The organism is Streptomyces sp. NPDC046977 (assembly GCF_040644455.1).
Taxonomy (GTDB): Bacteria; Actinomycetota; Actinomycetes; order Streptomycetales; family Streptomycetaceae; genus Actinacidiphila.
Genome location: NZ_JBEYWO010000003.1, coordinates 337,309 through 394,626, shown reverse-complemented (window position 1 = coordinate 394,626; position 57,318 = coordinate 337,309). Strand labels below are relative to the sequence as shown.

The window sequence follows — 57,318 nt, the reverse complement described above, 5'->3', positions numbered from 1 at the left end:
GGCGCTGTAGACGTGGACATGGTGCGCTCGACGGCCCACGCGTTCAGCATGCTCGACGGGAGGTTCGGCGGTGGTCATGCCCGCCGAGCGCTAATTCAGTATTTGCATACGGATGTCCGGCCGATGCTCGGTGGGAAGTACTCCGATGCTGGGGGAAAGGCACTGCACTCGGCCGTAGCGGAAGCGCTCCTACTCGCGGGTTGGATGTCGTACGACAGCGGTCTTCATGGGATTGCTCAGCGGTACCTGATCCAAGCCTTGCGCATGACTCAGTCGGCCGGGGACAGGCTTCTCGGCGGAAGCATTCTGTCGGCAATGAGCCATCAAGCCACGTTCCTCGGGCGTTACCAGGACGCGGCAACGCTCGCCCGTGCCGCTTACACAGGTCCAGGCGGTGCCCTGGGGCCGACCATGGCCGCGCAGTTCCGCGCGATGGAGGCGCGGGCCCTGGCGCGTCTCGGAGATGAGCGAGGTTGTGACCTCGCCCTTGCGGAGGCTGAACTCAAGCTGACCCAGCGGACGGCCGACAGTGATCCGCCGTATATCGCCTACTTTGATGAAGTGGAACTCGCAGCCGAGATTGGCCACTGTTTCCGCGACCTGGGACGCTCAGCCGAAGCCGCGGAGCGGGGAGCAGGCTCCATATTTGGCGACGGCATGAACAACCGGAGCGACTTCTTCGCAACGATGGTTCGTGCTGAGTCGTATATCAACCAGGGGGAGATCGGTTGCGGGTTTCAAATCGCGTTGAGCGCCCTGCAACTCGGTGAGGGATTGAAGTCGGCACGCTGCGTTCAGTACGTCCGAGAATTTCAGGGACGCATCACGGACGGAATGAGGCGCGCTGTGGAGTTTCGCGAATTTGAAGAGCAGGCTCGCGACTTTCGTCTATGGCAAAAGACGGGGCGCTTCTAGAAGGGTGCCCAGTTTCGCCGAGAGCCACCCGAGCGTATGCTTTCCACCCGCTTCTCCACTTCCTCGGCAGCGCGTGGATTGGCGCCGGCGTTCTGCGAGAGCCAAGTAACCATGAGCAGTTCGCGGATGCTTCGGAGAACGGTGTACCCGGACCACTCCCGGACGTCGAACCCGTATCCGGCGACGAAATCGGCGTACTCAGCTTCTGTGTGCCAACCGAAGCTGTCGTAGTACATGGCGGTTTGCATAAGGTCCCACTCTCGGGGGCCCGTGACGAATCCGTCCAGGTCGATTACCTTCGGCTGGCCGCCCGCGTCATGTAGGACGTTGCCGACGTTGAAGTCCCCATGTAGATGACCTGGTGGAAGCACGAACTGGAGACGGTCGTACTCGGTCGCCAAATCGTCGGCCATGGATTGGAGGAACACGCGAGTTGGGTCCGGCATGGTGGCATGTCGCAAACGCTGCGTGACCTTGTCGAAAGGTTGAAGGGACGGGAGCAAAAAAGGTGGCGGCTCCAACTCGTGAAGCTGCAACAGTAGTACGCCCATTTCGCCGGTACTTGCGTATGCGTCTCCGTTGGCTAGACCTTCCCAGAACGTCACCGGGTGGCCCTGTACGACGATCGGCTGTTCGGCGGTCGTGACGAGTCGCGCAGCCGGATAGTCCTCGGTCACCAGCCATTCCGCTACGGCCACTTCCCTACGCACGGACATGAGCCGATCAGGACTTCGGCCGATCCGAGAGACGATCCGGCCGCCGTCGATGCGGAACACGGCATGGTCACCGAGTCGCAGCATTTCGATTCCGTCTGGATCCACGTGCGCGACCTCGCAGGCTTTACGTAGAAGGGCCTCGGCAGCGTTGGCGTCGAACTGGGTTTCTTCCGTCGTTCTCATCCTGTCTGACCCCCTTGCGCGGCTGGCAACGCGAGGACCTCGCGCCCTCGCGTCGCAGTTCCCCTGCCGATGAGTCCTTGCCCCTCCATCTGCGCGATGGCGGAGCGTACGGCAGTCCGCGATGCTCCGAACCGTTCGCACAGCTCCTTCTCAGTAGGGAAGCGATCCCCAACCGATAGCCCATCGACCCGGAGCAGCTCGGTCACCCTCTCAACGAGCGGCCGACGGTCGCCGCTCCCTGCCACGTACCATCCGGCTCCCTGCACCGACTCGATGATTTCCTCAGCCTTGAGAACCGCAAGAGCCCGTTCGATGGTGCTACGGCTCACGTTGTACGCGCTCATAAGCGCTGCTTGAGAGGGCAGCGCTTCTGTGATTACGCCTGTGTGGATCTCGTGGCGCAGTGACTCAGAGACCTGCAAGTACGTACCTCGCGGACTGGCCTGCGGCACAGCACTCCCTCTCTAGCGGGTCACGCGCGGCTACGCGCCTCGCTCTAGCTTCCCATGGTGTGGCACTGCGCAGTGGCGATGCCCAGTACGCCCCCGCTGGCTGGACACCGCCACGCCACCTCTGTCACAACTAAACTGCTCCCTCGCGCAGTTCACCTCAACCCGACACCAGAGGTCGACATGGCAACGCAGCCTCAAGCCAACGGGCAGCCAGATCCGCCCACGGGAACGTCTGACGGCCAACCAGGCCCCCCACCCTCAGTTGGCCCGCAGCCGGGCGATCCCCTGACATGGATCGCACCGTCTGACCCGGACCGAATGGCCCGCGAAGCAAATCAACTGGCACGCGAGGCAAATACGACTAGTCGAAAAGGACTTCTAATTGCCTTATGGACGCTCGTAGGTACGATAGTAGCAGCAATAATCGCTGCATTGGCCCTGATCCCGCCCTTCTTGGAGGCCAGAGACAACCACGAAGATAGGAAGGAAGAGAAGGCCATTGAGGACGGACCGGCGGTAAAAGTAACGCGCGGCGAATCGCCGATGCTCGCCTATGACTTCGCTTTCGAAAAGCCAACTTACTCCGTTTCCTCGATTGCCGATGAATCAGGATGGGGCGACGGCTTTACGTCCTGGTTGGGGAGAAACAGGGCGCGGCCGGTCGGTATTTACGCCGTTCGGATTACAGTCAAGGCGCTCAGGGATGACACGACGATCATTCAAGATTTCCGTCTCAGTGATCGGCATTGCGACAACGAGGTTGCCAACACTGTTGAGGATATTGAGCGAAACATGCATGGGACACTCGTATACCCTCCCGCTCTAGGTGGCCCTGGCGAAGATGTCAAGCGCGACGTCCTCGGCTTTCAGGTGAGCCAGTACGATGAGACGCGCGCGCGTGTCATGGCGAAGGGCTTCCCGAGGCTGGGCTCGGTTTCGAAAGGAACCGAGACTCAAATGTTCCTCCGTCATCGCTTTTCGGCGAGGGCGGTAGTGCTAGAACAAAACGACGCCCGAACGTTCGATATCTACTTTGGATCAGCCCTCGACTGCACATTTGGGCTCGAAATGAACATCACATCAGGCGACGAGGATGACTGGGTGAAAATTCCCATCAATGTAACCTGGTGGAAAGGGGAAGGCGCCGCCATTGCGGGCCCCGACGAGCCTTACGACACACTTGTTCGCCCAAAGGTGGACGGGTCTGGAATGGAGCTGGGGAATGCGATGCGAGAGGGTGGTGTTCCTGGCGTCAGTTTTATGGTTGACGACGTAAGTCCGTGACGCCACGGCCGCCACCGTTCACCCCCAGTCGGTGCTCCTCCGAGCCCGCCGTGTCCCCTCCCCGCGGATCAATGTACGGTCATGGGCACAGTTGGGAAGGCGTGCGGTAACCGGGCTTGCGGCCGGCCGACGGGCGCAAGGACATCATGTCCACGCTGCTGCACTGCCTCGTTGGTGAACGCCAACCGGGGCGTGCTAAACCATTCGTCATGGATCAAGGCATGGCCGCACTAATTGCTGGTGTTGCAGGCATGGTAGGCGCCCTGGGCGGAGCTGTGGCTGGTGGAATCGCGGCGGTCCGAGGGGCGCGGATTGGAGCGGAAAGGACTGCCGAAGCCACGCGGCAACAGGTGCAGGATCAGGCGGCGGCTGAGCATGGTCACTGGCTCCGTGAGCAGCGAAGGGACGCTTACGCGTCTTTCATTGCGGCCACCCAAGCTGTCACCGATGCGGCAAAAGCGGTGACCGCCATGGAGTATGAGCAACTGATGGGCTTTAACCGCTCGGTCCAGGAGCTCGTCAAGGTAAGCAGCCTCATAACGCTGATGGGCCCCGAGAGCATGGTTAGCGCTGCCGGGCGCACTATCTATGCTGCAGAAGCTTTCAGGCAAGCAATGTGGGATGAGTCGCGGGTGCGAGATCCCACCATTCAGGAATCACACGAGGCGTCGGAGCGTACCGATGAGGCATCGGACGCCTTCAACGAAATGGCATTCCGATTTGTAACGGCAGCCCAAGATGTCGTGAGCAATCTGCGTCAGTAGTTTTTTAATCCCGAGTAAGTCTATAGCTCACCGTGATTGAGTTACCCCTAGTGTCGAGCGTTGGGCTACCCGCTCAGTGAGCGGGTAGCCCAACCGCCTGATGGTGCATCTGCTGCCGCAGCCTGCGTAACCCATCACGGGGGAGTGATGCGGAGCTCTCTGACGTCGCCGACTCCCTTGCAGCCAGTCTTGCCCTCCTTGTAGAGGTCTTTAACGGCGGCTCGGATGTGTTTCTCTCTTGCCTCACCCAACACGCCCGCCAGAACCTCAGCCTGCCGATCGCCGATGGAGAACACGCCTAGTTGCTTCTGTAGATCTTCGATGTTCTGCCGGATCCGGTTAACCCACCGCTTGGCCCGCTCTGCTTCTTCTTCATCGAACGTATCGGCAGCGTCGAAGAGCATGTCCTCGTTGCGCGGGGGCAGGCAGGCGCGACGCCATTCGACTTGGGCGAGGCTGGCCGCTTCACCGAAGAGCCAGAGGCCGTCCCGGTGCCGGCTGAAGTGGACGAGGTGGTAGGCGATCTGGTGGTGCGCGCGGTTGCGCACTTCGATGGTCCAGTAGCCCGCTCCCACGGCTTTTCCGACGCGGCTTGCGAAGCCGTCGGCTATGCGCTCAACTGCCTCGGCTGGATCTCGTGAAGTCCTGTACTCGTCCCTCCACCATGGGCCGCCACAGGCAACGTCCATCGCTTGCAGGGTGGCGGGCTTGGAGGGAGTGTCCTTAGGACTGGTGAGTAGTCCGCCGATACGTCGCACGGCGTTCGCGTTGAAGTTGAGTAGAACCTCGGTGGCGAGGCGCCCTGTAGCCCAGCCTCGCGAACCAAAGAGGTGCTTGGTGAGAGCGTCGAAGCTCAGCCCCAGACCGAAGGGGTCGAGAAAGGCGAACAGTGGTGCCCCCTGCGCCCTGTCGAGCACTTCGTCTAGGTGCTTCTCGACGCGTCCCCGGAGCGCGTAGGCGCTGAGGCCTTGCCCCCGAGCCTCCTCGACCAGGGTTGACAGAGACCGATAGCTCTTGCGTCCTCGTTCGATGAAGAAGCAGTCGAGCTGTCGAAAGTCGGCAATGCGCGCTGCCGAGTTCAGGATGAGTGAGGGGGAGCCAGGGGTGCCATCTTCGTAGCGGCCGGGTCCGGCGTAGCCGTCCACGTACACCACACGGCCCCCGGGTGAGTACCTTCCGACCTTGCTAGCGAAGGGCACCACGTACTGCTTGAGGATCGCATGTTTCAGAACAGCGGCGGCCTTCTTGCTGACGAAAAAGGGGCTGCTGCTGTCTAGTTCCTTCTCTCCTGCACTCTCACCGCTTAGATCTAGTACTGGATCGTCGAAGATTTCATCCGATTCGTCCAATTTCCCGCCCCCAGGATGTGTCCGATGATGCAGCCAGACGGTCACCCTTGCCGGAGGGTTCCGCCAGGGGCTACGGCTTGGCTGAGTCGCCTTGGAGAACCGACGCGGCGTTGCTTGCGGCAGCCTCTGCGGCGACCCCATGACCATGCCCATGCGCTCAGCGGATGAATCCTGAGGGGGTAGAGAACGCGGTGCGCTACACCGCTGTTGGGAGGGGCATCTGGTCCCAGGTGCGGCCCCCAAGTTCCCTTCCGCCAGCCTTCGGTGTGCGGCCGCCCCACTGCTTGAAGAAGAACGGCACGCTGGCTGCCTGGCAGATGTCGCGGATGTCGGTCGCCCATGATTCGTCTAGCGCCCGGTGGCGAGGCCCGGACTCGCCGCCAGCGATGACCCAGTGGATGCCGTCGAGGTTCAGGCCAGGCAGCGGGCCGAGAAGCGGCTCGCAGGACAGGAATCGCACTGCGGCTGGAACCTGCCGGAGATCATCCACACGTGACAGCTCAGCTTCTGACTCCACCGAAACGCCCATCCATACGTTCGCCGGCCAGTCCAGCTTCGGTGCGAGGAGCCTCAACCTTCGGGCCCGCTTGGTCAACACCTGGTAAGTGTGCTGTGGCGTGCTGGACATGACCTGGAAGACCTGTTGAACAAACGCCAGGGGAACCCGAGCGTGGAAGAGGTCAGACATTGAGTTCACGAACACCACCCGAGGACTTTTCCAGCCGTAGGGGATGTTTAGGGCATCTGGGTGCAGAGTGACATCGAAGCCAGGACCAGAGGTCCGGGAATCCCCGTCATTTTGGTACTTTGCCGCGCCCATGGCTTTCAGCCGCTTCGCCAGGGTGAGGGCGTAGCAGTTGTCGCATCCGGGGGAGATCCGATCGCAGCCCGTCGTGGGATTCCACGTTGCCTCAGTCCACTCGATCGTGCTGCGGTCACTCACGGGGCACCCCTCCGTATCCGGCAACCCGCTCGCATGGGCGGGTGCGACCTGCTGCATGCCCAACGAGCTGTCACGCCGCCGGACACAACATCCAACCACCGCTCCGTCTGCAGGTGTTGGCAAAACACTTAATAGAACCTACGTTCCCATCCTGGGTTGGCGGCACTCCAGTTGCGCGCAAGTGAACCTGACGATCCGTGTTCCTCTCCGCGGCTGCCATCGGAGTGCCGGGTGCGTTGCTGATGCGTGCGGCCGGGCCGGGGTTGAATGCCGGGGTAGGAGAGACCTCGTTATCCTGCGCTTTGCCCAGCGCCGGGGCGCCACCGCCGACAGGTACCGGGCTGGTGGCGACCCGTTTCCCCCAGGTGTCCCCCGGCAGGGGGTTCAGTGCGGGAATCCGCAGGCCATGAGGGATAGGAAAGGCCCACTGTAAATCCGTCGGCTTAGCCTACCCAGGTTCGAATCCTGGCGCCGCCACAGTGGAAACACAGCCCCTGAGCTGCGGAGACGCAGAACGGGGGCTGTTTTGTTTGCTCCGGCGGGTGCGGGCCAGTGTCTCGCTCCGTCCCGTTCCCGCACGCTCTCCACCAGCAGCTGTGGACGGGGCGTGGACGGGAATTCGGCGCCCACCTGCGGCTGTGGTGCCCTTCGGCGAGCGGAGGACGTGTCGGACCTGCGTGCGACACTGCGGCCCATGTCTCCTGCTGATCTCACTCTGGATGAGTGGCGGTCCTTCGACGTATCGACCGCAACGCTCGTCGCGCGAGAGGCCGCGGACTTGGCGAACGGCCGTGTGGTCGACGTCGAGACCGTTGGGCACCTTGGCGCCCCGCTGCACCGCGTCCGGATCGAGCGGAGCGGACAGGAGTTCGCTCTGATACCCGGCGGCCCGGTGTCCCTCGGATTCGACCTCGACACTTGGCGGCCGACGCCCGAGCAGACCGCTGACTACGCCGAGAGCCTGGAACAAGGCTTCGGTTGTGGCCCTGATCTGCGGGCCCACCTCGCGCAGGTACTCAGCCCTCGCCGGAGCGCCGTCCTGGCGACGGTGCTCATGGCGGTGGAGGACGAGCATCTGACCGAACTGCCCGCCGACATGCCGGCTGCTCTCGCTGCTCGTGGCCTGCGGATGCCGAGTTCCGACGAGTGGGAGCACGCCTGCGGAGCGGGAGCGGACACCCTTTTCTGGTGGGGGAACGACTGCCCCCTCGACCGCATCCCCTACGGGGACCGCACCGGCCCACAGAACCAGGTGAACTCTTTCGGCCTGCGTATCGCCTATGACACCTATCGCGCGGAGCTGACAAGCGACGCCGTGGCGATTCACGGTGGGGACGGTGGCGAGTCGGTGTGCGGCGGGTACGGCCACATGCTTGCGTGGCTGCCCTTGGCCACCGCCAACCGCAACCCTTCCATGGTCGAGTTCGTCTACAGCCCGGACGGAGAGGACCTCTGTGAGGACTTTTCCGTCCGGCCTGTGCTCATGCTGTGAATCGTGGGCCCACTGCCACGCACCAAGCGCTTCAACTGGTCCGGGCGCAAGCAAGTCGTAGGGGCGAGCGGCCGGCGCCGACATCTGCTGTTCCGCCGTGAGTGCCGCCTTGCGGGCCCGTGCCCAGACCTCCCCGTACCCGCTCTCCTGCACCAAGCCGCCCCGGGCGGTCCGGAACAGGCGGCCGTCGGGGTCGTGCCGTACGTCTCCACGTGTTCGCGCAACATCTCGACCAGGCCCGGAGGGATCGGGACCGACCGGACTTCCTTCCTCGGCCCCGCTTCAGACCGCGCTCATCATGAGCCTTGCCGGAGTCCGTCCAGGAACTCCCCACTCGGGGCCTCGCCATGGCGTCCGCCGGAGTGGTACGTGTCGGTGGTCACCGGGGGACTGGGCGCTCGGCGTCCAGTCCCCGGCGTGGCAGGGACCGTCCGTAGCAGGTGCGCTTCGCGCGAGTGCTCAGCGGGACACTGCGACGGTCTCCCACGCGCCCGACTCGGTGCCGTCCGCGTAGAGGACCGTGATGCGGTAGTACACCGTGGTGGCGTCCGGCTGTGTCCGGTCTTGCCAGTACCAGCTGGTGCTGTCGCCCCGCGGCTCCGTGTGGATCAGGTCAAACGTCCCGCTTTGCTGGTTCCAGCGGTGGATGGCGAAGCCCGAGACCGGACTGCCGTTCTCATTTTCGGCGCTGGTGAGGTGCCAGGTGATTGTCTTGTTGGCGTCGGTACCACCGAACAGCGGTCCGCCGGTCGCGGGAGGGACGGTGGGGCGAAGGTCCAGTTCGGTGACGTCGGTGATGGCCGCACCCGTCTCGGGGGTGAGCTGGTTGCCGTACTGGTCGACGGCGACGACGGCATAGCGGACCTGCTGACCATCGGCCGCCACCTGGTCGTGGAACGTCGTCGCCTTGATCTCCCGAGGCCGCAAGGTCCAGGGGTCGATCAGCGGGGCGTACGTCCACCGGCCGTCGGCGAACGTGCCGCGCAGCACGCGGTAGTGGTCGAGGCCCGGTGCGGTGTCGGCGTCCCAGGCGAGGGTGACGCCGTTCTCCTTGGGGTCGGCGGTCAGGCCGGTGACCGGGGCGGGGGCCGTCGTGTTTCCGGACACGGTGACGATGATGCCCTGGGACGGGGTGCCCCCGTTGCCCGCGTGGTCCACCGCGACCACGCCGTAGGAGTAGGTGCCCGACGGTGGCGCCGGGTCGGTGAACGTGGTGCCCCGGACTCCCGTGCCGACCACCTCCCGCGGGCTCCCGGTACCGCGCGGCGCGACGTACCGGATGACGGTGTAGCCCGCGAAATCGTCGCTGGTCCGCTCGGAGGGGTCCCAGGTCAGAGTGACGCCCGCCTCGTCCTCCCAACCGCGCGCGTTGAGTGCGGTGTCGACCGGGCCGGTCAGGTCGCGGGTGTAGTACATCGCCGCGCCGGAGGCCGCCGACTCGTTGCCGTGCGTGTCGACGGCGGTGACCACGTAGTAGTGGATGGCGCCCGTCTGCGGTAGCGGCCCCGTGTAGCCGCCGTGCGACAAGGTGTCGCCGGTCAGTCGGTTCTCGGGGGTGAGGGCGACCGGCCGGGACGTCGAGCGATAGACGCGGTAGCCGGCCAGATCGGGCTCGGCGTTGCTGTCCCAGTAGAGGGTGATCTTGGTGGGGGAGCCGATGGCCCAGTTGTCCTCGACGCCCTTCGGGGCCGCGGGGGCGGTGCGGTCGACGGTCGTGACGCCGAAGTCGGCGGTGCCCGACGAGGTGTTGCCGGCCTTGTCGTAGGCGCGGACCTCGTAGTAGTAGACGTTGCCGTCCTTCGGGACGGTCGTGTCGGTGTACGAGGTGGACGTCGTGGTGGCGAGCGGCTTCGCCGGGAAGGAGGCGCCCTTCAACCGCCGGTACACGCGGTAGCCGGCGAGGTCCATCTCCTTGTTCTTGGCCCAGCCGACCTTCGTGGACGCGGTCGTGGCGCTGTAGGCGACGGTGGCGCCGGCCGGGGCGAGGGGTTTGACCTTGTCGACGGTTGCCGAAGTGCGGGGGGCGTAGCCGAACTTGACGTTGGCCGAGCCGGTCCAGTTGACGAAGTCGACGCGTAGGGTGTGCTTCCCGGCGGGGACGGTGACGTTGGCGGTCCTGCTCACGGTGGTCGACACGTTCTTCCACAGGTCGACCTTGCGGACGCCGTCGAGGTAGACGCGGATGCCGTCGCGGGAGGAAGCGGTGAACGTGAAGGGCCCGCCGGAACCGAAGTCGCGCGTGGTGGACCAGCGGACGCCGAAGTTGTCGGCGGGTATGCCCTTGTAGGCTGCGCGGGTGCCCCAGTTCTCGTTGACCGCGGAGTCGCAGTCCGTGCGCTTGGGGGTCCCGGAGAAGGCGGTATTCGCGTAGAACGTCCGCTTGAAGACGGGCGACGTGCAGGTCACGGCGGCGGAGGCGGGCGCGGCCGCGATGAGTAGGCCGCCCGCGGTGGCGAGTACGACGGTGGCGGCGGTGGCGACCGTCGTGCCTCTGGGTCGGTTCATGCGTTCCTTTTGGTCCTGATCGTCGGCGACAGAAGCCCTGTAGCCGAGGATCAGGACCAACGAAGAATGCTGTTGGTTGTACCTTCGGGCCCGGCAGTTCGCCTCCTGAGTGCTGCCTTCTTTGTCTGCTGCGCAGGTCGGTTGTCGGTGGGTGGCGCAAGGCTGTCGGTGTCACCCGCGAGGAGATAAATGCGGAGGCGACGCACCAGGCCCGGTGGGTACCCTGCGGGCGGTCATGCGTCGTCCAGCGGCCCAGGACACCGCACGCGGGTTCGCCCGATGCGGAAACCCCGGTTCGAATCCGGGCGGTGGCCACCTTGTCCCCGAAGCCGTCGGACGACGTCGTAGCTCACGTGCGTCGCGGTCGATGTCGGCGTGATGCCCCTTCGTACCAGCGTGCGCGGCGGGCCTCCGGTGAACAGGGGGGTTCCGGCGCCCAGGACGACGGGGGCGAGGTGCAGTGTCAGCGCGTCGACCAGGCCGGCGGCGAGGGCCGAGCCGACGGTGGCGCCGCCGCCCATGAGGACGACGTCCAGGTCCCGGCCCTGGTGCGACGATGCCGACTCCGCACGCTCACGCGCGGCGGCGACGGCGTCGGCCAGGCCGGTGGTGACGAACGTCCAGTCGAGATCGGTGAGCCGCACCGACCCCGGCGGCGAGCTCGTCACGACGACGAAGGCGGGCCTGCCGGCCTCGCCGGCGCCGTAGCCGACGTCGTCGCCCCAGCCGTTCGGGCCGTCGACCACGTCGAAGAGCCGGCGGCCCAGGACGACGGCGCCGGAGCGGGCGGTCGCCTCCCGCAGGATCCGGCGGTCGTCGGGGTCGTCGGAGAAGGCCCAGGTGTGCAGGGCCTTGCCGCCGGTGCCCAGGCCGCTGTCCGGGCCGGGGTCGGGTCCGGTGACGAACCCGTCGAGGGAGACCGAGATGTCGGCGATGATGCGCGTCATGTCGGGGCGGACCCCCTCCGCCGGCCGGACTCATCGGACCGGGAGAGCCCCCGTCGCGGTACGGTGACGTTCCGGTCCCGCAGCGAGTACCGAGGTCTCCGCATGACGCAGATCCGATCGAGCAGCCGTGGCTGACGCGGCCTCACGCGCGGAGGAGCGGGTCGCGCGCGTACGGGACGATCCGGCCGGGCGGTACGCGCTGGCGGAGGAGTTCTACCGGCTCGCGACGGGGCCCCGGCGCCGGTACGGCTGTGCCGAACTGGGCTTCATGCGCTGGTCGCTCGCCCGCGGCGTGCTCGCGCCCGAGACGCCCGGGACGTCCGAACGGCCCGGCAGTCCCTGGTGGCGCGCGGTGAACGAAGGCCTGCTGCGCGACAAGACCGAGGCCCATCTGCTGACCAGCGGGGCGGCGGCCCCGGGCACGGCTGCCAGCGCCCGCAGCGTCGAGTTCTGGGTGGACTTCATCCGCGCGCCCGGCCCCGGGCGCTGGTACCGGGCGCACAACGCGAGCATCGTCGCCGGTTATCTGCGCCACGAGGACCTGGCCGCCGCCGAGTCGCGGGTGGAGCGGTTCATGATGAACGTCGCGCTGCTCCGCGTCCTGTTCACCCACGCGATGCTGGTGCGGCCGCGACTCGCGCTCGGCCGGGCGGCCGCGTTCGGCCCCCTGCTGGCCGACCCGCGCCACCGGGCGGTGCGGATGTTCCTCGACCTCGGCCGGTCCTTCCCGCCCGACTACCCGGTGACCACGCCCGTCGACGCGACCGTCCTCGACGAGCACGCCCTCGCCCGCATGCTCGACTACGGGCTGATCGTCCCGAGGCTGCCCGCGCTCTACGCGTTCTCGGCCGAGTCGCTGGAACAGCCGCGGCTGACCGCCCTGCTGGACGACGGTGTTCCGGCCTATGTGTGGCCGCGTACGGAACGGCGGACCTGGTACGTCGGCAACACGGGCCCCCACCTGCGCGCGATCGCCCGTGCCAGCGGGGCGCGCCTGTCCTGGGAACCGTCACCCCTGGCGCCCGCGCGCCGCCGCACAGGACGAATTCGGCCAGGTCGCTGACGGCGCCACCGCCCGAACGCTAGGAAGGTCGCGTGCAGTCGGGCTGTTACGGACGGACGGAGTGGGCGAGTTGAGCGACATACCCGGGACGGCATCGGCGTCGTTGGCCGAGTTGATCGTGGACAGTGTCGCGCCGCGGTTTCCGGTGGTCTCGCCGGACGGCGGCGCGGTCGTGTACCTGGCGAGCACGGTCGGCCTCCGGGAGCGCCCGTTCACCACCCTGTGGCTGTCGGCCGTCGACGGCAGCGTGCCGCCGCGGCGGCTGACCGAAGGTGCGGGCTGGTACGGCCGTCCCCAGTGGGCACCGGATTCGGGTTCGGTGTTCTTCACCTCGGGCGGGCAGCTGCACCGCGTGTCCGTCGACGGCGGGGAGGTGGAGGCCCTGACGTCCTGGCAGGGCGGCATCGCGGGCCAGTTGCCGCTGGCCGACGGCCGGACCGTCGCCGTGGTCGCCGGGGACGAGCCCGACGCGGAGGCTGAACGCCGCGAGGCCGAGGGGGACGACGCCGTGGTGTGGGGGGAGCGGGTGGCGTGCGCGCGGCTGCGGCTGCTCGATCTCGCCAGTGGTGAACTGCGGCTGGTGGACGGGCTGGACGAGCGGCACGTCGTGCACATGGCGCAGCGGCCGGACGGCGGCCCGCTGGCGGTGGTCAGCTGGTCGGGCCCGGACACCGATCCCGGAGTGTTCACCGCCGAGCTGCATGTCGTGGATCTCGCGACGGGGGCCGTGCGGGACCTGGGCCCCGCGGGGCTCGACGCGAGCTCGCCGGCCTGGTGGGCCGCCGACGACGGCTGGCACCTGGCCTACCTGACGACCACCCCTCCCGACACCGTGGGCGGCCGCGCCGTCCTGGACGTCGCCGTTCCCGAGGCCGGTCCCGCCGCGGAGCACCGCAATCTCACGGCGGACATGGCCGTCTGCCCGACCGAACTCGTACAGGTCGCCGGCGGCCCGCCCCTGGCGCTCTTCGCCGACGGCCTGGACACCGCGCTCTTCCGGCTCGATCCCCACGACCGGCGCTTTCGGCGGCTGTCCACCCGGCAGGGCCAGGTCCACGCGCTCAGCGTGAGCCGGTCCGGTGGGACGATCGCCGTGCTGGCGGGCACGGCCCACGAGCCGAAGGACGTCCACGCCGGGCCTCCCGAGGGCCCGTTGACCCGGGTCGGGGACACCAGGCCGCACCTGCGCGAGGTCGCGTGGGGGAGCCAGGAACGGCTGTCGTACAAGGCGTCCGACGGCCTCGCCCTGGACGGACTGCTGCTCCTGCCGCCGGGCCGGAGCCGCGAGGACGGCCCGTTCCCGCTCGTCACCCTCGTGCACGGCGGCCCGTACGGGCGGTACGCCGACGAGTTCCAGTTCCACATCGACCTGCCTCCGGGGCAGTGGCTCGCGACCGCCGGTTACGCCGTCTTCCTGGCCAACCCGCGCGGCGGCGAGGGCCACGGCCACACCTTCGCGGCCATGGCTGCGGGGGCGGCGGGCGGCGCCGAGTGGACGGACATCATCGAGGGGATCGACCTGCTGATCGCGGAGGGCGTCGCCGACCCGGACCGGCTCGGGATCGGCGGCTGGAGCCACGGCGGGTACATGGCGGCGTGGGCGGTGGCGCAGTCCGACCGCTTCAAGGCCGCGGTGATGGGTGCCGGGATCAGCGACTGGGGCATGCTCGCCGCGACCGGCGAAGGGGGCCCGGCCAACGAGGCCGGCGTCAGCGGCAGCGTTGGCTGGGAAGGCCCCGGACCTCACCCCCACGACCGGGTCAGCCCCATCTCGTACGCGTCGCGGATCCGCACGCCGGTGCTGATCCTGCACGGGGAGGAGGACACCAATGTGCCCATCGGCCAGGCCGTCCTCTTCCACCGCGCGCTGCGGCACTTCGGTGTGGAGCACGAGTTCGTCACCTACCCGCGCGAGGGCCACATGATCGCCGAACGCGCGCACCAGCTCGACCTGCTCCGGCGCACCCGGGCGTGGTTCGACCGCCTGCTGGGCGGCCCCGGTCCGGCGGGCGGAAACGGCGGACCGGCCTGACCCGGTGCGCCGGAGACGTCCTCGCCGACCGGCTCAGCGCCACTCGGTGGAGTGGCCGAGCCGGTGGTCGAGGGCGTCGTACTCGTCGACCGAGGTGATCGTCTTCCCGTCGGCTATGGGAGCGGCCCAGGCGCGGTAGCCGGTGCCGGGGACGGTGACCACGAGGGCCTTGACCTGGCTGCCGTCGGAGAGGTGGACCACGCCGTAGGCGACCTCCGGCTCGGGGTTGGCGACGATCAGGCGGGTCCCGGCGACGCCCTTGTCGTGCAGGCCCCACAGGCCCGTGTTCCCGTTGGCCTGAGGGTCGTGCGTGCCGGTGACGGGCTGGCAGTCGCTCCAGGGGCCGGCCTGGTGGTCGATGCGTATGCCGCCGATGTACATGCGCTGGCACAGCAGCCCGTCGCCGGGCGCGGTGCTGCCGTCGGGGAGGACGGGCCGGGTGTAGCCCTTCGGCAGAGTGCGGTGGAACTCCAGTGCCACGGACCATGGCTGATGGTCCGTCTCCCCCTCGGCGACGCGGACGGTGACCGTGTCCGGTGTACGGGGCGTCCCCGTGGCGGTGGGGCTCGCGGTGGGGGAAGCGGTGTGCGCCGGCCCGGTCGAGGAGTGCGGACCGAGGAACGGCAGCGTCAGGGCAGCGGTGAGGACGCACGCGGCACCGGCCACCGCGGCGGCGGTCGCGGCGCGCACACGCCGCCTGCGGGTGCGCGCGACCGTCAGGATGCGTTCGACAGGTGGCGGCGAGGAGGGGTGGGCGTCGCGTGAGCGGGCGAAGGCGGCGCGCAGCCGGTCCTCCTGCCCGGGGTCGGGAGTCATCGCGCCTCCACGGGGCGGCCGGGAGGACGGGGGTGGGGTTGGGCGGGACCGGCGTCGGTGCGCAGTTTGGCCAGGGCCCGGGACGCCTGGCTCTTCACGGTGCCGACCGAGCAGCCGAGGACGTCCGCGACTTCCTCGGCGGACAGGTCCTCGCAGTACCGCAGCACCACGACCGCCCGCTGCCGTTCGGGCAGTACGGCCAGCATGCGGGTCAGGGCGTCGTTCCCCTCCACGCCGCCGACGCCCGCCCCGTCGTCGGGGACGGGGCGGGTGTCGGGCACGGAGGCGAAGAGGAGATGGGCGATCCTGCGGCGGCGGTGCCGGCTGCGGTTGGTGTTGACCAGCGCACGCCGCACGTACTGCTCGGCGGACTCGGGCCGCAGCCGGCGCCAGTGCGGGTACACCCGGGCCAGCGTCGTCTGCACCAGGTCCTCCGCCTCGTGGAAGTCGCCGGTGAGCAGGTACGCGGTGTGGGTCAGGGATCGCCAGCGGGCGGCGACGAAGCGGGAGAACTCCGCGTCGGGTCCGCTGTCGGTGGCCCTGGGGTCACGTGACTGCACGGCAGGGGCTGCCCGTCCTTCGCCTCGGGGGTGTCAGCGCCAGTAGGTGTCGTGGCTGAGCCGCTTGCCGTGGGCGTCGAACTGGTCGACCACCGCGATCGTCTTCCCGTCGGCTATGGGAGCGGCCCAGGCGCGGTAGCCGGTGCCGGGAACGGCGACGGTGTTCGCCCGCACCCGCGTGCCGTCGGAGAAGCGGAGCACTCCGTAGGCGACCTCGGCCTCGGGGTTGGCGACCATCAGTCGGGTGCCGGTGGTGCCCTTGTCGTGCAGGCCCCACAGGCCCGTGCTGCCGTTGCCCGCGGGGTCGTGGGCCCCGGTGACGGCCTGGCAGTCGCTCCAGGGGCCGCCCTGGTGGTCGATGCGCACACCGCCGATGTACATGCGCTGGCACAGCAGCGCGTCGCCGGGGACCGTGCTGCCGTCGGGACGGGTCGGCAGGGTGTAGCCCTTCGGCAGGGTGGGGTGGAACTCCAGCGTCACGGACCAGCGTTGGCCGTCCACGCGGCCCTTGCCGATCAGCTGGGTGACGACGCGCGGCGCCTGCCGGTGGGCGGTGGCCGCCTTCGCCGCCTTCTGGGCGGTGGCGGGGGCCGCGGCCCGGTGGGTGGCCGGCACGGCGGCGGCCGGGGCCGACGGGGCCGCGATCGCGGAGGCGCCGAACGAGACCGCGCCGATCGCGGCGGCCATGACGGCGGCCACGCCCGCTTTCCTTGCGGGACTGAGAGCCATGGGCAGTTTCTCCTTGCAACCGGTGCCCGGCACCGCGCCGGGCGGTCCTCGACGGCCGGCGCGCTGGGCCCGCGCGCCGGCCCGCGGCGGCCACCGGGTGGTGGCCGCCGCAGGGACGTCCGTCCTTAGGTACTCCCAAAAGTGCGCGGAGGGTTGCACGCCCCGAACGACAGAAATGTTCCGCGCCCGGGCACGCGGAAGCCCGGCCCGTACGAAGTCCGCCGGACGCAGGGGGAGTTGGCGCCGAAAAGCCTGTGGGCGGCGTACGGCCTACGCCCGCAACGAAGGGTCGCCCGTCGGGTCGGCGTGGAGGAGGCCGAGCAGGCTCTCGCGGTGCAGACCGGCGATGGGGCCGAGAAGGTCGGGGTGGCGGAGCAGCGGGGCCGCGCTGTGGTCGCGGGGGCTGGGGATCGTCAGGCGGCGGGCGTCTCCCACGTCGCCGGAGCCGCCCGCGCCGTGGTGGGTCGCGGCCAGGCAGGCCGCCGCGGTCGCGGCGAGTTCGACGTCGGCGAGCAGGCAGGCGGCCCAGCTGACGATCGTCTCGTCCACCCAGGTGCGCCAGACCTGGTCGTCGTCCGCCGGCAGGTGGACGTCGGCTCCGGTGACGGCGTCCAGCCGGCCGGAGCCGCCGGGACCGAGCACGGCCAGCAGTTCGGCGTCGAGGGACGTGGGGTAGCGGAGCGCGGCCGCGATGGTGGCCGCCTGCCACGCCTGCGCCTCGGCCAGGGCGTGGTTGAGCGCGCCGGCCGCCGGCGGGAACGCCGAGAGCAGCCAGCGCGTGGCGGCGGTGATGAATGGCGAGAGATCAGTGGGCATCGTGAACCGTCCTTCACAGGTGCCCGCCGTGGTCCTCTGCCGGCGCGTCATTGCGGTCGCGAGCACTGACGCGCCCACTGAGGGGCGCGCCTGGCCGGCCAGCCTAGGGCGGTCCCGCAGGTGCCGACAGGACGTGGCTCACAGCCGCCCTTCGCCCCTCGCGGCCGGGACGGCCGGGCCCGGCGCCCGGATTCCCTTGCCCGTGCGGCATTCCGGGCACTTCGCCCGTACCGGAACCGCCTCCCGGGACACGGGTGACGTGGCGAAGGTCACCGCGGCCGCACGTCCGCGCGCACGTCCTCACTCCCGTGGATCGGCACCCGGAATTCCGCGGGACGGCGTGCGGAAAAGGCGCATCGGTGAATACGGCGGAATTCCGGGAGGCGGCCTCAGGACGACGTTCTCGGGCGGCTGCGGTAGCGCCAGGTCCAGAAGACCACCACGGCCAGCAGCGCCCAGCCGATGAGCACCAGGAACGGGAAGGCGTACTGGTGGCCGTAGAAGTAGATCGCGTTGTGCTGGGCGTTGACCGACGCCCCGGGCGGCAGCCAGCGCCCGATGGCCCCCAGCGGCTGCGGCAGCAGCGGCCAGGACACGGCCCCGCCGGAGGAGGGATTGCCCAGCAGGACCATCAGCGCCCAGGTAGGCAGGATCGCCCAGCGGCCGCAGAGGATGTGGAACATCGTGAAGACCAGGGCCGACGTCACCATCGTCAGCGTCAGGATGCCCCAGGACTCCCAGAAGGGCAGGCGCAGCACGTGCAGGCCCCAGTCCACGACGGCGCAGATCGCGAACCCGCCGAGCACCGAGAAGGCCACGATCGCGGCAATACGCTCCAGCGGCCTCAGCGCCGGTGCGTGCAGGCTGAGTTGGCCGGACCCGACGAAGCCGATGATGATGGCGGCCAGCGTGATGTAGAAGATCGCCAGGCCCTGCGGGTCGCCGGGCTGCAGCGGTTTGAGGCTGGTGACGGTGAGCGGTACGCCGGCCTGTGCGGCGGCGCCGGGCGCCGCGGCGGCCAGGACCCGGGCCACCGAGGCGCCGGCGGCCGGTACGAGTTCGAGGGTGACGCCCCTGCCGCCGGGCCCCGCCTGCAGCACGGCGAAGATGTGCTGGCGCTCCACGGCCGCGACGGCCGCGTCGCGCGTGGCGAAGCGGTGTTCCTCCAGTTGGGTGCTGAGCCCGGCGTCCAGGCGGGTCAGGAAGGGGTCCACCGCGGGCGCCTCGTCGACGACCCCGATCGGCACGCGGTGCGGTGTGGGATGCGCCATGGCGAAGCTGTACGAGCCGGCGAAGAGCCCGGCCATGGCGGCCAGGATCGGAATGAGGACGAACGCCGGCAGAAAGCGCGAACGGGCCGGCTCGCGTTCCGCGTTCATGCGCGCATCGCACCCTCCGCGATTCCGGCCGCTCCTTTTGCGCCGCCCGGTCCGGGATGCCCTTCCCGTGAAAAGGGTGCGAAAGGCTGTCGTGAGTCAAATTACTGCCCGGGTTCCGGGGTCGCCACCGCGGCCGCCGGCCCCGGAATCCTCAAGGCTGCCGCCGGGGGCCGCCCTGCGGGGACCGTTCCCCGGCGCGCCCGGACCACTGGAGCAGGAAGCGCAGCGCCTCGTACGACGGCGAGTCGGGCTGGGCGGTGTAGGCCACCAGGAGCTGGTCCGGGGCGGTCGCGACGGACAGCTGCTGGACGTCCAGGGTGAGCGGGCCGACCACCGGGTGGCGGTAGGTCTTGGTGAGCTGCCGGGGCCCGCGCACCCGGTGCGTGTCCCACCAGGTGCGGAAGTCCGGGTCGCGCGCGGTGAGTTCGCCCACCAGCGCGGCCAGGGCCGGGTCGTCGGGGTGCCGGCCGGCCTCCATGCGCAGGACCGCGACGCAGTCCCGGGCCGCGGCCGGCCAGTCGGTGTACAGGGCGCGGTAGCCCTCGTCGAGGAAGGTCATCCGGATCAGGTTGCGCTCGCCCGGCGGGATCGCGGCGAAGTCGGTGAGCAGGGCGGTCGCGGCGGCGTTCCAGGCCAGTACGTCCTGGCGGCGCCCGAGGACCAGCGCGGGCACGTCGCGCATGCCGTCGAGGACCTGGAGCAGTTGCGGGTCGACGGTCTGCGCGGCGGGCTGCCGTGCCGCGGCGGTCGGCGCGACGTCGGCGACGGTGAAGAGGTACGCGCGCTCGTCGGGGGCGAGCCGGAGGGCGTCCGCGAGCGCGTCGAGGACGGGGCGGGACACCCGTCGGGTGCGGCCCTGCTCCAGCCGTACGACGTAGTCGATGCTCACGTGCGCGAGCTGGGCCAGCTCCTCCCGGCGCAGTCCCGGTACGCGGCGCAGCCGTCCGTCGTCCGGCAGGCCCGCCCGGCGCGGGTCGAGGGCGGCGCGCCGGGCGCGCAGGAAGTCGCCCAGCTCGTTCCCGCCGGAGGTGTCACCACGGTGCTCCATGCATCCAGTGTCGGGCTCCGCCCGGCCGCGTGCCTGGTACCGGTCTGCACAGGCACGGTCCTCCCTGGCACCGCGCCGCCGGCGGCACGACGGTGGGTTCCCGGAGGCCCCGCGACCGGCGCGGGACCCCGGACGGAAGGCGGACACCATGAGCACCACGGCGCGGCGATCGACGCTCGTCCTCGGCGGCGACCTGCCGGTCGGCCGGATCGGCTACGGCGCGATGCGGCTGACCGGCCCTGAGCTGTGGGGCCCGTACCCCGACCCCGCGGGCGGGGTCGGGGTGCTGCGGCAGGCCGTCGAGGCGGGCGTGACCCTGATCGACACGGCCGACGTCTACGGACCCCACACCAACGAGGAGCTGATCCGCGAGGCCCTGCACCCCTACCGCGACGGGCCGGCGATCGCCACCAAGGGCGGCTTCGTCCGCGGCGGACCCGACCTGTCGACGATCGGCGCGGTCGGCAACGCCAGTTATCTGCGGCAGTGCGTGCACACCAGCGCCCGGCGGCTCGGGGTCGAGCGGATCGACCTGTACTACCTGCACAGCGGCTGGGCGCGGGACGCGTCCTTCGAGGAGCAGGTCGGCACCCTCGCCGCGCTGCGCCAGGAGGGCCTGATCCGGCACATCGGGCTGTCGAACGTGACCCCTGCCCAGCTGGCCGCGGCGCGCGCGATCGCCCCGATCGCCGCCGTCACGGCGCACTTCAACGTGGCCGCCCGCGGCGAGGCCGCCCTGCTGGAGGCGACCGAGGCCGCCGGCGCGGTGTTCGTGCCGTGGCAGCCGGTCTCGCTCACGCCGCCCGGCGCGGCCACCGACACCGGCGGCCCGCAGGCGCTGCGCGCGGTGCTCGGGCCCGTCGCGGCCCGGCACGGGGCGACCGTCCCGCAGGTCGCCCTCGCCTGGCTGCTCGCCCGCTCGCCGGCGATGCTGCCGATTCCCGCCACCACGAGCATCGGCCACCTGCGGGAGAACCTGGCCGCGCGGGACCTCGTGCTGACGCCCGAGGAGATCCGGGCCGTCACCGCCCTGGTTCCCGAGGGCGCGGCGGGTTAGAGCGCGTCGTGGAGTTCGCGGGCCCGGGTGGAGATCCGCGCGAGGGTGCGCTGGGTGGTGGCCAGGTCGGCGGGGTCCAGGTCGCCGTAGATGCGGTCGGTGATGTCGGCGAGGGCCTCGGTGATCGCGGTGTGGAGGGACTCGCCCTCGGGGGTGGGGGCGAGGCCGCCGGAGGCGTCGGCGGTGGCGAGCCCGGCGCCGGTGAGGCGGTCGGCGAGGGTGCCCAGGGCGTCGGGGGCGAAGGCGAGGCTCTCGGCCAGCACCCGCTCCAGCTCGGGGCGGCCGAGGGGCTCGCCGCGGGAGACCAGGGTGCGCAGCGCGACCCACTGGCCGAAGTCGAGCCCGTTCCGCTGGAGGAGGACGTCGAGCACGGCGCGGGTGGAGTAGTGGGCGCTGCCGATGTCCTGGCCGGTCAGCGGGGAGGGGGTACGGGTCATGGGAGTGCTCCTGTTCCGGTCGTCGGTGCCGAGAAGGGCGTGCAGGGCGTTCGTGAGTCCGGCGGTGGGCGCGGAGCCCAGTCCGCCGAGGGGTGCGGTGAGCTCCTCGTGGAGCTCGCGGACGACGTCGACGGCCCGGACGGCCACGTCGGCGCCCTCGTCGGTGAGGGCGAGCCGGACCGCGCGCGCGTCGTCGGGGTGGGGTTCGCGGCGTACCAGGCCGGCCGCCTCCAGGGTGCGGACGAGCTTCGACACGAAGATCGGCTCCAGACCCGTGTGGTCGGCCAGCTCGCGCTGACTCGGCCGCAGTCCGTCGCGCGTCATGCCGTACAGCGACGCGAGCAGCGAGTACTGCGCGTGGGTGAGGCCGAGCGGGCCGACCGCGCGGTCGACGGCGGCACGCCACTTCATGGACAGGCGCCAGACCAGGTAGCCGGGCGTGTAGTCGGGCTTCATGGCAAATACTGTACACGGACATTGTTTCCATGGCTACTATTTTTCCGCGACAGGTGAGCGGGACGAGCCGCGAACCGCCGCGGCTCAGTGGGTCGTCAACCCGAAGACCGTGATCAGCGCCGCCCAGCACAGCAGCACGACGCCGACGCCGGTCAGTTGCACGCGCATCGTCCGGGAACGGCTCGGCGTCAGCCAGAAGGCCAGCGCACGGTTGACCAGTGGCATGAGGAACCAGGTCAGGATCGCGACGCTCAGGCAGTTGCTGAAGAACAGCCCGAGGTAGCCGGGCAGCCCCAGGTCGCCGAATGCGTGACCGGCCGTCAGGTTCAGTACCGTGACGGTCGGGTAGAGCGCGAGGACCACGGACATGGCCTGCTTCCAATTGGGCGGGACCTCCTCCCCCGCCCGTTCCCCGAACCGGAACCACCCGCTGAAGGCGGAGGGGACCTTGCGCACGTCGTATGCGGTGAAGTAATTCCTGCCCTCTTTAAGGAGTTTCGCCCGCTCGTCGGACTCCAGCCACTCGTCGAGATGCCCGCGCGTGTCGAAACGGAACATGGCTACCCACCGGTCCTGTACGCCGTCGACCGGCTGGAAGAGTTCGGAACCGCGAAATCCGGGGAATTTCTCCTGGGCTTTCAGTACGCGGCTCTGCCAATGGAGGAAATCCTTTTCGCGGCCCCGCCTGACGTCGTGCGAGACCACCGCGGTGACCGTGTCCTGCCGTACCGAAGCGCCGCCCCTGAGCACCTCCTGGGCCTGCGGCCCCTCGAATAGGGGTTCCCCTTCCATCAGCAGTGACCTGCGACGTTCGCTGTCGAGCCACGAGGTCAACTGGTCGAGGCGGCCGAAGCGGAACACCACGACCCACTCGTTCGAGGAGTCGGTGCCCGGCGGATAGACCTCCGTTCCCTCGAACCCGTCGAAGGTCTCGGCTGCCCGGGTCACTTTTTCCTGCCAGCGCTGATAATCGTGGCCGCAGCCCGCCCGCACTTTCTGGGAGACCACGACGGTTGCGCTGCCGCCCGAGGCGTCGCGGCTTGCGGAAGCACCCATAGGGAGTAGTCTAGTTCACAAGGGACTTGAGGGAAAACGCTGCGAAAAAGCCGTGTGCGGTACGGCGGAATTTTCTGGAGTTTGCCGGGCCCGGAGGTGTGCGCCATGGGTGACAAGGAATTCCTCGCCGAAGCCGTGCGCCTTGCGACGGAGTCGGTGGAGAACGGCTGGGGCGGCCCCTTCGGTGCCGTCATCACGCGCGACGGACAGATCGTCGCCAGAGGGCAGAACCGGGTGCTCCTCACCGGGGACCCCACGGCCCACGCCGAGGTGGAGAGCATCCGCAAGGCCGTGGCCGCCCTCAACCCGCGGGCGCCCTCCATCACGCAGGAGCACAGCAACGAGAGCACGCTCACGTACGTCGAACGCCCAGAGGGATCGCCCGATCCGGTCCCCGAGCGCGCCCGCATGCTGCAGGGCCACTCGATCTACATCAGCGGCGCGCCCTGCCCGATGTGCATGAGCGCCATCTACTGGTCGCGCATCGACGCCGTCTTCTACAGCTGCGACCTCAAGGCCACACGCGAGATCGGCTTCGACGACGCCTACCAGTACGAGGACTTCACCAAGCCGCTCGAGGACCGGCGCATCGAGATCCGCCAGATCCACCCCGAGATGGGAGCCGCCGCCTACCAGGCGTGGATGGACAAGGCCGATCGGCACGCCTACTGAGGGCGCGCCACCGTTCGCGTCCTTCGGGCCGGCACCTTGAGGGGGTGCCGGCCCGAAGGACGTTGCTTCCCGTCAGCCCGGGAGCGGCCCGGAGCGCCCGGTGCCGGCGTCGTCCAGATCGTTCACGCCCGCGTCCGCACGGCCGTCGGACCGCTGGTCCCCCCTTTCGTTGTCGTGAGAGCCCTGCTGGGAGCCCTGCTGAGGACCGCCCGGCCGGCCGCCCTGCCAGGCGTCGGGCTTTCCGCCACCGCCGCCGTACGGACGCTCGCCCAAGGCCGGGCGGGCCGGCGCGAGTTCATGCTTGATGTCGAGTGCCTCCGCAGAGTCCGTGAGGAGGAAAGGGGGGAGCGAGGTGGTGAACCCGCCGAGGGGGTAGAGGCAGACGCCCTTCGAGGTCTTGGGGCACGCCGCGGACGCGACCGCCAGGAGGTCGCGGGCGGTCCGCAGCGGAGGCAGGATCGACCAGGTGTCGGCATTGGGGCTGTACTCCTGGACGGATTTGAGGAGCCTCACCCCCGTGCGCGTCACCCGTTCGCCGCCGAAGGCGTAGAGGCACCGTCCGCGCAGTCCGTCCGAGCAGGGCGCCGGCGCGACGGCGAAGCTGTCGCGGGCGACGGGCATCGGACGCAGGCTGATCCAGGCATTGGTGACGGGGCTGTAGACCTCGACCGTCCGCAGGCTGAACCCGGCGTTGTTCCGCCCGCCGAACGCGTAGACGCACAGTCCGCGCAGCCCCGGCGCTTCGGGACACGGCGCGGACGCGACGGCGAGCCGGGCGCGCGCCGTGGGCAGGGGAGGCAGGGTGGCCCAGGTGCCGGTTGCCGGACTGTAGGCCTCCACCGTCCTTACTGCCGGGTCCGTGTCCGTGCGGCCGCCGACGGCGTACACGCAGGCGCCGCGCAGACCGTACCCCTTGGGGCACTGCGCCGGGGCCGCGCCCAGATCGCTGCGGGGGGTGGGCAGCGGGCGGATGGCGATCCAGGTGTTGGCCGCCGGGTTGTAGGCCTCCACGGTGTTCTGGGCAACGCGATCGACGGAGCCGCCGATGGCGTACACGCATGTCTTCTTCTTCACGGCCTCCGGGCACGGAGCCGCCTTGCCCGCCAGCCCGCTGCGCGCCGTGGGCAGCGGGGCAAGGGAGACCCAGGCGTTGGTGGCGGGACTGTACGCCTCGACGGTGTGGGTCAGCCCGCGCGGGGTGACGCCTCCGAAGGCGTACACGCAGGTCTGCCGCAGGCCCGGCGGGCAGGGAGCGGGTGCGGCGGCGAGACCCCCGCGCGGGGTCTGCAGCGGGGGAGTGTCGAGCCACACGCCGTCCGCCGTCGCGCTCGTGGGCATCATGGCCAGGAGCGGGGCCAGGACAAGACCGGCCAGCCGCCGGCGGCGCCTGGGAGGGCCGGCCGGGGCGGTCGTGGACCGGGGTCCCGACCCGGGCCCGGACCGTCGGATGCGCCTCATCGATTACCTCTTCCATGGCGGGGCACGGCTACTGCCTTGCCCCCAAGGGGAGTTGTGGGGAGCGTGTTCAAAGAGAGGGAGCCAAAGGACGACGGGGCGGGGGCGGTCGGCCCGCTCATCCGCGAGGCCCGCCGGGGCCGCCGGGTCCGCCGGGATGTCCGGCGTCGCGTTCGACGGCGAAGGCCTCGGTCGCCGCGGAGGGCCCGGTCGCGGGCGGGAGACTGCTGGGGTCGGGCAACCCGCCGACGACGTACACGCAGGGGCTCGTGGACTCCTTGGGGCAGGGCGCCACCGTGCCGGCCGTGCGTTCGTGCGCCGTGGGGGTCTGCGGCAGGGTGAGCCAGGAGCCGGTGACGGGGCTGTACGCGTGGACGGCCCGCAGGGTCGGGTCCGAGCCGACGACGTACACGCAGCCGCCCTGCAGTCCCCCGGGGCAGGGCGCTGCGACCACGGCCGGGCGGTTGCCGTGCGAGACGGGGAGCGGAGGGAGCTTCATCCACACGTTCGCGACGGGGCTGTAGACCTCCGCCGAGTGGTCATCGGTGCCGCCGATGGCGTACACACAGCCGCCACGCAGGCCCATTCCGGGAGGACACGGGGCGCCCACGGCGCCGAGGTCGGCGCGGTCCACGGACAGGGCGTGAAGGGTGGCCCAGGTGCCGGTGGCGGGGCTGTACGCCTCCACCGTGGAGACGGCCGCGCCGTGCGGGGTGGCCCGGCCGCCGATCGCGTACACACAGGTGCCGCGCAGGCCGAACCCCGTCGGACACGGTGCCTTCGCCGCGGCGAGATCCGTACGGGCGGTGGGCAGATCCGTCAGTGTCGCCCAGGTGCCGGTGGCGGGGCTGTACGCCTCCACGGCCTTCAGAGCCCTGGTGGCGTCGGCCCCGCCGATGGCATACACGCACCCGTCCTGGGGTCGGCCGGGGCAGGGCGCCCCGCGCCCGGCGAGGCCGTCGCGCGGAGTCGGCAGCGCGGGAAGGGTGGCCCAGGCGTTGGTCGCCGGGCTGTAGGCCTCGAACTCGGGGCGCAGGGGGCCGACGGGCGACTGCTGCCCACCGAACACGTACACGCACGCCCGTTGCAGTCCGCCCGGGCACGGTGCCGTCGCCGCCGCGTGGCCCGAACGGGCCGTGGGGATGGAGGGGAGGGTCAGCCACACACCCTGGGCGGTCGCGCCGGTGGCGGACAGGGCCAGCAGGGGGGCGAGCGCCAGAACGGCGAGCCGCCGCCAGCGGTGGCGGCGGCGGGGGCGGGATATGCCGGGCGGAGTGTCGTCCTGGCCCGATCGTTCCATACGCCTCATCGGACACCTCTTTCGTGGCATGCCGCAGCGATGCGCTGCGACCGAAATGAGACTGATGAGGCCATTCAAGGGGCCGTCACGGATGGTCGCTCACTGTGACGGCCAAATGAATGAAGTGACCGTCAGTTGCCGGCGACGTCCTTGACCGCGACCGGCACCGGCGTGTGACCACCGATCAGTTCGAGCGTCAGACCGGCCGTCGAGGGGGTGTCGAGCAGTTCGGCCAGGACCGCGGCGACGTCGTCGCGGGTCACCGAGCCGTACCCGGTGGACGCGGCGAGCCGCACCCGGCCGGTGCCGGGGTCATTGGTGAGCTGGCCGGGCCGCAGGACGGTCCAGTCGAGGGCGGCGCGGTGCCGCAGGGACGCGTCGGCGGCGCCCTTGGCCTTCAGGTAGGCGGCGAAGGTGTCGTCGGTGCCCGGCCGGGGATCGGAGTCGGCGCCCATCGACGAGACCATCAGATAGCGGCGTACGCCCGCGCGTTCGGCCGCGTCGGCGAGCAGGACGGCGGCGTCCCGGTCGACCGTCTCCTTGCGCGCGACGCCGCTGCCGGGTCCCGCGCCGGCCGCGAAGACCACCGCGCCGGCGTCCCGCAGGACGTCCGCGACCTCGGCGACCGAGGCCGACTCCAGGTCCAGGACGACCGGCTCCGCGCCGGCCTCTCTGAGCGCCGCGGCCTGTTCGGGCTTGCGGATGATGCCCGTCACCTCGTCACCGCGCCCGGCGAGCAGCCGCTCCAGCCGCAGCGCGATCTGTCCATGTCCACCAGCGATCACAGTGCGCATGCCACCGACCGTACGCCCGCCGGACGCCTCATGCCGGATCACGGCGGCTCCGGGACTGGCGCGGCAGGTCGAGAGCGAGCGTGTCGGTGAACTCGCGGACGGCACTGGTGCGCGAGACCACCCTGCCCCGGTGGATCACGACCCGGCTGTACGCGAGCGACAGCGCGTTCTCCAGGCGCTCGGCGCGCACCGCGAGCAGCTCCGCGGGGAAGCCCGCCTCGACCCGCACCTCGGGCAGGCCCATGACGGCCCGGGCCTCGCGGCTGATCGCGTCGTAGGCCTCCGCGGGGGAGCACTCGCCGTGCGACGCGAGCAGGAACGCGGCCTCCAGGGGGTCGCCCCGGCCCACCGGATTGGTCAGGTCGCGCAGCGCCCCGCTGCCCGCGGCGACGCGCACCCCGGCCGCGCGCAGCGTCCGTACGGGGGCGGTGGCGCCCCGGCGCACGGACTCCATGGCGCCGCAGCCGCCCTGCGGCAGTGCGGTCAGCGAGACCCCGGCGGCCGCGAGCTGCCCGGCGAGCCGGGTGACGGTGTCGGCGCCCTGCAGGGCCAGCCCCCCGCACGGCCCGAGGGTGACCCCGGGGCGCAGGCCGCCGGCCATGGCGGCGAGCCGGGAGAGCCGGGCGGGGTCGGCCGCGTCGGTGTGCAGGTCGACGGGGAGGCCGTACTCGGCGGCGACGCCGAGCACCGCCTCCGCGTACCCGGAGGGGTCGGGGTCCAGGTCGGGGCAGCCGCCCACGACGCCGGCCCCCATCTTCAGCGCGTCGTGGAGCATCGCGAGGCTGTCCGCGCCCGCCGCGCCGGTGAGCACCCGCGGCACGGCGACGGCCTGCACCTCGATCAGCCCGCGCAGGGCGCGCCGGGCCTGGAGCACGGCCTCGACGGCGCGCAGCCCCTGCACGTCGCCGATCCGCGCGTGGGCCCGCACCGCGGTCGCGCCGTGGCCGAGCTGGAGCAGGGCGGCCTCGGTGACCCGGCGCTGGACCTCCTCGCCGTCGTACGAGGGCGGCCCGGCGCAGTCGGCGGTCAGGGCGGTGTCGAGATGGGCGTGCGGCTCGGCGGGGGCGGGCAGCAGCAGGTAGCCGGCGAGGTCGACCCGGGGTGTCTGCCCGTCGCCCGTGAGGCTGCCCGCGGTGCCGACGGCCTCGATCCGCGGCCCGGCCAGGCGCACGTCGACCGTCCGGCCGTCGGCGAGGCGGCCCCCGCAGAGCAGGAGGGCGGGCGCCGGGGCGGATTCGCCGCGGAGCGGGTCGGCGGGCGGTTGCGGCTGGCTGTCGGTCATCGCGCTCCTCGGGGCCGGAGGCAAGATCACGCGGTTCCGAGCCTAGGGGCCGGTGCCCGATCCGTCCGGGAAGAGCGAATAGTCGTACTGGTGCCGTCAAGTGTCGTACGGGACCGGGCGGGTGGCGCGCGGCCGCCTCCCGGGTGACCCGCCCCGGTGCCCACTAGATACGGATTTCACCTTCGGCGGCGGACCGTGTAATGTCTTCCTCGCTCGCCCCAATAGCTCAGTCGGCAGAGCGTCTCCATGGTAAGGAGAAGGTCTACGGTTCGATTCCGTATTGGGGCTCTGATGATCAGGTGACCCGCCTCCGGGCGGGTGATCTCCTCATCGAAGCGGCGTAGCTCAGTCGGTAGAGCAAGCGGCTCATAATCGCTGTGTCACCGGTTCAAGTCCGGTCGCCGCTACCTTGCGTAGCCGATTGTGGGATCGGTCCCTCAATCGGCTACTCTTTCCGTGTTCGAAACCTTATTACCGTTCGTCAAGGAGCACTCACGTGGCCGCCACCGACGTCCGCCCGAAGATCACGCTGGCCTGCGTGGAGTGCAAGGAGCGGAACTACATCACCAAGAAGAACCGGCGCAACGACCCGGACCGTCTTGAGATGAAGAAGCACTGCCCGCGCTGCAACGCGCACACCGCGCACCGCGAGACGCGCTGACACAGGCCGTAGTAAGTCCGACGAGGCCGTCCCTGTACTTCAGGGGCGGCCTTGCGGCGTTGTTGGACCAGGAATCACCACAGCTCCAGGAGGTGCCGATGGCGCTGGACCAGTCGTTCGTGGGACGGACATATCCCCCCACCGCCCCGTACGAGGTCGGCCGGGAGAAGATCCGCGAGTTCGCCGAGGCGATCGGCGACCCGAACCCGGTCTACATCGATCCCGAGGCGGCCAAGGCGCTCGGGCACCCCGATGTGATCGCCCCGCCGACCTTCGCCTTCGTGATGACGTTCAAGGCTTCGATGCAGGTCATCCTCGACCCGGAGCTGGGACTGGACTACGACCGGGTCGTCCACGGCGACCAGCGGTTCGCCTACACCCGCCCGGTGCGGGCCGGCGACCGGTTGTCGGTGCGGGTCGCGATCGACGCGATCAAGTCGCTCGCGGGCAACGATGTCATCGACGTCCGCGGCGAGGCGTACGACGAGAGCGGCGAGCACGTGGTGACGGCGCTGACCAAGCTGGTGGCGCGCGCGCCGGAGGGTGAGTGAGTTGATGACGGCGAAGATCTCCTACGACGAGGTCGAGGTCGGCACCGAACTGCCGGCGCGGACCTTCCCCGTGGACCGCGCGACGCTCGTGCGGTACGCGGGAGCCTCGGGCGACTTCAACCCGATCCACTGGAACGAGCGGTTCGCCAAGGAGGTGGGCCTGCCGGACGTCATCGCGCACGGCATGTTCACCATGGCCTCGGCGATCCGTGTGGTGACGGACTGGACGGGCGACCCGGGCGCGGTCGTCGACTACGGGGTGCGCTTCACCAAGCCGGTCGTGGTGCCCGACGGCGACGAGGGCGCGCTCATCGAGGTCAGCGCCAAGGTCGCGGCCAAGCTGGACGACGACGACCGCACGGTGCGGGTCGATCTGACGGCCGTCAGCGCCGGGCAGAAGGTGCTGGGCATGTCCCGCGCGGTGGTCCGGCTGGCCTAGTCCGGTCGCGGACGCACAGGGGGAGGCGGCGGGACGTCCCGCCGCCTCCCCCTTGTGCAGCCTTGTTAGTGACTGATAACTTACTGAGCATGGCGAGCGACGGAATGCGGATGAGTGCGGACGAGCGCCGCGAGGCGGCCGTGCGCGCCGCGATGACGGAGTTCGGCATGGGCGGCTACCACGGCACGTCCACCGCCGCCATCGCCACCCGCATGGGGGTGTCGCAGCCCTACCTCTTCCGGCTCTTCCCGAACAAGAAGGCGCTGTTCCTGGCCGTGGCCGAGCGGTGCGTCCGCACGATAGAGGCGCACTTCGAGAAGGCGGCGCAGGGGCTGGAGGGGGCGGATGCCTTCCAGGCGATGTGCGGCTCGTACCAGGAGCTCATCTCGGGCGGCGACGTCCTGCGGATGCAGCTTCAGATGTACGTGGCCGCCGTCGACGACGAGGAGATCCGCGACGCCTGCCGCGGCGGCTGGCTGGGGCTGTGGGAGTACGTCGCGGCGCGCACGGGGGTGAGCGAGCAGGAGGTCGCCGAGTTCTTCGGCACCGGGATGCTGGTGAACGTCCTGGTCGCGCTGGGTGTCCCGCCGAGCGCGCGCTGCTGGACGGGCATCGACGAGCTGTACGCCGACCGCTTCCCGGAGAAACCCGCGGCCGGCACGCACTGAGCACGCAAGCGGAAGGGCCGGCGGATCGCGCCGGCCGGACCGGGGCAGACGTCTGCCCGCAGAAGTAATTGATCGATTACTAATTAGCTTGGGGGAACGAGATCATGGAACCGGCACAGCAAGAACAGCGGCAGGACGCCGCCGCGGGACGCGGTGGCTTCGGCTGGGCCCTGCTCATCACCAGCGTCGCCGGCTTCATGGCCGCGCTGGACAACCTCGTCGTCACCACCGCGCTGCCCTCCATCCGCAAGGACCTGGGCGGTGCCCTGGAGGAACTGGAGTGGACGGTGAGCGCCTACACGCTCACCTTCGCCGTCCTCCTGATGTTCGGTGCGGCCCTCGGCGACCGCTTCGGGCGCCGCCGCATGTTCCTGGTCGGCCTCGGCGTCTTCTCCACCGCCTCCGCCGGCGCCGCGCTCGCGCCGGGCATGGGCGAGCTGATCGCGGCGCGCGCGGTCCAGGGCGTCGGCGCCGCCATCCTCATGCCGCTCACGCTCACCCTGCTGTCGGCAGCGGTGCCGCCGGAGCGGCGCGGCATGGTCTTCGGCATCTGGGGCGCGGTCAACGGCCTCGCGGTCGCGGCCGGACCGCTGATCGGCGGCTCCCTGACCGAGCACATCTCCTGGCAGTGGATCTTCTGGGTCAACGTCCCGATCGGCCTGCTGCTCATCCCGCTCGCCCGGCTGCGCCTGGCGGAGAGCCGCGGCCCCAACCCGCGGCTGGACCTGCCCGGAACGCTGCTCGCCAGTGCCGGCCTCTTCGGGATCGTCTACGCCCTGGTCCGCGGCAACGCCGACGGCTGGACCAGCGGACCGGTGCTCGGCGGCCTGATCGGCGGCGGCGTCCTGCTCGCCCTCTTCGTGCGGCACGGCATGCGGGCCCGCAACCCGATCCTGCCGATGCGGCTGTTCCGCAGCCGCGCCTTCGCCGCGATCAACGCGGCCAGCCTGCTGATGTTCCTCGGGATGTTCGGGTCGATCTTCCTGCTCAGCCAGTTCCTGCAGAACGCGGCGGGCTACTCCCCGACGGAGGCCGGGCTGCGGATGCTGCCCTGGACCGGCATGCCGATGATCGTGGCGCCGATCGCGGGCATCCTGTCCGACCGGATCGGTGGCCGCCCGGTCGTCGCGGCGGGACTCGCCCTCCAGGCGGTCGGCCTCGGGCTCTTCGCCCTGGTCGTCGAACCGGGCATGTCGTACGCGGCGCAGCTCCCGGCGCTCATCGTGAGCGGTGTCGGGATGGCGCTGTACTTCGCGCCCAGCGCCAACATCGTCATGAGCAGCGTCCGTCCGGAGGAGCAGGGCATCGCCTCCGGCGCCAACAACGCCCTGCGGGAGGTCGGCGGCGCGCTCGGCGTGGCCACGCTGGCGGCGGTCTTCTCCGCCCAGGGCGGCTACGAGTCCGCCGCCCGCTTCGTGGACGGCCTCACCCCCGCTCTCTGGGTGGGAGCGGCGGCGGTCGGCGGCGGCGCGGTCGCGGCACTCCTCGTACCGGGGCGGCGGTCCGCGGCGGCGGCCGCGGAGAAGGCCGGTGCGGCCGGGGACGCGCGGCTCCTGGTGGGCGCCGAGCAGTGACGCCCGCGCCGGTGCGGCCCCACCCCGTCGCGGGTGGGGCCGCACCGGCGCTTCCCGGCGTGCCTGGGGGCGCTCAGCCGACGGGGCCGCTGTGGTCCCAGCCCGGGGTGTTGAGGCTGAGCGAGAGGCTGCCCTCGCCCACCGTCTCGCCGCAGGTGCGGCATGTCTCGACGGGGTCGAAGGGGTGGTCGTGGTGGTGGAAGGCGACCGGCGGCTCGTCGAGGATCCATGTGTCGCCCCACCGGACCAGGGCGCGCAGGACCTCGGCGAGGTCCCGGCCGGCGGCGGTGGGGTGGTACTCGTACCGCGGCGGGCGCTCGCTGTACGCGCGGCGCTCGATGACTCCGGCCTCCTCCAGCGCGCGCAGCCGTGCCGTGAGCCGGTCGCGGGGGGCGCCGGTGTTGCGGGCGATGGCGTCGAAGCGGTGGTTGCCGTAGAGGATCTCGCGCATCGCGAGCAGGGCCCACTTCTCTCCGACGACCTGGAGCGCGGCGGCGGCGGAGCAGGGGCGACCGGGAAGGGCGGGGCGGGGTGTGGTCGGGCTCACCGGTCCAGTCTCACATGGCAGGTTGTGAATTCAAATCGACTGGTCCTACTCTGGAGTAGGGAGTTAGTTGGATATTCAAATCAACCCCCCGAACCCCCACCCTCACCCCAGGAGGCGACCCTCATGCGCGACGCCGTCATCGTCGAAGCCGTCCGCACCCCCATCGGCAAGGGCAAGCCCGGCGGGGCGCTCGCCGATACGCACCCGGTGGAACTGCTCGCCCACACGCTCGCGGAGCTCGTCACCCGCAGCGGCATCGACCCCGTGCTCGTCGACGACGTCGTCGGCGGCACCGTCGGCCAGGTCGGCGAGCAGGCGATGAACACCACCCGCTGGGCGTGGCTGTCCGCCGGCTTCCCCGACTCCGTCCCGGCCACCACCGTCGACCGCCAGTGCGGGTCCTCGCAGCAGGCCGTGCACTTCGCCGCGCAGGGCGTCATCGCGGGCGCGTACGACATCGTCGTGGCCTGCGGAGTGGAATCGATGAGCCGGGTGCCCATGGGGTCCAACGTGCTCCCCGGCTCCGACCCGTTCGGGCCCGGCATCGCCGAGCGCTTCCCCGGAGGACTCGTCCCGCAGGGCATCAGCGCCGAACTGATCGCGGCCAAGCACTCGCTCAGCCGCGAGGCCATGGACGTCTTCGCCACCGAGTCGCACCGCAAGGCGGCCGCCGCCTGGGCGACGGGCGCCTTCGACGCGGAGGTCGCCCCGCTCGCCGGACTGACCGCCGACGAGTCGGTCCGCCCCACCACCACCCCGGAGGTCCTGGCCGGGCTGCGCCCCGCCTTCGCCCACCCCGGCTACGCCGAGCGCTTCCCGCAGATCGACTGGTCGGTCACCGCCGGCAACAGCAGCCCGATCAACGACGGCGCCTCCGCCGTCCTGATCATGAGCGGCGAGACCGCCGAACGCCTCGGCCTGCGCCCGCTCGCCCGGCTGCACAGCTTCGCCGTCACCGGTTCCGACCCGCTGCTGATGCTGACCGGTGTCATCCCGGCCACGGAGCGCGTGCTGCGCCGCGCCGGGCTGAACCTGTCGGACATCGATCTGTTCGAGGTCAACGAGGCCTTCGCCAGCGTCGTCCTCGCCTGGCAGCAGGAGACCGGTGCCGACCCCGCAAAGGTCAACGTCAACGGCGGCGCCATCGCACTGGGCCACCCCCTTGGCGCCAGCGGCACCCGGCTGATGACCACCCTCGTCCACGCCCTGCGGGCGCGCGGCGCGCGCTACGGACTGCAGACCATGTGCGAGGCGGGCGGCCTGGCCAACGCGACGATCGTCGAGGCCCTCTGACCACCACCCGGGGGTACGGGGCGGCCGGGCCCCGGGCCGGCGCGGCCCGCCCCGTACCCTGAATGCCGTGCACGTACTCCACGACGCCCCGCTCGCGCCCCTGACCACCTTCCGCCTCGGCGGCCCCGCCACCCGCCTGGTGACCGCGACCACCGACGCCGAGGTCGTCGAGGCCGTCCGGGAGGCGGACGCGTCCGGGACCCCGCTGCTGGTCATCGGCGGCGGCAGCAACCTGGTCATCGGCGACGAGGGCTTCGCGGGCACCGCGCTGCGCATCGCCACCCAGGGCTTCGAATTGCGCGGCACCGGGCTGGAGCTGGCCGCGGGCGAGGTCTGGACGGACGCCGTCGCCCGCACCGTCGAGGCGGGCCTGGCGGGCGTGGAGTGCCTGGCCGGCATCCCGGGCTCCGCCGGTGCCACGCCGATCCAGAACGTGGGCGCGTACGGCCAGGAAGTGGCGAGCACCATCACCGAGGTGATCGCGTACGACCGCGTCGCGAGGGAGACCGTCACCCTCTCCAACGCCGCCTGCGCCTTCTCGTACCGCCACAGCCGCTTCAAGGCGGACCCCGCCCGCCATGTCGTGCTGCGCGTCCGCTTCGAGCTGGAGGACGCGGGCGGCATGTCCGCCCCGGTCAAGTACGCCGAGGTGGCCCGCGCCCTGGGAGTCGGCCCCGGCGACCGGGTGGCGCTGGGCACGGCCCGCGAGACCGTGCTGAAGCTGCGCTCCGGCAAGGGCATGGTGCTGGACCCGGAGGACCACGACACCTGGTCGGCGGGCTCCTTCTTCACCAACCCGGTCCTCACCGAGGCCGGCTACACCGACTTCCTCGCCCGCGTCCACGACCGCCTCGGCCCGGACGCCGAACCGCCCGCCTACCCCTCGGGCGACGGCCGCATCAAGACCTCCGCGGCCTGGCTGATCGACAAGGCGGGCTTCACCAAGGGCTACGGCACGGGCCCTGCCCGCATCTCCACCAAGCACACCCTCGCCCTGACCAACCGCGGCTCCGCCACCACCGCCGACCTGCTCGCGCTCGCCCGCGAGGTCGTCGCCGGCGTCCACGAGGCCTTCGGCGTCACCCTGGTCAACGAGCCGGTGACGGTCGGCGTCAGCGTCTGATCGGGGCGGGCCGGGGCCCGGTCAGCCGCCGAGCTCCAGCTCGCCCACCACCTGGTCCCCGCTGGTCTCCCCGGTCGGGCGGAAGCCGAGGCCCTCGTAGAACCGCTCGGGGCCGCCCGGGCCGGGCACCCAGGTGGTGGTCATCCGGGTGCCGCCACGGCGGCGGATCTCGGTGGCGACCTCCGCGACGGCGAAGCGGCCGTAACCACGGCCCTGCTCGTCGGCGTCCACGAGCAGCCGCCACAGGCCGGACCGCACGTCCCGGCCCGTGCCGTCGCCGGTCCAGTCGATGTCCAGGAACGCCATCACGAAACCGACCGCCCGGCCGCCGTCGACGATCAGCCGCGGCCAGGCGGTGTCCTGACGGACGTACGCCTCGGCGAGGGACTTCACGACCGGCGCGACCAGGTGCTCCTGTCCGGGCCGGACCCGCAGGCCGAGTGCCGCGTCGAGGTTGCCGACGGTGATCGTCTCCAGGCGTGGTGCGTGTGTCATGCCGGGAACGATGCCGCACTGCCCGGCGGGCGGGAAGTGACTTTCGGGGGCCGGCGCCGACACGGACACGGCCGCCGCGCCGCCGCCATCGCCCGGACCGTGCCGGCCGGGATCGCCCTGGATCAGTGAGCGAGCCAGTCGTCGATGCCGGCCAGCAGCTTGTTGCGCACCCCCTGCGGCGCCGCCGAGCCGCGTACGGACTGGCGGGCCAGTTCGGCGAGTTCGGCGTCGCCGAAGCCGTGGGCCTCCCGCGCCAGTTCGTACTGGGCGGCCAGCCGCGAGCCGAACAGCAGCGGGTCGTCGGCGCCCAGGGCCATCGGCACCCCGGCGTCGTAGAGGGTGCGCAGCGGCACCTGCCCGGGCTCCTCGTAGACGCCGAGGGCGACGTTGGAGGCGGGGCAGACCTCGCAGGTCACGCCGCGCTCGGCGAGCTTCGCCATGAGCCGGGGGTCCTCGGCGGCCCGCACGCCGTGCCCGATCCGGCTCGCGTGCAGGTCGTCCAGGCAGTCGCGGACGCTGCTCGCCCCCGAGAGCTCGCCCCCGTGCGGGGCCGCCAGCAGGCCGCCCTCCCGGGCGATGGCGAAGGCGCGGTCGAAGTCCCGTGCCAGGCCCCGCCGTTCGTCGTTGGAGAGCCCGAAACCGACGACGCCGTGGTCGGCGTAGCGGACCGCGAGCCGGGCCAGCGTGCGGGCGTCGAGCGGGTGCTTGGTGCGGTTGGCGGCGACGACCACCGCCATGCCCACGCCGGTGTCGCGGGAGGCGCCCTCCACCGCGTCCAGGATGATCTCCATGGCCGGGATCAGCCCACCCAGCCGGGGCGCGTACGAGGTCGGGTCGACCTGTATCTCCAGCCACCCCGAACCGTCCCTGGCGTCCTCCTCCGCGGCCTCCCGCACCAGCCGCCGGATGTCGTCGGGGGAGCGGAGCACCGAACGCGCGATGTCGTACAGGCGCTGGAAGCGGAACCAGCCGCGCTCGTCGGTCGCGCGGAGGCTGGGCGGCTCGCCGGAGGTCAGGGCCTCGGGGAGGTGCACCCCGTACTTGTCGGCCAGTTCCAGCAAGGTCGCCGGCCGCATCGAACCGGTGAAGTGCAGGTGGAGGTGCGCCTTGGGGAGAAGGGAAACATCACGTGCCATTCAGAGATCCTGCCGCACCGCCCCGGGTTGCCGGTAGCGCTTTCCCCGAACGAGGGCTTGCCCGTACACGCGCGCGGGCCCCGGCCGAACCGGCCGGGGCCCGCGACAGCAATCGATTGCATCAGGCAGTCAGGGCGGTCAGGGCAGTCAGGCCTTGGCCTCGCCCAGCAGCTTCTGGATCCGGGAGACGCCCTCGACCAGGTCCTCGTCGCCGAGCGCGTACGACAGCCGCAGATAGCCCGGGGTGCCGAAGGCCTCGCCCGGGACGACCGCGACCTCGGCGTCCTCCAGGATGACCTCGGCGAGCTCCACGGAGCTCTGCGGCCGCTTGCCGCGGATCTCCTTGCCGAGCACGCCCTTGACCGACGGGTACACGTAGAACGCGCCCTCCGGCTCGGGGCACACCACGCCCGGGATCTCGTTGAGCATCCGCACGATGGTCTGCCGGCGCCGGTCGAAGGCCTCGCGCATCCGCGCCACGGCCTCCAGGTCGCCGGAGACGGCGGCCAGGGCGGCGGCCTGTGCGACGTTGCTCACATTCGAGGTGGCGTGCGACTGCAGGTTGGTCGCGGCCTTGACCACGTCCTTCGGCCCGATGACCCACCCGACGCGCCAGCCGGTCATGGCGTACGTCTTGGCGACGCCGTTGACCACGATGCACTTGTCGCGCAGTTCGGGCAGGAGCGCGGGCAGCGAGACCGAGGAGGCGCCGCCGTAGACCAGGTGCTCGTAGATCTCGTCGGTCAGCACCCACAGGCCGTGCTCGTGGGCCCAGCGGCCGATCGCCTCGGTCTCGGCCTCGCTGTAGACGGCGCCGGTCGGGTTGGACGGCGACACGAAGAGCACGACCTTGGTGTTCTCGGTGCGCGCGGCCTCCAGCTGCTCGACGGAGACCCGGTAGCCGGTCGTCTCGTCGGCCACGACCGCGACCGGGACGCCGCCGGCCAGCCGGATCGACTCGGGGTAGGTCGTCCAGTACGGGGCCGGGACGATCACCTCGTCGCCCGGGTCGAGGATGGCCGCGAAGGCCTCGTAGATGGCCTGCTTGCCGCCGTTGGTGACGAGCACCTGGGAGGCGTCGACCTCGTAGCCGGAGTCGCGCAGCGTCTTGGCGGCGATCGCGGCCTTCAGCTCCGGGAGCCCGCCGGCGGGGGTGTAGCGGTGGAACTTCGGATTGCGGCACGCCTCCACGGCCGCCTCGACGATGTAGTCGGGCGTGGGGAAGTCGGGCTCGCCGGCACCGAAGCCGATGACCGGTCGCCCGGCGGCCTTGAGCGCTTTGGCCTTGGCGTCCACGGCGAGCGTCGCGGACTCGGAGATCGACCCGATGCGGGCCGACACGCGTCGTTCAGTTGCTGCGGTCATGTCTGCATCGTCGCAGACCGCGGGGGGCCCGGGCACACGAGTTCACGTTCCGGGCAGAACCGAGCCCAACCGCGCCGAACACGCAACGCATTCGACGCCCGGGCCAGGAACACGTACACTCATCCGTCGATGGCCCCCACGAGCCGATCAAGCCTGTGCACATGGTGCACTCGGCCGGATGCGGTACGTTGGGGGGCACTCGAAGGGTCGTAGCTCAATTGGTAGAGCACTGGTCTCCAAAACCAGCGGTTGGGGGTTCGAGTCCCTCCGGCCCTGCTGTTCGCAGGCGCAAAGCTTTCTTCGATGTATCGGCAATCAATCGGATTCAGGTGAGGACGAGTGACGGAAGCCCTGGGCTCGACCGCAACACCTGAAAGCGGTCGCCCTGACGACGGTTCCGCGGACGACGGCTCCAAGAAGGCCCGTCGCGGCGGCAAGCGCGGGAAGAAGGGCCCTCTGGCCCGCCTCGCGCTCTTCTACCGCCAGATCGTGGCGGAGCTCCGCAAGGTCGTCTGGCCGACGCGCAGTGAGCTCAGCACGTACACCAGCGTGGTGATTGTCTTCGTTGTGGTCATCATCGCGCTCGTGACCGTGATTGACTGGGGACTCAACAAGGGCGTCTCGTACATCTTCGGGTGATTCCCCTCGCGGAGGGCGCCCGTGGTGCCCGACCGCCTGTTCCACATCTTGAAGGAAGAAGCAGCGACCGTGTCTGACCCGAACCTGTACGACGCCGACGAGACCGTCGAGGGCGACGACACCGCGCTCGACATCGTCGAGGCCGCCGACGGCGACATCGACCAGGCCGAGGCTGCTGACCAGGCCGCCGGCGAGCCGGCCGAGCAGGACGCGGTGCAGGTCGTCGACGAGGACGTGGACGAGGCGGCCGACGGCGAGGGCGAGCACGAGGAGAGCGCGGAGGAGCAGGCCCCGGTGGACCCGGTGGCGGCCTTCCGTGACGAGCTGAAGGCCCTGCCCGGCGAGTGGTACGTCATCCACACCTACGCCGGCTACGAGAACCGCGTGAAGTCCAACCTGGAGCAGCGCGCCGTCTCGCTGAACGTCGAGGACTACATCTACCAGGCCGAAGTGCCCCAGGAAGAGGTCGTCCAGATCAAGAACGGCGACCGCCGTACCGTTCGCCAGAACAAGCTCCCCGGCTACGTGCTGGTGCGCATGGACCTGACGAACGAGTCCTGGGGCGTCGTCCGCAACACGCCGGGCGTCACCGGCTTCGTCGGCAACGCCTACGACCCGTACCCGCTGACGCTGGACGAGGTCACCAAGATGCTCGCTCCCGAGGTCGAGGAGCAGGCCGCCGCCGCCGAGGGCGGCGAGGGCGGCGTCACGAAGCGCAAGGTCGAGGTCCAGGTGCTGGACTTCGAGGTCGGCGACTCGGTCACGGTCACCGACGGCCCCTTCGCGACGCTCCAGGCCACGATCAACGAGATCAACCCGGACTCCAAGAAGGTCAAGGGTCTCGTGGAGATCTTCGGCCGCGAGACCCCGGTCGAGCTCAGCTTCGACCAGATCCAGAAGAACTGACCGTACGGTCTTCGGACAGAGCCCCTGCTTCCAGCGTTCACCCGCTGGACAGGGGCTCTTCCGCGTGTCGGGGTTGTTCGCGGGCCCACCGGCCGCATGCCGCCCCCGCGGCGCGCCAGGCGTCGCAGCGGGCGGTCTGACCTGCCGGTTTCCGGGTTTCGGCAGCACACCGCTAAAATGGTGCGGTATGCCTGCTCGCAGGCAGGAACACTCTCACTAGGACCCGGAGAGAGCAATGCCTCCCAAGAAGAAGAAGGTCACGGGGCTTATCAAGCTCCAGATCAACGCAGGTGCGGCCAACCCGGCCCCGCCCGTCGGCCCGGCGCTCGGCCAGCACGGCGTCAACATCATGGAGTTCTGCAAGGCCTACAACGCGGCGACCGAGTCGCAGCGTGGCTGGGTGATCCCGGTGGAGATCACGGTCTACGAGGACCGTTCCTTCACCTTCATCACCAAGACGCCGCCGGCCTCCCGCATGATCCTCAAGGCCGCGGGTGTGGACAAGGGCTCCGGCGAGCCGCACAAGACCAAGGTCGCGAAGCTGACGCGTGACCAGGTCCGCGAGATCGCCACGACCAAGCTGCCCGACCTGAACGCGAACGACCTGGACGCCGCCGAGAAGATCATCGCCGGCACCGCGCGTTCCATGGGCATCACGGTCGAGGGCTGACACAGCCCCCGAGCACCTCTTCCCCACCCGCAAGAACGTGGCAGGGCCGGCTCGGCCCGCACCACGACTCCTCAGGACACACAGGAGCAGCAGTGAGCAAGCGCAGCAAGTCTCTCCGCGCTGCGGACAGCAAGATCGACCGGGAGCGTGTGTACGCCCCCCTCGAGGCGGTCCGTCTCGCCAAGGAGACCTCCAGCACCAAGTTCGACGCCACCGTCGAGGTGGCCTTCCGTCTGGGCGTCGACCCGCGCAAGGCCGACCAGATGGTCCGTGGCACCGTGAACCTCCCGCACGGCACCGGCAAGACCGCCCGGGTCCTGGTCTTCGCGACCGGTGACCGTGCCGAGGCCGCGCGTGCCGCGGGCGCCGACATCGTCGGCGCCGACGAACTCATCGACGAGGTGGCGAAGGGCCGGCTGGACTTCGACGCCGTCGTCGCCACCCCGGACCTCATGGGCAAGGTCGGCCGCCTCGGCCGCGTCCTCGGCCCCCGTGGTCTGATGCCGAACCCGAAGACCGGCACCGTCACCCCCGACGTCGCCAAGGCCGTCACGGAGATCAAGGGCGGCAAGATCGAGTTCCGCGTCGACAAGCACTCGAACCTGCACTTCATCATCGGCAAGACGTCGTTCGGTGAGCAGCAGCTGGTCGAGAACTACGGCGCCGCGCTGGACGAGATCATGCGTCTGAAGCCGTCCGCCGCCAAGGGCCGGTACATCAAGAAGGCCGCCATCAGCACCACGATGGGCCCCGGCATCCCGCTGGACTCCAACCGCACCCGCAACCTCCTCACCGAGGAGGACCCGGCCGCTCTCTGACCGGGTCGTGTGCTGTGAACCGGCCCCCGCGCCTCAAGGCGCGGGGGCCGGTTTTTTCGTACGACAGTGCCGGCGCCGTGCGCTAGCGTGCCATCGGCCGCCGGGGAAGCCTCCTGGGCCGGGGAACGAGACGCAGGGGTGGGAATTGATGAGCATGTCCGCAGGGAAGCGCGCGAGCGCCGGTCTGGCGGCCGCGGCCGTCGTGGTGGGCCTCGCCGGCTGCCAGAGCGGGGACGCGGGCACCGGGGGGAAGGCAGGGGCCCTCCAGACGCGGAGCGAGGCGGTCCAGTTCATCCGTGCCGCCTTCACCAAGACCTCCGAGGCCAAGTCGGCCAAGGTCCGGATGACGGTCACGACGCCGCCCGGCATGCCGGACAGCGGCACCGCGCAGCTCTCCGGTGTCCAGGGCTGGGACCCCGCGGTGATGGACATGGTGGCCAAGGGCTCCGCCCTCACGGGCGATGCCTCCGAGGTCCCCTCCCAGGTGCACATGAAGCTGGTGGACGGCGCCCTGTACACGGACCTGGGCCCCGGGCAGGCCGCCACCATGGGCGGCAAGCACTGGATGAAGCTGGACTTCAAGGCCGCCGCCGCGAGCGGCAACGCGGAGACGCAGAAGCAGCTGGCGGCCGGCCTGGAGAACATGAACCAGGACCCGTCGGAGCAGCTCGCCGTGCTGCTGGAGTCGCCGAGCCTCGAGCACCTCGGTTCGGAGAAGGTCGGCGGCGTCCAGGCGGAGCACTACAAGGGCACGCTCACCTTCGAGGAGATGCTGGACGCCGGCAAGTCCGCCTCCGGGCTGTCCGAGAAGCAGCGGGCGGATCTGCTCGCCGCCACGAAGAAGATGGGGATCAAGGGCTACGACACCGAGTTCTGGGTCAACTCCGACCACTACCCGGTCCGGATGGCCGTCGGGATGAAGATGGCGAAGGGCACGGTGAGGGTGCGCGCCGACTACTCCGACTACGGTGCCGCGGCCACCGTCGAGGCGCCGCCCGCGAAGGACACCGTGGACCTGTTCGGGATGCTGGGGAGCATGAAGCCCTCCGGCGCGAACGGCTGACGCGAGGCCTCCGACGCCCGATTTGCTTGCCGCCGATCGGTTCGCGTACCCTTCCACGGAAGCCAAAGACCGCTGGTCGTTGCCGTGCCCTTACGGGGTGCGGTGGCCGAAGGATCCGTTTACTGCGGACGACCCGCGCAGGTGACTGTGGATGTACTCCTGGGACCGCTCACGCGCTCCCGGTCGAGTCACGCCCCGTGCGCCTGCGCCCGGGGCGTTCGTTTTTCCCGGCCCCTTCCCGTGCGGTCCGAATCACCCGGAAGGAGGCCGAGGCTCTATGGCGAAGCCCGAGAAGGGCGCCGCGGTTGCCGAGCTGACGGACAAGTTCCGCAGCTCCAACGCCGCTGTGCTGACCGAGTACCGCGGTCTCACCGTGGCGCAGCTCAAGACGCTGCGCCGTTCGCTCGGTGAGAACGCCACGTACGCCGTGGTGAAGAACACGCTGACCAAGATCGCGGCCAACGAGGCCGGGATCAGCCAGCTGGACGACCTGTTCGCGGGTCCGACGGCTGTCGCCTTCGTCACCGGTGACCCGGTGGAGTCGGCGAAGGGTCTTCGTGACTTCGCCAAGGACAACCCGAACCTCATCATCAAGGGCGGTGTCCTTGACGGCAAGGCGCTGTCCGCCGATGAGATCAAGAAGCTCGCGGACCTCGAGTCCCGCGAGGTGCTGCTCGCCAAGCTGGCGGGCGCCATGAAGGCCAAGCCCTCGCAGGCTGCCGCGGTCTTCCAGGCGCTGCCCTCGAAGCTCGTCCGCACCGTGGACGCGCTCCGTGCCAAGCAGGCCGAGCAGGGCGGTGCCGGCGAGCCGGCTCCCGCCGAGGACGCGGAGTAACCACTCCCGCTGTTCTCTAGCGGGCCCGTACGCCCGCCGCAATGTACATACGGCACCAGCCGAATTAGTGGAAGGACCGCCATCATGGCGAAGCTCAGCCAGGACGACCTGCTCGCCCAGTTCGAGGAGATGACCCTCATCGAGCTCTCCGAGTTCGTGAAGGCCTTCGAGGACAAGTTCGACGTCACCGCCGCCGCCCCGGTCGCCGTCGCCGCCGCCGGTGTCCCCGGTGCCCCGGCCGAGGCCGTCGAGGAGAAGGACGAGTTCGACGTCATCCTCACCGGCGCCGGCGACAAGAAGATCCAGGTCATCAAGGTCGTGCGCGAGCTGACCTCCCTGGGCCTGAAGGAGGCCAAGGACCTCGTGGACGGCGCTCCGAAGCCGGTCCTCGAGAAGGTCAACAAGGAGGCCGCGGAGAAGGCCGCCGAGTCCCTCAAGGGCGCCGGCGCGGCTGTCGAGGTCAAGTGATCCACGCCCCCTCCCGGGGCTGATCAGCCGCAGGGCGGCCACCCTTTCGGGTGGCCGCCCTCGGTCGTTTGCGTGGGCCTTCACCCGGGCTGTCGGCATCCCCGGGTAAGGTGATCATCGTCGTTCCGCTGACGTCGCCGCTCGTCGCGTACCACCCCCTGTGACGATCTCCGCGGGGCGGGGGCCTTGACGAACCGCACGCAGCGCGCGATTCTCAGGACGCGTCGCCACATCGGCCATGTACCGAGGCATGGATCGAGGGCGATGCGGGAATGCCTAGCGTGGCAAGCGTGAACGAGGGGCATGACGGCTCACAACAAGGGGCTCCTAGCGACCCCTACGGAGGACGAGATTGGTGCAGCACCGGTCTCCGAAACTCTGCACTGGACATCAGTGTGCCAAGTGGCTACACTGACCCTTTGCGCTGCCTGTTAGCTGTCGCCTGGCCCGTCACCAGGGACCAGCCCAAGCCTGAGCACACATGAGGAACCGTCCTGACCAGGACATCCTTGTCTGCGCCCGGGGGCGGAAGCCGGTACGCGCGTAGTGAGTCCGAGCCCTCGGAAGGACCCCCTCTTGGCCGCCTCGCGCAACGCCTCGACTGCCAATTCGAACAACGGCGCAAGCACCGCCCCGCTGCGCATCTCTTTCGCGAAGATCAAGGAGCCCCTCGAGGTCCCGAACCTCCTGGCGCTGCAGACCGAGAGCTTTGACTGGCTCCTCGGCAATGCCGCCTGGAAGGCTCGCGTCGAGGCGGCCCTGGACAGTGGTCAGGACGTCCCCACCAAGTCCGGTCTGGAGGAGATCTTCGAGGAGATCTCGCCGATCGAGGACTTCTCCGGGTCGATGTCGCTGACCTTCCGCGACCACCGTTTCGAACCGCCGAAGAACTCGATCGACGAGTGCAAGGAGCGCGACTTCACGTACGCGGCCCCGCTCTTCGTCACGGCCGAGTTCACCAACAACGAGACCGGTGAGATCAAGTCCCAGACCGTCTTCATGGGCGACTTCCCGCTCATGACGAACAAGGGCACCTTCGTCATCAACGGCACCGAGCGTGTCGTGGTGTCCCAGCTGGTCCGCTCGCCGGGTGTCTACTTCGACAGCCAGATCGACAAGACGTCCGACAAGGACATCTACTCCGCCAAGGTCATCCCCTCCCGCGGTGCCTGGCTGGAGATGGAGATCGACAAGCGCGACATGGTCGGTGTCCGCATCGACCGCAAGCGCAAGCAGTCCGTCACCGTCCTCCTGAAGGCGCTCGGCTGGACCACCGAGCAGATCCTCGAGGAGTTCGGCGAGTACGAGTCCATGCGCGCCACCCTGGAGAAGGACCACACCCAGGGCCAGGACGACGCGCTGCTCGACATCTACCGCAAGCTGCGTCCGGGCGAGCCGCCGACCCGTGAGGCCGCGCAGACGCTGCTGGAGAACCTCTACTTCAACCCCAAGCGCTACGACCTGGCCAAGGTCGGCCGCTACAAGATCAACAAGAAGCTGGGTGCCGACGCGCCGCTCGACGCCGGCGTGCTGACCGTCGAGGACGTCATCTCGGCGATCAAGTACCTGGTCAAGCTGCACGCGGGCGAGACCGAGACCACCGGCGACAACGGTTCCTCCGTGGTCGTCGAGGTCGACGACATCGACCACTTCGGCAACCGTCGTCTGCGCAACGTCGGCGAGCTCATCCAGAACCAGGTCCGCACGGGTCTGGCCCGTATGGAGCGCGTCGTCCGCGAGCGGATGACCACCCAGGACGTCGAGGCGATCACGCCGCAGACCCTGATCAACATCCGGCCGGTCGTCGCCTCCATCAAGGAGTTCTTCGGCACCAGCCAGCTGTCCCAGTTCATGGACCAGACGAACCCGCTGTCGGGCCTGACCCACAAGCGCCGTCTGTCCGCGCTGGGCCCCGGTGGTCTGTCCCGTGAGCGGGCCGGCTTCGAGGTCCGTGACGTGCACCCGTCCCACTACGGACGCATGTGCCCGATCGAGACCCCCGAAGGCCCGAACATCGGTCTGATCGGCTCGCTGGCCTCCTACGGCCGGGTCAACGCCTTCGGCTTCGTCGAGACCCCGTACCGCAAGGTCGACGAGACCGGTGTCGTGACCGACGAGGTCAACTTCCTCACCGCCGACGAGGAGGACCGCTACGTCATCGCCCAGGCGAACGCGCCGCTGACGGAGGACAACCGCTTCGCGGAGTCCCGCGTCCTGGTGCGCCGCCGCGGTGGCGAGATCGACTACGTCCCCGGTGAGGACGTGGACTACATGGACGTCTCGCCGCGCCAGATGGTGTCGGTCGCGACCGCCATGATCCCGTTCCTCGAGCACGACGACGCCAACCGCGCGCTCATGGGCTCCAACATGATGCGCCAGGCCGTGCCGCTGCTGAAGGCGCAGGCCCCGCTGGTCGGTACCGGCATGGAGTACCGCTGCGCGGTCGACGCCGGTGACGTCATCAAGGCCGACAAGGACGGTGTGGTCCAGGAGGTCTCCGCGGACTACGTCACCGTCGCCAACGACGACGGCACGTACAACACCTACCGCGTCGCCAAGTTCTCCCGCTCGAACCAGGGCACGTCCTTCAACCAGAAGGTCGTCGTCGACGAGGGCGCCCGCGTGATCGCCGGCCAGGTGCTCGCGGACGGTCCGTCCACCGAGCAGGGCGAGATGGCGCTTGGCAAGAACCTGCTCGTCGCGTTCATGCCGTGGGAGGGTCACAACTACGAGGACGCGATCATCCTGTCGCAGCGCCTCGTGCAGGACGACGTCCTCTCCTCGATCCACATCGAGGAGCACGAGGTCGACGCCCGTGACACCAAGCTCGGCCCCGAGGAGATCACCCGGGACATCCCGAACGTCTCCGAGGAGGTCCTGGCGGACCTGGACGAGCGCGGCATCATCCGCATCGGTGCCGAGGTCGTCGCCGGCGACATCCTGGTCGGCAAGGTCACCCCGAAGGGCGAGACCGAGCTGACCCCGGAGGAGCGCCTGCTGCGCGCGATCTTCGGCGAGAAGGCCCGTGAGGTCCGCGACACCTCGCTGAAGGTGCCGCACGGCGAGACCGGCAAGGTCATCGGCGTGCGCGTCTTCGACCGCGAGGAGGGCGACGAGCTTCCCCCCGGTGTGAACCAGCTGGTGCGCGTCTACGTCGCGCAGAAGCGCAAGATCACCGACGGTGACAAGCTCGCCGGCCGCCACGGCAACAAGGGCGTCATCTCCAAGATCCTGCCGATCGAGGACATGCCGTTCCTGGAGGACGGCTCCCCGGTCGACATCATCCTCAACCCGCTGGGTGTCCCGTCCCGAATGAACCCGGGACAGGTCCTGGAGATCCACCTGGGCTGGCTCGCCGCACAGGGCTGGGACGTCTCCGGCCTCAGCGACGAGTGGGCGCGCCGCCTCACGGCGATCGGCGCCGACCAGGTCGCCGCCGGCACCAACGTCGCCACCCCGGTGTTCGACGGTGCCCGCGAGGACGAGATCACCGGTCTCTTCGAGGCCACGATCCCGAACCGCGACGGAAAGCGTCTGGTGCTGCCCTCGGGCAAGGCCCGGCTCTTCGACGGCCGCTCCGGCGAGCCGTTCCCGGACCCGATCTCGATCGGCTACATGTACATCCTCAAGCTGCACCACCTGGTGGACGACAAGCTGCACGCCCGCTCCACCGGCCCGTACTCGATGATCACCCAGCAGCCGCTGGGCGGTAAGGCGCAGTTCGGTGGTCAGCGCTTCGGTGAGATGGAGGTGTGGGCCCTTGAGGCATACGGTGCGGCCTACGCGCTGCAGGAGCTCCTCACCATCAAGTCCGACGACGTCCTCGGCCGCGTGAAGGTCTACGAGGCCATCGTCAAGGGCGAGAACATCCCCGAGCCGGGCATTCCCGAGTCCTTCAAGGTGCTCATCAAGGAAATGCAGTCGCTCTGCCTCAACGTGGAGGTGCTGTCCTCGGACGGCATGTCCATCGAGATGCGCGACACCGACGAGGACGTCTTCCGCGCGGCGGAGGAGCTCGGAATCGACCTGTCCCGGCGCGAGCCGAGCAGCGTCGAAGAGGTCTGACGGGCCGGCCGGGGAGCTGCCGTGAGCAGCTCCCCGCCTCCCCCGGACCGTTCAGACATGTTTGACTTTCGACCCCGAAAGAGGGATTGACGACAAAGTGCTCGACGTCAACTTCTTCGACGAGCTGCGGATCGGCCTTGCGACCGCGGACGACATCCGACAGTGGTCCCACGGCGAGGTCAAGAAGCCGGAGACCATCAACTACCGCACCCTGAAGCCGGAAAAGGACGGGCTCTTCTGCGAGAAGATCTTCGGCCCCACCCGGGACTGGGAGTGCTACTGCGGCAAGTACAAGCGTGTCCGCTTCAAGGGCATCATCTGCGAGCGCTGCGGCGTCGAGGTCACTCGCGCCAAGGTGCGTCGTGAGCGGATGGGCCACATCGAGCTGGCCGCTCCCGTGACCCACATCTGGTACTTCAAGGGCGTTCCGTCGCGGCTGGGCTACCTGCTCGACCTCGCCCCGAAGGACCTGGAGAAGGTCATCTACTTCGCCGCCTACATGATCACGTGGGTGGACGAGGAGCGGCGCACCCGCGACCTGCCCTCGCTGGAGGCCCAGGTCTCCGTGGAGCGCCAGCAGGTCGAGCAGCGCCGTGACGCGGACATCGAGTCCCGGCAGAAGAAGCTCGAGGCCGACCTCGGCGAGCTGGAGGCCGAGGGCGCCAAGTCCGACGTGCGCCGCAAGGTGCGCGAGGGCGCCGAGCGTGAGATGAAGCAGCTGCGCGACCGCGCCCAGCGCGAGCTGGACCGGCTCGACGAGGTGTGGTCCCGCTTCAAGAACCTCAAGGTCCAGGACCTGGAGGGTGACGAGCTGCTCTACCGCGAGCTGCGGGAGCGCTTCGGCACCTACTTCCAGGGATCGATGGGTGCCGCGGCGCTGCAGAAGCGCCTGGAGTCCTTCGACCTGGACGAGGAGGCCGCCAAGCTCCGCGAGATCATCCGTACCGGCAAGGGCCAGAAGAAGACCCGTGCGCTCAAGCGCCTCAAGGTCGTCTCGGCCTTCCTGCAGACCACCAACAAGCCGCAGGGCATGGTGCTGGACTGCGTCCCGGTGATCCCGCCGGACCTGCGTCCGATGGTGCAGCTGGACGGTGGCCGCTTCGCGACCTCCGACCTGAACGACCTGTACCGCCGCGTCATCAACCGCAACAACCGCCTCAAGCGCCTCCTCGACCTCGGTGCCCCCGAGATCATCGTGAACAACGAGAAGCGCATGCTCCAGGAGGCCGTCGACGCGCTCTTCGACAACGGCCGCCGCGGCCGCCCGGTCACGGGCCCCGGCAACCGTCCGCTGAAGTCGCTGTCCGACATGCTCAAGGGCAAGCAGGGCCGGTTCCGTCAGAACCTGCTCGGCAAGCGCGTCGACTACTCGGCCCGTTCGGTCATCGTCGTCGGCCCGCAGCTCAAGCTGCACCAGTGCGGTCTGCCGAAGGCCATGGCGCTGGAGCTCTTCAAGCCGTTCGTGATGAAGCGCCTGGTGGACCTCAACCACGCGCAGAACATCAAGTCGGCCAAGCGCATGGTCGAGCGCGGCCGCACGGTCGTGTACGACGTGCTCGAAGAGGTCATCGCCGAGCACCCGGTGCTGCTGAACCGTGCGCCGACCCTGCACCGCCTGGGTATCCAGGCCTTCGAGCCGCAGCTGGTCGAGGGCAAGGCCATCCAGATCCACCCGCTCGTCTGCACCGCGTTCAACGCGGACTTCGACGGCGACCAGATGGCCGTGCACCTGCCGCTGTCCGCGGAGGCGCAGGCCGAGGCCCGCATCCTGATGCTGTCCTCGAACAACATCCTCAAGCCCGCCGACGGCCGTCCGGTGACGATGCCGACGCAGGACATGGTCCTGGGTCTGTTCTTCCTCACCACGGACGCGGAGGAGCGCGAGCTCAAGGGTGAGGGCCGGGCGTTCGGCTCGTCCGCCGAGGCGATCATGGCCTTCGACGCCCGCGAGCTGTCGCTGCAGTCGCGGATCGACATCCGCTTCCCGATCGGCACCGTCCCGCCGCGTGGCTGGACCCCGCCGGCGGACGTGGAGGGCGAGGAGCCCTGGCAGCTCGGCGACTCCTTCCGGCTGAACACGACCCTGGGGCGTGCGCTCTTCAACGAGCTGCTGCCCGAGGACTACCCGTTCGTGGACTACCCGGTGGGCAAGAAGCAGCTCTCCGAGATCGTCAACGATCTCGCCGAGCGCTACCCGAAGGTCATCGTGGCGGCGACGCTCGACAACCTGAAGGCGGCGGGCTTCCACTGGGCGACCCGTTCCGGCGTCACCGTGGCCATCTCCGACATCGTCGTTCCCGAGGCGAAGAAGGGGATCATCGCCGGCTTCGAGGCGCAGGACGAGAAGGTCCAGAAGCAGTACGAGCGTGGTCTGATCACCAAGGACGAGCGCACGCAGGAGCTCATCGCGATCTGGACGAAGGCGACCAACGACGTCGCCGAGGCCATGCGCGAGAACTTCCCGAAGACCAACCCGATCTTCATGATGGTCGACTCGGGTGCCCGTGGAAACATGATGCAGATGCGTCAGATCGCGGGTATGCGTGGCCTGGTGTCCAACGCCAAGAACGAGACCATCCCGCGTCCCATCAAGGCCTCGTTCCGTGAGGGCCTGACCGTGCTGGAGTACTTCATCTCCACCCACGGTGCCCGTAAGGGTCTGGCCGACACCGCTCTGCGCACCGCCGACTCGGGTTACCTGACCCGTCGTCTGGTGGACGTCTCCCAGGACGTCATCATCCGCGAGGAGGACTGCGGCACCGACCGCGGCCTCAAGCTGGCGATCGCCGAGCGCTCCGAGGACGGCTCGCTGCGCAAGACGGACGACGTCGAGACCAGCGTGTACGCGCGCTGCCTCGCCGAGGACGTCGTGGTGGACGGGCGCGTCCTGGCCACTGCCGGCACCGACCTGGGCGACGTGCTCATCGAGCAGCTCATCCACAACGGCGTCTCCGAGGTCAAGACCCGCTCGGTCCTGACCTGCGAGTCCGCGGTGGGCACCTGCGCGATGTGCTACGGCCGTTCGCTCGCGACCGGCAAGCTGGTGGACATCGGCGAGGCGGTCGGCATCATCGCCGCCCAGTCCATCGGTGAGCCCGGCACCCAGCTGACGATGCGTACCTTCCACACCGGTGGTGTGGCCGGTGACGACATCACCCAGGGTCTGCCGCGTGTCGTCGAGCTCTTCGAGGCCCGTACGCCCAAGGGTGTCGCCCCGATCTCGGAGGCGGCCGGCCGCATCCGCATCGAGGAGACCGAGAAGACCAAGAAGATCGTCATCACCCCGGACGACGGCTCCGAGGAGATCGCCTACCCGATCTCCAAGCGTGCCCGTCTGATGGTCGGCGAGGGCGACCACGTCGAGGTCGGCGAGAAGCTGACCGTGGGTGCCACCAACCCGCACGACGTGCTGCGCATCCTGGGTCAGCGGGCCGTGCAGGTCCACCTGGTCGGGGAAGTCCAGAAGGTCTACAACTCGCAGGGTGTGTCGATCCACGACAAGCACATCGAGATCATCATCCGGCAGATGCTCCGCCGGGTCACGATCATCGAGTCCGGCGACGCGGAGCTGCTGCCGGGCGAGCTGGTCGAGCGCGGCCGCTTCGAGACCGAGAACCGTCGGGTCGTGGCGGAGGGTGGCCACCCGGCCTCCGGCCGTCCGCAGCTGATGGGTATCACCAAGGCCTCGCTGGCGACCGAGTCCTGGCTGTCGGCCGCCTCCTTCCAGGAGACGACCAGGGTTCTGACGGACGCGGCGATCCACGCCAAGTCCGACTCCCTGCTCGGCCTGAAGGAGAACGTCATCATCGGTAAGCTCATCCCGGCCGGTACGGGTCTGTCCCGTTACCGCAACATCCGGGTCGAGCCGACCGAGGAGGCCAAGGCCGCGATGTACTCGGCCGTCGGCTACGACGACATCGACTACAGCCCGTTCGGCACCGGCTCCGGCCAGGCCGTTCCGCTGGAGGACTACGACTACGGCCCGTACAACGGCTGACGTCCACGTCATCACGCCGAAGGGCGGTCACCCTCACGGGGGTGGCCGCCCTTCGGCCGTCCGCGCCCGTCTTCGGGCACTATGGGAGGACGGAGCGGATCGGGGAGGTGGTGCGACGGTGCTTGCCGGTGATGCCGCTCGCGAGCGGACGGTGGAAGTGCTCAAGGACGCGTACACCGAGGGACGGCTGACGCTCCAGGAGTACGAGGAGCGCATCGGGCGCGCGTACGAGTCGCGTACCTACGGTGAACTGGACGTGCTGGTGCTGGACATCCCGCGGCCGCGGCCGGCGCCGCCGCCCGGCGCCAACGCCAAGGCCGTCGCCGCGCTGATCTGCGGCATAGGGGGAGTGTTCCTGGGACTCACCGCGCTGCCCGCGATCGTCCTGGGTCACCTGGCGCGCCGGGAGATCCGCCGTACGGGTGAGCAGGGAGACGGGTTCGCGCTGGGCGGCCTGGTGCTGGGCTATGTCGTGACGGCGCTGCTGCTGCTCGTGACGGTGCTCGTGGTGGTGCTCGTGTCCGTGGTGGCCCACGAGGTCACGTCACCCAGCGGCCCTTGACAGATGGGGACATACCGGGCGCGACGGAGCGAAATCCCATTTGTTTTGACCGGAGCGGGTGCGCTGGGTACGCTCTGACCTTGTGCCTGGGGTGTGCCCGGGTTCCTGCGCGTGCACTTGTCCGTGCGGGATTCCGAGGCCGAACGCCGCGACACGCCGACAATACGCACTTTCCGTTTCGGTGGGAAGCGTATAGGGCTCGCGACACACCCGACCGCGTGGGTCGGGGAAACCCCAGGTTAGAAGTATCGAGATCGGCACACAGAAACCGGAGAAACGGTGCCTACGATCCAGCAGCTGGTCCGAAAGGGCCGGCAGGACAAGGTCGAGAAGAACAAGACGCCCGCGCTGAAGGGTTCCCCGCAGCGCCGCGGCGTCTGCACGCGCGTCTACACGACCACCCCGAAGAAGCCGAACTCTGCCCTGCGCAAGGTCGCCCGTGTGCGACTGACCAGCGGCATCGAGGTCACCGCTTACATCCCGGGTGAGGGTCACAACCTGCAGGAGCACTCCATCGTGCTCGTGCGTGGTGGCCGTGTGAAGGACCTGCCGGGTGTTCGCTACAAGATCATCCGCGGTTCGCTTGACACCCAGGGTGTCAAGAACCGCAAGCAGGCCCGCAGCCGCTACGGCGCCAAGAAGGAGAAGTAAGAATGCCTCGTAAGGGCCCCGCCCCGAAGCGCCCGGTCATCATCGACCCGGTCTACGGTTCTCCTCTGGTGACGTCGCTCGTCAACAAGATCCTCCTGCACGGGAAGCGCTCCACCGCCGAGCGCATCGTGTACGGCGCCCTCGAGGGCCTGCGCGAGAAGACCGGCCAGGACCCGGTCATCACGCTCAAGCGCGCCCTGGAGAACGTCAAGCCCTCCCTGGAGGTCAAGTCCCGCCGTGTCGGTGGTGCGACCTACCAGGTCCCGATCGAGGTCCGCCCCGGTCGTGCCAACACCCTGGCGCTGCGCTGGCTCGTGGGTTACTCCCGCGCGCGCCGTGAGAAGACCATGACCGAGCGTCTGATGAACGAGCTGATGGACGCCAGCAACGGTCTGGGTGCCGCGGTCAAGCGCCGCGAGGACACCCACAAGATGGCCGAGTCCAACAAGGCCTTCGCGCACTACCGCTGGTAGTCGCTACCCCATCGAGAACCGAGAGAAGACTGAAGCCTTATGGCTACCACTTCACTTGACCTGGCCAGGGTCCGCAATATCGGGATCATGGCCCACATCGACGCGGGCAAGACGACGACCACCGAGCGGATCCTGTTCTACACCGGTGTCTCGTACAAGATCGGTGAGGTCCACGACGGCGCTGCCACGATGGACTGGATGGAGCAGGAGCAGGAGCGCGGCATCACGATCACGTCTGCCGCGACCACCTGTCACTGGCCGATGGACAACGTCGACCACACGATCAACATCATCGACACGCCGGGCCACGTCGACTTCACCGTCGAGGTGGAGCGTTCGCTGCGCGTGCTCGACGGTGCCGTGACGGTGTTCGACGGTGTCGCCGGTGTCGAGCCGCAGTCCGAGACCGTGTGGCGTCAGGCGGACCGCTACGGCGTGCCGCGTATCTGCTTCGTCAACAAGCTTGACCGTACCGGCGCGGAGTTCCACCGCTGCGTCGACATGATCAAGGACCGGCTGGGCGCGACGGCGATCGTCATGCAGCTGCCGATCGGTGCCGAGGCCGACTTCAAGGGCGTTGTGGACCTGGTCCGCATGAAGGCCCTGGTCTGGTCCGCGGAAGCGACCAAGGGCGAGATGTACGACGTCGTCGACATCCCGGCCACGCACACCGAAGCGGCCGACGAGTGGCGCGGCAAGATGCTCGAGGCCGTCGCCGAGAACGACGAAGAGATGATGGAGCTGTACCTGGAGGGCACCGAGCCCACCGAGGAGCAGCTGTACGCGGCCATCCGCCGCGTCACCATCAACTCCGGCAAGGGCGACGGCGTCACCGTCACCCCGGTCTTCTGCGGCACCGCCTTCAAGAACAAGGGCGTGCAGCCCCTGCTCGACGCGGTCGTGCGCTACCTCCCCTCCCCGCTGGACGTCGAGGCCATCGAGGGCCACGCGGTCGGCAACGCGGAGGAGATCGTCAAGCGCAAGCCGTCCGACGAGGAGCCGCTGTCGGCGCTGGCGTTCAAGATCATGAGCGACCCGCACCTCGGCAAGCTCACCTTCGTCCGCGTGTACTCCGGCCGTCTGGAGTCCGGCACCGCCGTGCTGAACTCCGTGAAGGGCCGCAAGGAGCGCATCGGCAAGATCTACCGCATGCACGCGAACAAGCGTGAGGAGATCGAGTCGGTGGGCGCCGGCGACATCGTCGCCGTCATGGGCCTGAAGCAGACCACCACCGGTGAGACGCTGAGCGACGAGAAGCACCCGGTGATCCTGGAGTCCATGGACTTCCCGGCGCCGGTCATCCAGGTCGCGATCGAGCCCAAGTCCAAGGGCGACCAGGAGAAGCTGGGTGTCGCCATCCAGCGTCTCGCGGAGGAGGACCCCTCCTTCCAGGTCCACTCGGACGAGGAGACCGGCCAGACCATCATCGGCGGTATGGGCGAACTGCACCTCGAGGTGCTGGTCGACCGCATGCGCCGTGAGTTCAAGGTCGAGGCCAACGTCGGCAAGCCGCAGGTGGCGTACCGCGAGACCATTCGCAAGAAGGTCGAGCGGATCGACTACACCCACAAGAAGCAGACCGGTGGTACGGGCCAGTTCGCGAAGGTCCAGATCGCCATCGAGCCTCTCGAGGGTGGCGACGCCAACTACGAGTTCGTCAACCAGGTCACCGGTGGCCGCATCCCCCGCGAGTACATCCCGTCGGTTGACGCGGGTGCGCAGGAGGCCATGAAGTTCGGCATCCTGGCCGGCTACGAGATGGTGGGCGTTCGCATCATCCTTCTCGACGGTGCCTACCACGAGGTCGACTCCTCCGAGCTGGCGTTCAAGATCGCCGGTTCGCAGGCCTTCAAGGAGGGCGCGCGCAAGGCGAGCCCCGTGCTGCTCGAGCCGATGATGGCCGTCGAGGTCACCACGCCCGAGGAGTCCATGGGCGACGTCATCGGCGACATCAACTCCCGCCGTGGCCAGATCCAGGCCATGGAGGAGCGCGCCGGCGCCCGCGTCGTCAAGGCCCTGGTCCCGCTGTCGGAGATGTTCGGCTACGTCGGCGACCTCCGCAGCAAGACGTCGGGTCGCGCAAGCTACTCGATGCAGTTCGACTCCTACGCCGAGGTTCCCAAGAACGTCGCCGAGGAGATCATCGCGAAGGCCAAGGGCGAGTAACCGCAGTTCTTCACGCTGCGCACACGCCGTAGGCTTGACCGGGAGGCTTCGGGGTATTCCGCCGCAAACCGCAAGGGGAGCGTCGGGTACCCCGGCCGCCCGCAACCCAGCAAAGATCACCTGGCGCCGATGAAGTAAGGCGTACCAGAACCACTTCACAGGAGGACCCCAGTGGCGAAGGCGAAGTTCGAGCGGACTAAGCCGCACGTCAACATCGGCACCATCGGTCACATCGACCACGGTAAGACGACCCTCACGGCCGCCATTACCAAGGTGCTGCACGACGCGTACCCGGACCTGAACGAGGCCTCGGCCTTCGACCAGATCGACAAGGCTCCCGAGGAGCGCCAGCGCGGTATCACCATCTCCATCGCGCACGTCGAGTACCAGACCGAGGCGCGTCACTACGCCCACGTCGACTGCCCGGGTCACGCGGACTACATCAAGAACATGATCACCGGTGCCGCGCAGATGGACGGCGCCATCCTCGTGGTCGCCGCCACCGACGGCCCGATGCCGCAGACCAAGGAGCACGTGCTCCTGGCCCGCCAGGTCGGCGTTCCCTACATCGTCGTCGCCCTGAACAAGGCCGACATGGTGGACGACGAGGAGATCCTGGAGCTCGTCGAGCTCGAGGTCCGCGAGCTGCTCTCCGAGTACGAGTTCCCGGGCGACGACCTGCCGGTCGTGCGCGTCTCCGCGCTCAAGGCCCTCGAGGGCGACAAGGAGTGGGGCGAGAAGCTCCTCGGCCTCATGTCCGCCGTGGACGAGGCCATCCCCACCCCCGAGCGCGACGTCGACAAGCCGTTCCTGATGCCGATCGAGGACGTCTTCACGATCACCGGTCGTGGCACCGTCGTCACCGGCCGCATCGAGCGTGGTGTCCTCAAGGTCAACGAGACCGTCGACATCATCGGCATCAAGACCGAGAAGACCACCACCACGGTCACCGGCATCGAGATGTTCCGCAAGCTGCTCGACGAGGGCCAGGCCGGTGAGAACGTCGGTCTGCTGCTCCGCGGCATCAAGCGCGAGGACGTCGAGCGCGGCCAGGTCATCATCAAGCCGGGTTCGGTCACGCCGCACACCGACTTCGAGGCCCAGGCCTACATCCTGTCGAAGGACGAGGGTGGCCGTCACACCCCGTTCTTCAACAACTACCGCCCGCAGTTCTACTTCCGTACCACGGACGTGACCGGCGTCGTGACCCTCCCCGAGGGCACCGAGATGGTCATGCCGGGCGACAACACCGCCATGACGGTCGCGCTGATCCAGCCGATCGCCATGGAGGAGGGCCTGAAGTTCGCCATCCGCGAGGGTGGCCGGACCGTCGGCGCCGGCCAGGTCACCAAGATCCTGAAGTAAGGATCCCGGCGATCCGCCGCTTGCCGTAGGCGAGCTGTACGAGGGCCCCGGCCCACCGCGTGAGCGGTGGGCCGGGGCCCTCGGCGTTGTGCCGCCGGCCGGCGCCGGCCGGGTACCACCAATGGCGCTCCGGGCGGGCGGGGTCCGGTGACCGGGTGTTACGAATGATTGCGTTCGGTGCACACCCGTACGAGTCCTGGAGCCCTCCGCATGCGCATATCCCCGCGCCGGCTCGCGGCCGTCGCCGCAGCCCTCACGGCCTCTCTCACCGTCCTGGCAGGCACCT

50 protein-coding genes, 4 tRNA genes and 3 pseudogenes (2 of these 57 cut by a window edge) are annotated in these 57,318 nt (G+C 69.6%); 34 read left to right on the top strand and 23 right to left on the bottom strand.

Annotation, left to right across the window (positions count from 1 at the left end; all coding sequences use genetic code 11):
* A protein-coding gene (locus ABZ883_RS06930; RefSeq protein WP_360902656.1) for a hypothetical protein crosses the window boundary here: on the top strand, positions 1-915 show its 3' portion. It extends 465 nt beyond the left edge of the window; only the last 915 of its 1,380 coding nucleotides appear in the window; the start codon falls outside the window, past its left edge; the stop codon is at positions 913-915.
* Here the strand turns inward: ABZ883_RS06930 and ABZ883_RS06925 are convergent.
* Both ABZ883_RS06925 and ABZ883_RS06920 read right to left on the bottom strand, forming a co-directional pair.
* Complete coding sequence (locus ABZ883_RS06925; protein ID WP_360902653.1) at positions 912-1,814, bottom strand: aminoglycoside phosphotransferase family protein; 903 nt, start codon at positions 1,812-1,814, stop codon at positions 912-914. The two genes, ABZ883_RS06930 and ABZ883_RS06925, sit on opposite strands and share 4 nt — an antisense overlap.
* Positions 1,811-2,266: a GntR family transcriptional regulator gene (locus ABZ883_RS06920; protein ID WP_360902650.1), complete on the bottom strand. Its 456-nt coding sequence runs from the start codon at positions 2,264-2,266 to the stop codon at positions 1,811-1,813. The genes ABZ883_RS06925 and ABZ883_RS06920 overlap by 4 nt, the downstream gene beginning before the upstream one ends.
* Before the next feature lie 432 nt (positions 2,267-2,698).
* Between ABZ883_RS06920 and ABZ883_RS06915 the strand changes: the two genes are divergently transcribed.
* Together ABZ883_RS06915 and ABZ883_RS06910 are read left to right on the top strand one after the other, a co-directional pair.
* Positions 2,699-3,550, top strand: a complete 852-nt coding sequence (locus ABZ883_RS06915; protein WP_360902647.1) for a hypothetical protein — start codon at positions 2,699-2,701, stop codon at positions 3,548-3,550.
* Positions 3,551-3,696: 146 nt separating this feature from the next.
* Positions 3,697-4,314, top strand: coding sequence for a hypothetical protein (locus ABZ883_RS06910; protein ID WP_360902644.1), 618 nt, complete (start codon positions 3,697-3,699; stop codon positions 4,312-4,314).
* 134 nt (positions 4,315-4,448) lie between these two features.
* On the opposite strand, the gene tcmP is transcribed toward ABZ883_RS06910, so the two are convergent.
* Together tcmP and ABZ883_RS06900 are read right to left on the bottom strand one after the other, a co-directional pair.
* Positions 4,449-5,663, bottom strand: a complete 1,215-nt coding sequence (gene tcmP, locus ABZ883_RS06905) for a three-Cys-motif partner protein TcmP (RefSeq protein WP_360902641.1) — start codon at positions 5,661-5,663, stop codon at positions 4,449-4,451.
* Between the two features lie 196 nt (positions 5,664-5,859).
* Positions 5,860-6,606, bottom strand: coding sequence for a phage Gp37/Gp68 family protein (locus tag ABZ883_RS06900; protein WP_360902638.1), 747 nt, complete (start codon positions 6,604-6,606; stop codon positions 5,860-5,862).
* A 694-nt stretch (positions 6,607-7,300) separates the two neighbouring features.
* Between ABZ883_RS06900 and ABZ883_RS06895 the strand changes: the two genes are divergently transcribed.
* Positions 7,301-8,098: a hypothetical protein gene (locus tag ABZ883_RS06895; protein ID WP_360902635.1), complete on the top strand. Its 798-nt coding sequence runs from the start codon at positions 7,301-7,303 to the stop codon at positions 8,096-8,098.
* Positions 8,099-8,149: 51 nt separating this feature from the next.
* Here the strand turns inward: ABZ883_RS06895 and ABZ883_RS06890 are convergent.
* Positions 8,150-8,441: pseudogene (locus ABZ883_RS06890) on the bottom strand (site-specific integrase); the annotation flags it as partial.
* Between the two features lie 116 nt (positions 8,442-8,557).
* Positions 8,558-10,603 carry a PA14 domain-containing protein gene (locus ABZ883_RS06885; RefSeq protein ID WP_360902632.1) on the bottom strand — a complete coding sequence of 682 codons (2,046 nt, stop codon included), beginning with the start codon at positions 10,601-10,603 and terminating at the stop codon, positions 8,558-8,560.
* 231 nt (positions 10,604-10,834) lie between these two features.
* On the opposite strand from ABZ883_RS06885, the gene ABZ883_RS06880 reads away from it, so the two are divergent.
* Positions 10,835-10,918, top strand: a tRNA-OTHER gene (locus ABZ883_RS06880).
* Between the two features lie 20 nt (positions 10,919-10,938).
* Here ABZ883_RS06880 and ABZ883_RS06875 read toward each other — a convergent pair.
* Positions 10,939-11,550, bottom strand: a pseudogene (locus ABZ883_RS06875) (dihydrofolate reductase family protein); the annotation flags it as partial.
* A 127-nt stretch (positions 11,551-11,677) separates the two neighbouring features.
* On the opposite strand from ABZ883_RS06875, the gene ABZ883_RS06870 reads away from it, so the two are divergent.
* A complete protein-coding gene (locus tag ABZ883_RS06870; RefSeq protein ID WP_360902629.1) occupies positions 11,678-12,613 on the top strand; it encodes a hypothetical protein in 936 nt (311 codons plus the stop codon).
* Positions 12,614-12,683: 70 nt separating this feature from the next.
* Positions 12,684-14,645: a prolyl oligopeptidase family serine peptidase gene (locus tag ABZ883_RS06865; protein WP_360902626.1), complete on the top strand. Its 1,962-nt coding sequence runs from the start codon at positions 12,684-12,686 to the stop codon at positions 14,643-14,645.
* Between the two features lie 33 nt (positions 14,646-14,678).
* Here the strand turns inward: ABZ883_RS06865 and ABZ883_RS06860 are convergent, their stop codons facing one another.
* From ABZ883_RS06860 to ABZ883_RS06835, 6 genes are all read right to left on the bottom strand, one after another.
* Complete coding sequence (locus ABZ883_RS06860) at positions 14,679-15,461, bottom strand: hypothetical protein (RefSeq protein WP_360902623.1); 783 nt, start codon at positions 15,459-15,461, stop codon at positions 14,679-14,681.
* Entirely contained in the window at positions 15,458-16,021 is a 564-nt protein-coding gene (locus ABZ883_RS06855) for a SigE family RNA polymerase sigma factor (RefSeq protein ID WP_360902620.1), read from the bottom strand. Before ABZ883_RS06855 ends, ABZ883_RS06860 begins: the two co-directional genes overlap by 4 nt.
* Before the next feature lie 33 nt (positions 16,022-16,054).
* Complete coding sequence (locus ABZ883_RS06850; protein WP_360902617.1) at positions 16,055-16,750, bottom strand: hypothetical protein; 696 nt, start codon at positions 16,748-16,750, stop codon at positions 16,055-16,057.
* A 270-nt stretch (positions 16,751-17,020) separates the two neighbouring features.
* The gene (locus ABZ883_RS06845) at positions 17,021-17,566 is read right to left on the bottom strand and encodes a hypothetical protein (RefSeq protein ID WP_360902614.1); all 546 of its coding nucleotides are present in this window, start codon (positions 17,564-17,566) and stop codon (positions 17,021-17,023) included.
* Positions 17,567-17,955: 389 nt separating this feature from the next.
* On the bottom strand, positions 17,956-18,945 hold the full coding sequence (locus tag ABZ883_RS06840) for an ABC transporter permease (RefSeq protein WP_360902611.1): 990 nt from the start codon (positions 18,943-18,945) through the stop codon (positions 17,956-17,958).
* 151 nt (positions 18,946-19,096) lie between these two features.
* Complete coding sequence (locus ABZ883_RS06835) at positions 19,097-19,993, bottom strand: helix-turn-helix transcriptional regulator (protein ID WP_360902608.1); 897 nt, start codon at positions 19,991-19,993, stop codon at positions 19,097-19,099.
* A gap of 148 nt (positions 19,994-20,141) precedes the next feature.
* Here ABZ883_RS06835 and ABZ883_RS06830 point away from each other — a divergent pair, with 148 nt between their 5' ends.
* The gene (locus ABZ883_RS06830) at positions 20,142-21,050 is read left to right on the top strand and encodes an aldo/keto reductase (RefSeq protein ID WP_360902605.1); all 909 of its coding nucleotides are present in this window, start codon (positions 20,142-20,144) and stop codon (positions 21,048-21,050) included.
* Between the two features lie 509 nt (positions 21,051-21,559).
* Here the strand turns inward: ABZ883_RS06830 and ABZ883_RS06825 are convergent.
* A pseudogene (locus ABZ883_RS06825) lies at positions 21,560-21,943 on the bottom strand (MarR family transcriptional regulator); the annotation flags it as partial.
* 84 nt (positions 21,944-22,027) lie between these two features.
* Entirely contained in the window at positions 22,028-22,999 is a 972-nt protein-coding gene (locus ABZ883_RS06820) for an antibiotic biosynthesis monooxygenase (protein WP_360902602.1), read from the bottom strand.
* Between the two features lie 105 nt (positions 23,000-23,104).
* Between ABZ883_RS06820 and ABZ883_RS06815 the strand changes: the two genes are divergently transcribed.
* Complete coding sequence (locus ABZ883_RS06815) at positions 23,105-23,671, top strand: nucleoside deaminase (RefSeq protein ID WP_360902599.1); 567 nt, start codon at positions 23,105-23,107, stop codon at positions 23,669-23,671.
* A 72-nt stretch (positions 23,672-23,743) separates the two neighbouring features.
* Here ABZ883_RS06815 and ABZ883_RS06810 read toward each other — a convergent pair whose 3' ends face one another.
* From ABZ883_RS06810 to ABZ883_RS06795, 4 genes are all read right to left on the bottom strand, one after another.
* A complete protein-coding gene (locus tag ABZ883_RS06810) occupies positions 23,744-25,012 on the bottom strand; it encodes a kelch repeat-containing protein (RefSeq protein WP_360902596.1) in 1,269 nt (422 codons plus the stop codon).
* A 232-nt stretch (positions 25,013-25,244) separates the two neighbouring features.
* Positions 25,245-26,426, bottom strand: coding sequence for a kelch repeat-containing protein (locus tag ABZ883_RS06805; RefSeq protein WP_360902593.1), 1,182 nt, complete (start codon positions 26,424-26,426; stop codon positions 25,245-25,247).
* 131 nt (positions 26,427-26,557) lie between these two features.
* Entirely contained in the window at positions 26,558-27,220 is a 663-nt protein-coding gene (locus tag ABZ883_RS06800) for an NAD(P)H-binding protein (protein WP_360902590.1), read from the bottom strand.
* 28 nt (positions 27,221-27,248) lie between these two features.
* Positions 27,249-28,502, bottom strand: a complete 1,254-nt coding sequence (locus ABZ883_RS06795; RefSeq protein WP_360902587.1) for an amidohydrolase family protein — start codon at positions 28,500-28,502, stop codon at positions 27,249-27,251.
* 215 nt (positions 28,503-28,717) lie between these two features.
* Between ABZ883_RS06795 and ABZ883_RS06790 the strand changes: the two genes are divergently transcribed.
* The 7 genes from ABZ883_RS06790 to ABZ883_RS06760 all read left to right on the top strand — a co-directional run bounded on the left by ABZ883_RS06790 (position 28,718) and on the right by ABZ883_RS06760 (position 32,395).
* Positions 28,718-28,790: transfer RNA gene (locus ABZ883_RS06790), tRNA-Thr, on the top strand.
* Positions 28,791-28,836: 46 nt separating this feature from the next.
* Positions 28,837-28,909 (top strand) — tRNA-Met (locus ABZ883_RS06785).
* Positions 28,910-28,998: 89 nt separating this feature from the next.
* Positions 28,999-29,163, top strand: a complete 165-nt coding sequence (gene rpmG / locus ABZ883_RS06780; RefSeq protein WP_004571794.1) for a 50S ribosomal protein L33 — start codon at positions 28,999-29,001, stop codon at positions 29,161-29,163.
* Between the two features lie 98 nt (positions 29,164-29,261).
* Positions 29,262-29,714 (top strand): MaoC family dehydratase N-terminal domain-containing protein, encoded by a 453-nt coding sequence (locus ABZ883_RS06775; protein ID WP_360902584.1) that lies wholly within the window; start codon positions 29,262-29,264, stop codon positions 29,712-29,714.
* Between the two features lie 4 nt (positions 29,715-29,718).
* Positions 29,719-30,153 (top strand): MaoC family dehydratase, encoded by a 435-nt coding sequence (locus tag ABZ883_RS06770; RefSeq protein ID WP_360902581.1) that lies wholly within the window; start codon positions 29,719-29,721, stop codon positions 30,151-30,153.
* Between the two features lie 89 nt (positions 30,154-30,242).
* Complete coding sequence (locus tag ABZ883_RS06765) at positions 30,243-30,821, top strand: TetR/AcrR family transcriptional regulator (RefSeq protein ID WP_360902578.1); 579 nt, start codon at positions 30,243-30,245, stop codon at positions 30,819-30,821.
* 104 nt (positions 30,822-30,925) lie between these two features.
* Positions 30,926-32,395: a DHA2 family efflux MFS transporter permease subunit gene (locus tag ABZ883_RS06760; protein WP_360902574.1), complete on the top strand. Its 1,470-nt coding sequence runs from the start codon at positions 30,926-30,928 to the stop codon at positions 32,393-32,395.
* A gap of 73 nt (positions 32,396-32,468) precedes the next feature.
* Here ABZ883_RS06760 and ABZ883_RS06755 read toward each other — a convergent pair whose 3' ends face one another.
* The gene (locus ABZ883_RS06755; RefSeq protein WP_360902571.1) at positions 32,469-32,942 is read right to left on the bottom strand and encodes a helix-turn-helix domain-containing protein; all 474 of its coding nucleotides are present in this window, start codon (positions 32,940-32,942) and stop codon (positions 32,469-32,471) included.
* A gap of 123 nt (positions 32,943-33,065) precedes the next feature.
* On the opposite strand from ABZ883_RS06755, the gene ABZ883_RS06750 reads away from it, so the two are divergent.
* Together ABZ883_RS06750 and ABZ883_RS06745 are read left to right on the top strand one after the other, a co-directional pair.
* A complete protein-coding gene (locus ABZ883_RS06750; RefSeq protein ID WP_360902568.1) occupies positions 33,066-34,235 on the top strand; it encodes a thiolase family protein in 1,170 nt (389 codons plus the stop codon).
* Between the two features lie 67 nt (positions 34,236-34,302).
* A complete protein-coding gene (locus ABZ883_RS06745) occupies positions 34,303-35,358 on the top strand; it encodes a UDP-N-acetylmuramate dehydrogenase (protein ID WP_360902565.1) in 1,056 nt (351 codons plus the stop codon).
* 21 nt (positions 35,359-35,379) lie between these two features.
* Here ABZ883_RS06745 and ABZ883_RS06740 read toward each other — a convergent pair whose 3' ends face one another.
* The 3 genes from ABZ883_RS06740 to ABZ883_RS06730 all read right to left on the bottom strand — a co-directional run bounded on the left by ABZ883_RS06740 (position 35,380) and on the right by ABZ883_RS06730 (position 38,354).
* Positions 35,380-35,853, bottom strand: a complete 474-nt coding sequence (locus ABZ883_RS06740; protein ID WP_360902562.1) for a GNAT family N-acetyltransferase — start codon at positions 35,851-35,853, stop codon at positions 35,380-35,382.
* 122 nt (positions 35,854-35,975) lie between these two features.
* Positions 35,976-36,989, bottom strand: coding sequence for an adenosine deaminase (locus ABZ883_RS06735; protein ID WP_360902559.1), 1,014 nt, complete (start codon positions 36,987-36,989; stop codon positions 35,976-35,978).
* 147 nt (positions 36,990-37,136) lie between these two features.
* Positions 37,137-38,354: a pyridoxal phosphate-dependent aminotransferase gene (locus ABZ883_RS06730; protein WP_360902556.1), complete on the bottom strand. Its 1,218-nt coding sequence runs from the start codon at positions 38,352-38,354 to the stop codon at positions 37,137-37,139.
* 203 nt (positions 38,355-38,557) lie between these two features.
* Here ABZ883_RS06730 and ABZ883_RS06725 point away from each other — a divergent pair.
* The 16 genes from ABZ883_RS06725 to ABZ883_RS06650 all read left to right on the top strand — a co-directional run.
* Positions 38,558-38,630, top strand: a tRNA-Trp gene (locus tag ABZ883_RS06725).
* A gap of 63 nt (positions 38,631-38,693) precedes the next feature.
* A complete protein-coding gene (secE, locus tag ABZ883_RS06720) occupies positions 38,694-38,993 on the top strand; it encodes a preprotein translocase subunit SecE (protein ID WP_319658468.1) in 300 nt (99 codons plus the stop codon).
* 69 nt (positions 38,994-39,062) lie between these two features.
* Positions 39,063-39,899, top strand: coding sequence for a transcription termination/antitermination protein NusG (gene nusG, locus ABZ883_RS06715; RefSeq protein ID WP_360902552.1), 837 nt, complete (start codon positions 39,063-39,065; stop codon positions 39,897-39,899).
* Positions 39,900-40,134: 235 nt separating this feature from the next.
* On the top strand, positions 40,135-40,569 hold the full coding sequence (rplK, locus tag ABZ883_RS06710; protein ID WP_360902549.1) for a 50S ribosomal protein L11: 435 nt from the start codon (positions 40,135-40,137) through the stop codon (positions 40,567-40,569).
* 92 nt (positions 40,570-40,661) lie between these two features.
* Complete coding sequence (rplA, locus tag ABZ883_RS06705; protein ID WP_360902546.1) at positions 40,662-41,387, top strand: 50S ribosomal protein L1; 726 nt, start codon at positions 40,662-40,664, stop codon at positions 41,385-41,387.
* Positions 41,388-41,535: 148 nt separating this feature from the next.
* Positions 41,536-42,450: a hypothetical protein gene (locus ABZ883_RS06700; protein ID WP_360902543.1), complete on the top strand. Its 915-nt coding sequence runs from the start codon at positions 41,536-41,538 to the stop codon at positions 42,448-42,450.
* A gap of 277 nt (positions 42,451-42,727) precedes the next feature.
* The gene (gene rplJ / locus ABZ883_RS06695; RefSeq protein WP_360902540.1) at positions 42,728-43,285 is read left to right on the top strand and encodes a 50S ribosomal protein L10; all 558 of its coding nucleotides are present in this window, start codon (positions 42,728-42,730) and stop codon (positions 43,283-43,285) included.
* An 84-nt stretch (positions 43,286-43,369) separates the two neighbouring features.
* Positions 43,370-43,753 (top strand): 50S ribosomal protein L7/L12, encoded by a 384-nt coding sequence (gene rplL / locus ABZ883_RS06690; protein WP_360902537.1) that lies wholly within the window; start codon positions 43,370-43,372, stop codon positions 43,751-43,753.
* 576 nt (positions 43,754-44,329) lie between these two features.
* Entirely contained in the window at positions 44,330-47,818 is a 3,489-nt protein-coding gene (gene rpoB, locus ABZ883_RS06685; RefSeq protein ID WP_360902534.1) for a DNA-directed RNA polymerase subunit beta, read from the top strand.
* Positions 47,819-47,915: 97 nt separating this feature from the next.
* Complete coding sequence (locus ABZ883_RS06680; protein WP_360902531.1) at positions 47,916-51,815, top strand: DNA-directed RNA polymerase subunit beta'; 3,900 nt, start codon at positions 47,916-47,918, stop codon at positions 51,813-51,815.
* A 118-nt stretch (positions 51,816-51,933) separates the two neighbouring features.
* Positions 51,934-52,377 (top strand): DUF1707 and DUF4190 domain-containing protein, encoded by a 444-nt coding sequence (locus tag ABZ883_RS06675; RefSeq protein ID WP_360902529.1) that lies wholly within the window; start codon positions 51,934-51,936, stop codon positions 52,375-52,377.
* Positions 52,378-52,656: 279 nt separating this feature from the next.
* Entirely contained in the window at positions 52,657-53,028 is a 372-nt protein-coding gene (gene rpsL, locus ABZ883_RS06670; RefSeq protein WP_014144289.1) for a 30S ribosomal protein S12, read from the top strand.
* A gap of 2 nt (positions 53,029-53,030) precedes the next feature.
* Complete coding sequence (gene rpsG / locus ABZ883_RS06665) at positions 53,031-53,501, top strand: 30S ribosomal protein S7 (protein ID WP_018558864.1); 471 nt, start codon at positions 53,031-53,033, stop codon at positions 53,499-53,501.
* A gap of 39 nt (positions 53,502-53,540) precedes the next feature.
* Complete coding sequence (gene fusA, locus ABZ883_RS06660) at positions 53,541-55,667, top strand: elongation factor G (protein WP_360902524.1); 2,127 nt, start codon at positions 53,541-53,543, stop codon at positions 55,665-55,667.
* 171 nt (positions 55,668-55,838) lie between these two features.
* A complete protein-coding gene (gene tuf, locus ABZ883_RS06655) occupies positions 55,839-57,032 on the top strand; it encodes an elongation factor Tu (RefSeq protein ID WP_319658478.1) in 1,194 nt (397 codons plus the stop codon).
* A 210-nt stretch (positions 57,033-57,242) separates the two neighbouring features.
* Positions 57,243-57,318: the 5' end (the start) of a S8 family peptidase gene (locus tag ABZ883_RS06650; RefSeq protein ID WP_360902520.1), read on the top strand. The gene runs 1,109 nt beyond the window's last position; 76 of the gene's 1,185 nt are visible here — the first part of the coding sequence; its start codon is at positions 57,243-57,245; its stop codon lies beyond the right edge, outside the window.

Coding starts and splice junctions, on each gene's coding strand:
- ABZ883_RS06925 (WP_360902653.1), bottom strand. CDS start 1,814: ATGAGAACGACGGAAGAAACCCAGTTCGACGCCAACGCTGCCGAGGCC.
- rpsG (WP_018558864.1), top strand. CDS start 53,031: ATGCCTCGTAAGGGCCCCGCCCCGAAGCGCCCGGTCATCATCGACCCG.
- ABZ883_RS06760 (WP_360902574.1), top strand. CDS start 30,926: ATGGAACCGGCACAGCAAGAACAGCGGCAGGACGCCGCCGCGGGACGC.
- ABZ883_RS06845 (WP_360902614.1), bottom strand. CDS start 17,566: ATGCCCACTGATCTCTCGCCATTCATCACCGCCGCCACGCGCTGGCTG.
- ABZ883_RS06840 (WP_360902611.1), bottom strand. CDS start 18,945: ATGAACGCGGAACGCGAGCCGGCCCGTTCGCGCTTTCTGCCGGCGTTC.
- fusA (WP_360902524.1), top strand. CDS start 53,541: ATGGCTACCACTTCACTTGACCTGGCCAGGGTCCGCAATATCGGGATC.
- ABZ883_RS06735 (WP_360902559.1), bottom strand. CDS start 36,989: ATGGCACGTGATGTTTCCCTTCTCCCCAAGGCGCACCTCCACCTGCAC.
- ABZ883_RS06765 (WP_360902578.1), top strand. CDS start 30,243: ATGGCGAGCGACGGAATGCGGATGAGTGCGGACGAGCGCCGCGAGGCG.
- ABZ883_RS06830 (WP_360902605.1), top strand. CDS start 20,142: ATGAGCACCACGGCGCGGCGATCGACGCTCGTCCTCGGCGGCGACCTG.
- ABZ883_RS06740 (WP_360902562.1), bottom strand. CDS start 35,853: ATGACACACGCACCACGCCTGGAGACGATCACCGTCGGCAACCTCGAC.
- ABZ883_RS06750 (WP_360902568.1), top strand. CDS start 33,066: ATGCGCGACGCCGTCATCGTCGAAGCCGTCCGCACCCCCATCGGCAAG.
- ABZ883_RS06810 (WP_360902596.1), bottom strand. CDS start 25,012: ATGATGCCCACGAGCGCGACGGCGGACGGCGTGTGGCTCGACACTCCC.
- ABZ883_RS06775 (WP_360902584.1), top strand. CDS start 29,262: ATGGCGCTGGACCAGTCGTTCGTGGGACGGACATATCCCCCCACCGCC.
- ABZ883_RS06860 (WP_360902623.1), bottom strand. CDS start 15,461: ATGACTCCCGACCCCGGGCAGGAGGACCGGCTGCGCGCCGCCTTCGCC.
- ABZ883_RS06885 (WP_360902632.1), bottom strand. CDS start 10,603: ATGAACCGACCCAGAGGCACGACGGTCGCCACCGCCGCCACCGTCGTA.
- ABZ883_RS06795 (WP_360902587.1), bottom strand. CDS start 28,502: ATGACCGACAGCCAGCCGCAACCGCCCGCCGACCCGCTCCGCGGCGAA.
- ABZ883_RS06700 (WP_360902543.1), top strand. CDS start 41,536: ATGAGCATGTCCGCAGGGAAGCGCGCGAGCGCCGGTCTGGCGGCCGCG.
- ABZ883_RS06835 (WP_360902608.1), bottom strand. CDS start 19,993: ATGGAGCACCGTGGTGACACCTCCGGCGGGAACGAGCTGGGCGACTTC.
- rplK (WP_360902549.1), top strand. CDS start 40,135: ATGCCTCCCAAGAAGAAGAAGGTCACGGGGCTTATCAAGCTCCAGATC.
- rplJ (WP_360902540.1), top strand. CDS start 42,728: ATGGCGAAGCCCGAGAAGGGCGCCGCGGTTGCCGAGCTGACGGACAAG.
- ABZ883_RS06910 (WP_360902644.1), top strand. CDS start 3,697: ATGTCCACGCTGCTGCACTGCCTCGTTGGTGAACGCCAACCGGGGCGT.
- ABZ883_RS06820 (WP_360902602.1), bottom strand. CDS start 22,999: ATGGGTGCTTCCGCAAGCCGCGACGCCTCGGGCGGCAGCGCAACCGTC.
- ABZ883_RS06805 (WP_360902593.1), bottom strand. CDS start 26,426: ATGGAACGATCGGGCCAGGACGACACTCCGCCCGGCATATCCCGCCCC.
- ABZ883_RS06815 (WP_360902599.1), top strand. CDS start 23,105: ATGGGTGACAAGGAATTCCTCGCCGAAGCCGTGCGCCTTGCGACGGAG.
- ABZ883_RS06895 (WP_360902635.1), top strand. CDS start 7,301: ATGTCTCCTGCTGATCTCACTCTGGATGAGTGGCGGTCCTTCGACGTA.
- rplL (WP_360902537.1), top strand. CDS start 43,370: ATGGCGAAGCTCAGCCAGGACGACCTGCTCGCCCAGTTCGAGGAGATG.
- ABZ883_RS06770 (WP_360902581.1), top strand. CDS start 29,719: ATGACGGCGAAGATCTCCTACGACGAGGTCGAGGTCGGCACCGAACTG.
- ABZ883_RS06730 (WP_360902556.1), bottom strand. CDS start 38,354: ATGACCGCAGCAACTGAACGACGCGTGTCGGCCCGCATCGGGTCGATC.
- ABZ883_RS06800 (WP_360902590.1), bottom strand. CDS start 27,220: ATGCGCACTGTGATCGCTGGTGGACATGGACAGATCGCGCTGCGGCTG.
- ABZ883_RS06850 (WP_360902617.1), bottom strand. CDS start 16,750: ATGGCTCTCAGTCCCGCAAGGAAAGCGGGCGTGGCCGCCGTCATGGCC.